Here is a 56150-nt window from a genome sequence, read left to right on the forward strand (position 1 = left end):
TTCCCTGGGAACTCGAAGAGGCCGCGCGGATGGACGGTGCCACCCGCGGACAGGCTTTCCGCCTCGTGATGCTGCCGCTGGCGGCCCCCGCGCTGTTCACCACCGCGATCCTCGCGTTCATCGCGACGGTCAACGAGTTCCTGTTGATGTCGCAGCTCTCGAGCGAACGCACCGCACCGGTGACGGTCGCGATGGCCCGCTTCACCGGAACCGACCCGTACGTCACCCCGTACGCGTCGATCATGGCCGGCGGCACACTCGTGATGGTGCCGCTCGTGATCATGGTGCTGCTGTTCCAGCGCCGGATCATCTCGGGTCTGACCGCAGGTGGCGTCAAGTCGTGAAACGTCTTCCGAAACGGCAGCGACTCGAGATGCTCCTGGGCTTTCTCACCGTCTTCACCGTGCTGGCGGTGGTCGGCGCGGTGGCCGAGATGCGTACTTCGGCGCCGGGGATCGTGCCGTCGCTGGTGCTCCTCGGCTTCGCGGTGGCGTGGTGGTTCGCGTTCCGGGCTTGGCGGCGCACCGGCTCCTGATCTGCTCGTAGATCATCTGTGCCGGGCACTTCCGTACCATTCCTAGTCGGGTGCGATTGCCCTGCCCGCCCGGATTCCGGAGAAAGTGATACGAGTGACTTCCTCGAACAGGCACACAACCGGCAGGAACGGTTCTAGAAAGTCCGCGCGCTCGAGTGGGTGGCGGATCGCGCGGTGGGTAGTGCTCGCCGTCGTCGCGCTTCTGGTGATCGTGCCCGCGGGGTTCTTCATGTCGTCGTACACGGCGACAGAGGTTCCGCGTCCGGCCGACCTGAAGACGAACCAGATCGCGCGGATCTATGCCGCCGACGACACGACCGAGATCACGCGGGTCGTGCCGCCCGAAGGGAACCGCGTCGAGATCACCATCGACGACGTGCCCGTGCACGTCCGCGACGCGGTGTTGTCGGCCGAAGACCGCAACTTCTACACCAACCCGGGTTTCTCGATCACAGGCTTCGCCCGCGCGGCCCGCGACAACGTCATGGGTAAGGAAAGCGCCGGTGGCGGTTCCACGATCACGCAGCAGTACGTCAAGAACGTCCTGGTCGGCGCGGACCGCACTCTCGACCGGAAGATGCGCGAACTCGTCATCTCCACGAAGATGGCCCGCGAATGGTCGAAGGACGAGATCCTCGAGGCGTACCTCAACACGATCTATTTCGGGCGCGGCGCATACGGAATCGCGGCGGCGTCGCAGGCATATTTCGGCAAGCCCGTCGGTGAGCTGTCGGTGTCCGAAGGGGCCGTGCTCGCGGGCGTGATCCAGACCCCGTCGACTCTCGATCCCGAGTACAACCGCCTCGCCGTCGAGGCACGCTGGAACTACGTGCTGGACGGCATGGTGGGTATGGGCGTGCTCGACGAAGGTGAGCGCGCCACCCAGGTGTTCCCGGACACCGTGCCGTCGAACTCGCTCGCGCTCGCGAGTCAGGCGACGGGACCGGAGGGCCTGATCCGGTCCCACGTCCTGCGTGAATTGTCTCAGGCCGGGATCAGCGAGCAGGTTCTCAACACCGAGGGCCTGCGCATCACCACGACCATCGACCCCGTCGCGCAAGAGGCTGCCGTCGGCTCCGCGCGCCGCACGCTCGAAGGCGAGAACCCCGACCTCCGCACCGCGGTCGTGTCGATCGACCCCCGGTCCGGTGCCGTACGCGCCTATTACGGCGGTGAGGACGGCGCCGGGTTCGACTACGCGCAGGCGCCCCTGCAGACCGGTTCGTCGTTCAAGGTGTTCGGCCTGCTCGCGGCACTCGACGAGGGGATCGGTCTGAACGCGAAGTTCGACAGCTCACCGCTGAAGATCGGGAACCTCGAGATCGGCAACGTCGAGGGCGAATCGTGCGGGCGGTGCACCATCGCGGAAGCACTCAAGCGGTCGCTCAACACCAGCTTCTACCGGCTCATGATGTCGATGAAGGACGGTCCGCAGAAGATCGCCGACATCGCACACCGGGCGGGAATCCCGAAGACCATTCCCGGCGTCGAAGGCACCACCCTCGGAACGACGAACGGGCCTCCCGAAGGCGGCATCGTGCTCGGCCAGTACGAGTCCCGGGTCATCGACATGGCATCGGCGTACGCGACGCTCGCCGCGTCCGGGACGTACCGCGCGCCGTACTTCGTGCAGAAGGTCGTCACGGCGGACGGTGTGGTACTTCTCGATCGGCCCGCCTCCCCCGCCGAACAGCGCATCGATCCCGCCGTCGCCGACAATGCCACGCAGGCGATGCTGCCCATCGCGGCGCACTCGCGCGGACATGCACTGGCCGGGGGCCGCCCCTCGGCGGCGAAGACCGGCACCACGCAGCTCGGCGACACCGGGCTCAACAAGGACGCGTGGATGGTGGGATACACCCCGTCCCTGTCGACAGCGGTCTGGATCGGAACACCCGACGCCGGTCCCATCACCAACAGCTGGGGCGGATCGATCTACGGGTCGAGCCTGCCGGCGGACATCTGGAAGGGCACGATGGACGGCGCCCTCGCCGGTACCGAGGTGGAGAGCTTCCCGTGGCCGGCACCGATCGGCGGTCAGGCCGGCGTACCGGCCGACCCGGGAATCGAGGAGCCCGAGTCGGAAGCCCCCGTCCCCGGGTTCCGGCTTCCGGATTTCTCGAATCTTCCGCCGATCACGATTCCGGCACCGCCGGTTCAGCTACCCGTGCCCGTCCCGCCGCAGATCGAGGTGTTCCCCGGGGTCACGATCCAGATTCCGGGGCTGTGAGCTCGTCGTCCGGCGTGAGGACGGCGGGCAGGAGCGTGCTGACGTAGTCGACCACATCGTCGACGGAGAGCCCCGGTTCGTGCAGCCGGTCGATTGCGAGGGATTCGACCAGCGACCACCATCCCCGAAGCCGCATCCGGGTGAGCGAGCCGTCCGCGCACCCGAGCGCGGAGATCACGCGATCGACCAGGGTGTTCTTCATCGAACCGTGGATCTCGCGGATCTGCGGATCGGACCCGTATCCGCCGTGGAAGAAGGTCTGGTAGTTGTCGCCGTGCCGGTCGATGAACGACACGAACGCCTGCAGAATCGCGCGTAGCGGATCGGGGTCGCCCGGGGCGGGTACCGCCGCGCGCAGCAGGCGGCGCGAGGCGGAACCGACGATCGCCACGTAGTAGTCCTGTTTCGTCGGGAAGTACCGGAACAACAGGCTGCGGGAGATTCCGGCGATGTCGGCGACACGATCGATGGAGAGCGCGTGGATGGGGCGCGTCGCGAGTTCCTGCAGACCGATCGCGACGAGTTGCCGGCGTCGTTCCTCGGGTGGCAGCCGTCGGCGTTTGCCGACCTCTTGTCGCGGGGTGCTCATCCGGTTAGCCTAACTGAGCATTGCTCATTACCGTTCCTACGGAAGGCGCACATGGATTTCGGACAGTCCGACCGCAGCCGCGACTATCTCGAGCGGCTCCGCACGTTCATCGCCGACGAGGTCGCGCCGGTGGAAGCCCGCCTGCACGCCGCCCGCGGCGTCGCCCAGGCCCAGCGCCAGGACACTTCCGGTGCAGACGCATGGGCGGTGAGCGACGAGTTCCGCGAACTCCAGCGTGCTGCCCGCGCCCAGGGACTGTGGAATCTCTTCCTTCCGGACGCGGAACTCGGCGCCGGTCTGTCGAACGTCGAATATGCCTCGCTCGCAGAGGAAATGGGACGCTCGCCGTTCTACTCCGCGGTGTTCAACTGCGCCGCGCCCGACACGGGCAACATGGAGGTGCTCTACCACTACGGCAGTGCAGCCCAGAAGGATCAGTGGCTCCGCCCCCTGCTCGACGGCGAGATTCGCTCCGCGTTCTGCATGACCGAACCCGGTGTCGCCTCGTCGGACGCGACCAACATGGCCGCGACCGCCGTGGTGGAGGGCGACCAGGTGGTGCTCGACGGGCGCAAGTGGTGGAGCACCGGCATCGGGCACCCGGACTGCAAGGTCCTGATCTTCATGGGGCTGACCGATCCGGAAGCTCACAAGTACCAACGGCATTCGATGGTCCTCGTTCCCGTGGACACCCCGGGCGTGACGATCGAACGCATGTTGCCGACGATGGGGTTCTACGACGAGCCCGCAGGGCACGGCGAGGTGTCGTTCACCGATGTGCGGCTGCCGCTCGACGCGATCATCGCCGGCCCCGGCCGAGGATTCGAGATCGCCCAGGGCAGACTCGGACCCGGCCGTATCCACCACTGCATGCGTCTCGTCGGCCTCGCCGAGCGCACTCTCGAACTCGCGTGCCGTCGCGGCCTCGAGCGCACCGCGTTCGGCAAACCCCTCATCGACCTCGGGGGTAATCGTGAGCGCGTCGCCGACGCCCGCATCGCGATCAATCAGCTGCGACTGCTCGTTCTCCACGCGGCATGGCTGCTCGATACGCAAGGTCTCGCCGGTGCCCGGTCGGCAGTCTCCGAGATCAAGGTCGCGGCGCCCCGCGTGACGCAGCAGATCGTCGATTTCGCGATCCAGATCCACGGTGGCGCGGGGCTGTCCGACGATTTCCCCCTCGCCGGAGCCTGGACGGCGGCCCGTGCGTTGCGTCTCGCCGACGGGCCGGACGAGGTCCATCAGGGATTGATCGCGCGCGGCGAACTCGGCAAGTACAAGCAGGACGGGGTACGGCAGAAGTGACGACTCTTCCCGACAACGCGCGCGATGTGCGTGAGGAAGACGCATTCGACGTCGCCGCGGTGGCGTCGTGGCTCTCCGAACATGCCGGCATCGACGGCGTTCCCGCGGTCCACCAGTTCGCGGGTGGCGCATCGAATCTCACCTATCTGCTGCGGTACCCGGACCGCGATCTCGTGCTCCGGCGACCACCGGTGGGCGCGAAACCGTCCTCCGGCCACGACATGGTGCGCGAGTACCGCATCCAGTCGCTGCTCGCCCCTGTCTACCCGTACGTCCCGACGATGATCGGCCTGTGCACCGACCACAGCGTCCTGGGCAGTGATTTCTACGTCATGGAACGCGTACCCGGAACGATCCTGCGCACGAATCCGCCGACGGATCTCGCACTCACGCCCGAACAGACCCGCGGCCTCTGCTTGCGGATCGTCGATCTGCTCGTCGAATTGCACAGCGTCGACGCGGCCGCGACCGGACTGGACGAGTTCAGCCGCGGCACCGGATATGTCGCCCGCCAGGTGGCGGGGTGGTCGTCACGGTACGAGAAGGCCCGCACCGACAACGTTCCCGACTTCGACCGGGTGCGGACCTGGCTCGATCGAGCACAGCCCGCCGACGTGGCGCAAACGGTCGTCCACGGTGACTTCCGCCTCGACAACGTCGTGCTCGACGAGACCGATCCGTGCACACCGCTGGCGGTTCTCGACTGGGAACTGGCCACCGTCGGCGACCCGCTGATGGATCTCGGTTCGTCCCTGGCCTATTGGGTGCAAGCCGACGACGATCCGATGCTGCTCGCGACCAAGCGGCAGCCCTCCGACCTTCCCGGGATGCTCACCCGGCAGGAGATCGTCGACTACTACTCCGAGAAAACCGGATTGCCGGTGGACAATTGGGGTTTCTACGAGGTGTTCGGCCTGTTCCGGCTCGCCGTCATCGCGCAGCAGATCTATTACCGCTACCACCACGGCCAGACCACCAACCCGGCGTTCAAGGATTTCTGGGTCATCGTCGGCTATCTCGATACGCGCTGCAACGCGCTGATCGACCGAATCGAAAGCGAAGTGCGATGAGCCGACCGGAACGACGCAACATCCTCATCACCGGTGCCAGTTCCGGCCTCGGTGCCGGGATGGCGCGCGAGTTCGCGGCGCGGGGACGAAATCTCGCACTCGCGGCGCGGCGCGTCGACCGGCTCGAGGCACTGCGTACCGAGTTGCTCGCCGAACATCCGCACATCACGGTGACGCTGCGTGCTCTCGACGTCGACCGGCACGACGACGTCTTCACCGTCTTCCGTGAATTCGACGAGGAACTCGGAGGTCTCGACCGGGTGATCGTCAACGCGGGTCTCGGCAAGGGACAACCGTTGGGCACCGGCTATTTTCGTGCGAACGCGCAGACGGCCACCACGAACTTCCTCGGTGCCCTCGCGCAGAGCGAAGCCGCGCTCGAACTCATGCGACCGCGCAACGCCGGGCACGTCGCGCTCATCTCGTCGATGAGCGCTCTCCGCGGAATGCCGAGGAACATGACCACCTATGCGGCTTCGAAGGCCGCGGTGGCGTCGCTCGGCGAGGGGATGCGGGCGGACCTGGCGAACACGGGAATCGGTGTGAGCACGATCTACCCGGGCTTCATCCGGTCGGAGATCAACGAGAAGGTGAAGAACGTGCCGTTCATCGTCGACACGGAAACGGGATGTCGCGCACTGGCGGCCGCGATCGAGAGAGAGCCTGCCCGCGCCTACGTGCCCGCGTGGCCCTGGGTGCCGCTGGGCTTCGCGATGAAGGTGCTGCCGCTGTCGGTGGTCCGCCGGATGGTGTGACGCTCCTCCGGTCCGAAAAAGCAGAATGTCACATTCGGGCAGTCGTCGTACTGCCCGAATGTGACATCCGGTAGAGCGTGAGAATCAGGCGTCGGCGCCGATGATGAAGGCCTCGAGCTCGTTACGAGCCTTGTCGTCCGCCATCTGGACCGGCGGGGACTTCATCAGGTACGCGGAAGCCGGAAGGATCGGTCCGCCGATGCCGCGGTCCTTGGCGATCTTCGCCGCACGGATCGCGTCGATGATGATGCCGGCGGAGTTCGGCGAGTCCCAGACCTCGAGCTTGTACTCGAGGTTGAGCGGAGCGTCACCGAAGGCGCGGCCTTCGAGGCGCACGTACGCCCACTTGCGGTCGTCGAGCCACTGCACGTAGTCGGACGGACCGATGTGCACGTCGCGGTCGTGGACCTTGCCGGCGAGGGGACCGGTGAGGTTCGACGTGACGGCCTGGGTCTTGGAGACCTTCTTGGACTCGAGACGCTCACGCTCGAGCATGTTCTTGAAGTCCATGTTGCCGCCGACGTTGAGCTGGTACGTGCGGTCGAGCACGACGCCGCGATCCTCGAACAGCTTCGCCATCACGCGGTGGGTGATGGTGGCACCGACCTGCGACTTGATGTCGTCGCCGACGATGGGGACACCCGCGTCGGTGAACTTCTTGGCCCACACGGGGTCGGACGCGATGAACACGGGCAGCGCGTTGACGAACGCCACACCGGCGTCGATGCAGCACTGTGCGTAGAACTTGTCGGCCTGTTCCGAGCCGACGGGGAGGTAGGACACGAGGACGTCGACCTCGGCGTCCTTCAGGACCTTCACGACGTCGACGGGTTCGGCCTCGGAGACCTCGATGGTCTCGGCGTAGTACTTGCCGATGCCGTCGAGAGTGTGGCCGCGCTGCACGGTCACGCCGGTCGGCGGTACGTCGGCGATCTTGATGGTGTTGTTCTCGCTCGCGAGGATCGCCTCGGACAGGTCGAATCCGACCTTCTTGGCGTCCACATCGAATGCGGCGACGAACTGGACGTCGCGCACGTGGTACGGGCCGAACTCCACGTGCATCAGGCCGGGGACGGAAGCGGTGGCGTCCGCGTCCTTGTAGTACTCGACGCCCTGGACCAGGGACGAGGCACAGTTCCCCACGCCCACAATGGCCACGCGCACCGCGGTGCTGTTCTCACCCATGGTCGGGTTCTCCTTCTTTGTTGCGTGCTGCTGTCGACTGCTCGGCGGCGATCAGTTCGTTGAGCCACCGCACTTCGCGTTCGCTCGATTCGAGGCCGAGCTGATGGAGTTGACGGGTGTAGCGGTCCAAGGTGCCGCCGGCCCGTCCGATCGCGTCGCGGAGCGCTTCCCTGCGCTCCTCGACCTGGCGGCGCCTGCCCTCGAGAATTCGCATCCGCGCCTCGGCGGGGGTGCGACTGAAGAAAGCGAGGTGCACACCGAATCCGTCATCGGTGTAATTCTGGGGTCCCGTGTCGGCGACCAGTTCGGTGAAGCGTTCCCGCCCCGCCGGAGTGAGCCGATACACGCGCCGGGCGCGTCGCTTGACGGTCCCGGGAACTCCCGAATCCTCTTCGATGAGCCCGTCCGCCTGCATGCGTCGCAGAGTCGGATAGAGAGACCCGTAGGAGAAGGCACGGAACGGCCCGAGGAGCCCGGTGAGGCGTTTACGCAGCTCGTACCCGTGCATAGGCGACTCGAGGAGGAGACCGAGGATAGCCAGTTCCAGCACGAGTCACCTCCTTGTCCGAGTGAACCAACCGATGGATACGACACAAAACTATATCGCGCCGATATAAACGACGATACGCCTTGGTGAAATCATCCGGAACATCCGTCCAGGTGGAAAGCGGTTCCCGGACGGCCCTCGGTTGTTGCGGGCACCTCCGGCGGGGCCGAGATTGCCGCGCGTCACAGGGTTGCTGTTACCACTCCGCACCCACCTGTCGCCCCGGCGCACGTACTCTGGGGTCCGTGCGAATTCAGCGGCAGGTGGTGGACTACGCGTTGCAGCGTCGGTCGCTGCTTGCCGAGGTCTACTCGGGGCGGCGCGGTGTGGCCGAAGTCTGCGACGCCGGCCCCTACCTGCTCCGGGCAGCAAAGTTCCACGGCAAGGGCAGCGACGTCACCTGCCCGATCTGCCGCAAGGAGCAGGTGACCCTCGTCTCGTGGGTCTTCGGCGAAAAGCTCGGCCCGGTGTCCGGGTCGGCCCGAACGCCCGAAGAGCTGACCCGCCTGGCCGCCAGCCAGGAGGAATTCTCGGTCCATGTGGTCGAGGTATGTCGCACGTGTAGTTGGAATCACCTGGTGCAGTCGTACGTCCTGGGGTCGCAACCGGCCCCGAAACGCCCACGTCGCCGGACGACGGGGCAGGACCGTCGCACCGCGAGCGAGTGAACGGGCGCCGGACGACGTGAGCGAACGCTGCCCGATGAAGTTCCTTCCCGCATACCGCCCGCACGAACCAATCCTCGCGTGCCCGTCTTCGGACGGGCATTCGAAGATGCGGCGTCACGCGTCGCGCAAACAGTTGGAGATGAGTACGTGAGTTCCCCCGACAACGAACCCGAGGGCAACAGGTCCGATCCGCCTCACCGGGACAACCCGGCAGGGCCGCCGCCGCAGCAGCGACCGGCGCCGCAAGGGGGACCCGCCCAGGGACGACCGTTGCCGCCTCAGCCGCGCCCCCAGGGCCGGCCCGGCCAGCCTCAGCCGCCGCAGTCCGGCGGCCGTCCGCCGTACCCTCCCCAGCCGTTCCCGCAGGGGCGGCCGCAGCAGCCTCCCCAGGGACAGCCGTATCCCCCGCGCCGGGGTCCCGCGCCGTCCAACCCGAACGCCCAGAACCCGAACGCCCTGCCGCCTCGCGGACCGGGCGCAGGTCCGGTGCCGCCGGGAGCGAACCCTCCGCAGCGCACCCAGCAGTTCCCGCCTGCTCCCGGCCACAACACTCCCCAGGGACGTGCGCCGCAGCGCCCGCCGCAGGGTCCCGACGCGGCACGCGGTCCCCAGGGCGGTCCGTCCGACCCCGGTGCGGCCACCCGCCGCGTGGCGTCCCCTGCCGGTCCGCCGTCTCGCTCCCCGCAGGACTCCCGGCCGACGACCGCTGTCGCGGGCGGTCCGCCCGGTACGCCGCCGCCCACCCGTCGCGGCAAGGGCGGCGGCGGTCGTGGTGGTGACGGAAGCGGCGGCGGCAGAAAGATCCCCTGGCGCACCATCCGTCGTGTCGGTTACGGCGTCGTGGCCGCGGGCATCCTCATCCCGTTGCTCGCCTTCATGCTCGCGTACGTGGCACAGGACGTGCCGCGTCCGGGTGAGCTCGTCACCAACCAGGCTGCGACGATCTACAACTCCGACGGGACCGGCGTCATCACCAAGGTGATTCCGCCGGAAGGCAACCGCCACGAGGTCGAACTCGACCAGATCCCGTTGCACGTGCGAAACGCCGTGCTCGCCGCGGAAGATCGCGACTTCTACTCCAACCCGGGCTTCTCGGCGTCCGGTTTCGCGCGGGCCGCGCGCGACAACATCCTCGGCCGCGAGAGCGCCGGTGGTGGTTCGACCATCACACAGCAGTACGTCAAGACCGCTCTGGTCGGCAACGAGCGCAGCCTGACCCGCAAGATGAAGGAACTCGTTCTTTCGGTGAAGATGGCGAATCAGTGGTCGAAGGACGACATCCTCGCCGCCTACCTCAACACCATCTACTACGGCCGCGGCGCGTACGGGATTTCCGCCGCGTCGAACGCGTACTTCGGCAAGCCGGTCAACGAACTGACCGTCGAAGAAGGCGCGGTCCTCGCGTCGTCCATTCAGCTGCCGTCGCTGCTCGACCCCGAGCAGAACCCCGAGGGCGCCAAGTCGCGCTGGACCTACGTGCTCGACGGCATGGTGGCCGCCGGCACCCTCAACTCCGCCGACCGCGCAGGCATGGAGTACCCCGCGTACGTCCCGCTCGCGGAACTCGACAACGGCGACCAGTCCTCCGGTCCCGAGGGCCTGATCAAGAACCAGGTCCTGCGGGAACTGGCATCCGAGGGAATCGACGAGACCCTGCTCAACACCGCGGGACTCGACATCACCACGACGATCGATGCGCAGGCACAGGCCTCGACACTCGACGCCGTGCGGTCCAACCTCGAAGGCGAACCGGAGGAATTGCGCACGGCCGTCGTCTCGGTCGATCCGCGATCCGGTGCGGTGCGTGCCTATTACGGCGGTGAAAGCGGTATCGGTTACGACTTCGCCAGCGCGGGCCTGCAGACGGGTTCGTCGTTCAAGGTGTTCGGTCTCGCCGCGAACCTCGATCAGGGTGTGCCGCTGTCCAAGACCTACGACAGCGGTCCGCTGACAGTCAACGGCATCAAGATCGGCAACGTCGAAGGCCAGTCGTGTGGCGAATGCACCATCGCGGAGGCGCTCAAGCGGTCGCTGAACACGAGTTTCTACCGGATGATGCTCGAGATGGACGACGGCCCGCAGGCGATCGCCGACATGGCACACAAGCTGGGCATCCCCAAGGAGGTTCCGGGTATCGGTGAGACGCTCACCGAGCCGAACGGAGCCGGCCCCAACTACGGAATCGTGCTGGGCCAGTACCAGTCCCGCGTGCTCGACATGGCATCCGCCTACGCGACGCTCGCAGCCTCCGGCCGGTACCACGAGCCGTACTTCGTGCAGAAGGTCGTCACGTCCGAGGGCGAGGTCCTGCTGGACCGCGGCAGCCCGGTCGGCGAGCAGGTCGTCGACGAGGTCGTCGCCGACAACACCACCGCCGCGATGATGCCGATCGCGGCCTACTCCAACGGGCACGCGCTCGCCGGGAGCCGCCCGTCCGCATCCAAGACCGGTACCGCACAGCTCGGCGATACCGGGTCGAACAAGGACGCATGGATGGTCGGTTACACGCCGTCGCTGTCCACCGCCGTGTGGATGGGAACCGAGGAAGGCCTCCCGCTCGAGAACAGCTGGGGCGGGATGATCTACGGCTCGGGTCTGCCGTCGGATATCTGGAAGGACTCGATGGACGGCGCTCTCCAGGGCACCGAGGTCGAATCGTTCCCGAAGCCCGGAGCGATCTCGGGTGTGGCAGGTGTGCCTTCGTGGACGGCGTCGGAAACGGCGAAGCCCACCACGACGGCGCCCGAAACCTCCCGCACCATTCCGACCATCCCGGAGATCCCGGAGATCACCACCCAGAACGTGGAGATCTTCCCGGGCGTCACGATTCCGGTACCGGGAGTCGCGCCGCAGACCACACGCCCGACCGTGCCCTCGCGTCCGGACTCCGGCGTCGAACAGGACGAGGAGGACTCCGGCGGAAACGTCGAGGACAACGCTCCTTCCGAGCAGACGACGCAGAACCGGGTACCGGGACAGAACGGGGCGGGACAGAACGGGCAAGCGGTTCCCGGCGCGCAGGCACAACAGCCCGAACTCGCACCGGCACGGTAAAAAAGTCGCGTGACGGTCGAAGGGGAGCGCAAGAACCGGGAACCGGTGTCACCGGGCCCACTCGCCGAGGACCGCCGATCGGTGGATTGGCGCGACACCCCGGGTCGTACAGACCCGATGGTGTCGCGCCTGACCACGGTGATCGGCGGTCCGGTGGGCCGGCACGCCATGATCGGCCGGACCCGCTTCTTCACCCCCGTGCGCGCGATGCTGCTCCTCGCCGTGGTGTTCCTCGCGTTCGGCTGGTTCACGAAAGCCGCGTGCATCCAGCAAGCGCCGATGGGCCCGGACGGCGCGCCGGGTCTCGACTGGAGCAACAACCGCCAGTACGTGGCGATGTGCTACTCGGACATCGTTCCCCTGTACGGCGCGGAGCGTCTCAGCGAAGGCGCCTTCCCGTACAAGACGTCGTGGGAGGAACCGGGCCCCGACGGGCAGATGCAGACCCGGTACATGGAGTACCCGGTGGTCGCGGGCATGTACCAGTACGCGTCCATGCGCATCGCGAAGGCGTGGGATGCGACGCCGTGGCTCCCCGGTGGTCTCCAGGTCGCGATCTACTTCAACGTCGTCGCGTGGGGCCTGGCGCTGGCGTGGCTGGCGACCGTCTGGGCGACCGCCATGTCTGCGGGGCGACGCGTGTGGGACGCCGCGCTGGTAGCAGCCTCGCCTCTCGTCATCGTGCACGCCTTCACCAACTTCGACGCGCTCACCACCGCGTTCGCCGCCGGCGGGTTGCTCGCCTGGGCGCGGCGCCGGCCCGTCCTCGCCGGTGTGCTGCTCGGCCTCGGGGCCGCGACGAAGTTGTATCCTCTGCTGCTGCTCGGCCCGTTGTTCGTGCTGTGTCTGCGTACCGGGAAGCTCCGGCCGTTCGCGAAAACCGCGGGGGCGACGGCGGCCACGTGGCTGGTGGTGAACCTGCCGATCATGCTGCTGTATCCGGCGGGCTGGGCCGAGTTCTTCCGTTTGAACTCCGATCGGGGCGCCGATCCCGATTCGATCTACAACGTGCTGCGCTCGTTCGTCGGCTGGCCGAACTGGGCACCGTCCACCCTCAACCTCGTCTCGCTGGTGCTGTTCGCCGCAGCATGCGCCGGTATCGGACTGGTGGCGCTCACCGCCCCGCGCCGCCCGCGGCTCGCTCAACTGTGCTTTCTGGTCGTTGCCGCGTTCCTGCTCACCAACAAGGTGTGGAGTCCGCAGTACTCGCTCTGGCTCGTCCCTCTTGCGGTACTCGCCATCCCGCATCGTCGTGCGCTCCTGGCCTGGATGACTGTCGACGCGCTGGTGTGGGTACCGCGCATGTACTACTACCTCGGTCCCGCAGAGAAGGGGCTTCCGGAACAGTGGTTCACCGCCACGGTGTTCCTCCGCGATGTCGCCGTGGTGGCGCTGTGCGCCGCGGTGCTGTGGCAGATTCGGCGGCCCGTCAAGGATCCGGTGCGATACGGGTTCATCGACGACCCGGTGGGAGGCGTCCTCGACCAGGCGCCCGACCATCCGCCCTCCTGGCTCCCCGATCGATTGCGGCCGTCCCACCAGCGTGTGGGAAAGCGGAAATCATCCAAATGGACTACGTCACCGGTCGCCTCCGGGTCCTAGGGTCGGAGGGGAAGTGAGGAGGTTCTGTGACGGCGGGCGGACGAGCACCGGTTGTGGGAGCCGGTCGTACATCTTCGAACTTCACGGCGTGCGATCTGGCCTGGTCGGTCGCCGCAGGTGACGCGGCGGCGCTTCCCGTGCTGCTCCGGGAGTTGCACCCGGCCGTGTCGGCGTACAGCAGGGCACGGGCGAAGCACGTGGGCTATTCCTTCTCGGACGCGGATCGGCTCGCCCTCGAGGCGTGCCGTTCGATTCTCACCGCACTGTCCGCGCCGTCCGGTGCCGACCGGCCGTTCCTGCGCCTCGCGTACTCCCTGGCGGCCGAAACTGCCGACACCCGCTTCGCGGTCCGGCGCGACGCGCCCCTCACGCGCCTCCAGCAGGACATTCTGATCCTCCGCACGATCGTCGGCCTCGATCCCGAACAAACAGCGGTAGCCATGGCTCTCACCCCCCGCCGCGTCCGCGTCGAGCAACACGCTGCGCTGTCGTCGCTACGCGCGGCATGACGTATCTCCCGCGCTTCGGACGGGTCAGATACGCAGGGCAGTGAACGGCGCGACCGGAATGTTGCGCACCACGAACCACAGTGCGATCACCGCGAGCGCGAAGTGCGGAGCCCAGCGGAACCTGCTCCAGCGCGGTCCCGCTGCGGTCCCGCGAATCCGGCCGACGGTCCACACCGCGAACGCCGCCAGCAGGCCCGCCACCGCGACGACGCCCAACGCGTTGTAGTGCAGCGCCGCCGGGATATCCAGGTGCACCAGCGAATACAGCATTCGCGACATCCCGCACCCCGGACAGTAGACGCCGAAGATCGTGAAGGTGGGGCACGGTGGGATCACTCCGCCCGGAGTGGTCGGGTCGGCCCAGACGACAGCCGCGCACGCACACGCCGCACCCGCCGCGACGAGTGTCGGGGCGGTCAGGCGCGCGAGCGCGGGTCGCACGGTGTCGCTCATGCCGAGTCCACGGGGGGTCGATCGGACCGCACTTTCGGGCGGTAGGTCCGCCCGAAACTGCGCGGACTGTCCTCGTAGATGTCGATCAACTCCCAGTCGAGTCGTCGACCGCCCGGCACGTCGAAGATGCGGGTGCCGTCGCCGAGAAACACCGGGGCGACGAAAACCTGCAACTCGTCGATCAGATTGTGCTCGAGCGCCTGCCGGGCGATATCCGCGCTGATGATCTGCACGTCCCGATCGCCCGCGATCTCCTGAGCGCGACGAATCGCTTCCACGATGTCGCAGTTCATCGCGACGACGGTCGGATCGTCGGCGAGTTCTTCCGGCCGGTGGGTGAGGATGAATTCGGTTCCCGACCAGGCGCCCCCGTAAGCCTGGGAGGTCACTTCGTCGCGTTCGTCCTGCTGCTCCTTCGCCGCGTCGTAGCCTGCGCGGCCGGAGATGATCACCGCAACATCCCCCGCCATGCGTTCCGTGGTGCCCTCGGCCATCGGTTCGGCCGCGGACAACCAACTCATGTCGTGCCCGGGACCGGCGATGAAGCCGTCGATCGAGCACGTGAATCCCCAAGCCACCTTGCCCATCTCTACTCCTTGCCGGTCGACGGTCCGGAGGTCACCGGTTCGCCCGCGCTTCCAGCCTTGCCCGTGCGACGGGCCATTCGTCGTCCGTCATCGAGAACAGTGCGGTCGTACGCCACGAGCCGTCTCGGCGCCGGCGGTGTTTGCGCAGCAATCCTTCGTGCCGGGCACCGAGGCGCGCGAGCGCCTCGCGCGAGCGATTGTTGAATTCGTCGGTGTGCCACTCCACACGCACCGCACGAAGGTCGTCGAAGGCATGCCGCAACAACAGCAGTTTCGCTTCCGTGTTGACGTGCGTGCGCTGGGCCGACGTCGCCAGCCAGGTATGGCCGATCGTGAGTTTGCGGTGTTCCGGTTCGAGCAGGTAGTACGACGTGGACCCGACGACCGCGCCCGTGTCCTTGTCGATCACCGCGTAGGGCTGCCGATCCGGATCGTCCACCGCGCTGCGGACGAACGATTCCGCGTCCGCGGGAGTGCGGATCACGGCAGCGGACCAGCGGAAGATCTCGTCGGGATCGTCGGCCGCCTCGAGCAGTCGCGGCGCGTGCGCGACTGTGAGCGGATCGAGCCGCACGCGCGCACCCTCGAGAGACGGGTGGTCGGACCAGATGTCGCTCATCGAACGCTTTCCGTGCCGAGGGCTTCCCGACCTCGCTCCGCGGGTGGAGTACCGGGCGGCGGACGCCGCGGTGCGCGCAGGAAGACGAAGAACAGTACGACCAACAGTATCGCGCGTCCCCACACACCGATCGTGGTGAGAACGAGAGGTAGTTCGATGTCGATCGCACCTCCGGTCGCGTAGAACCAGCGGAAGACACCGATACCGATCGCGAGGTCGACGAGGAGGTATGCCGCGACAAGCCGCCACGGAACCTGCAGCAGGACCAGCAGCGGCAACAACCACAGCGTGTACTGGGGTGAGTGGACTTTGTGGAAGAGCATGAAGCCGCACAACATCGCGGCCGCAACCGGCAGCCACGGATACGGGCCCCCACGGAGATACCGCCGGCGGCCGAGCCACAGGGCGAGGAGGAACGACGCGGCGATGAGCAGCGGAGACGCGACGGCGACGACCTCGTTGAATTCCGGTGTCACGCCCGTGCCCTCGTAACCACCCAGCAAAGGCCGCAGACCCCAGAACCAGACCGAGTTGCTCGTCCCGTCGGCGGCGCGGTTCTGCTGGAACGTGAACGACGCACGCCAGCCTTCGTACCCGAGGACGGCGAACGGAAGGTTGATCGCGACAGTCGTCGCCACTGCGGCGCCGGCGACCGCAAGCGCGCCCCGCACGTCGCGCACCGTGCCGGCCGCACGACCACCTGTGAACACGTAGATCATCAGCGGCAGGACGAAGATGCCCGGATAGATCTTCAGGCAGAACCCGACCGCGAGAAGCGCGGCCGCAAGAACGCCGCGCGCGCGCAACGACCAGCGTTCGACGCCGACCACCGCGATCGCCAGGACGGTGATCGCGACGACCGGGAGATCCCAGTTGAGGAACGCGTAGAGCACCAGTGGAGGTGTCGCCGACCACGCCAGCGCTGCCCATCCGGCGAGGCGCGCGAGCAGCCACGCCGTGAGGAGTCCGAACGGCGCGAGGAGCAGTGCGGACCGCAGCAGGAAGTCGGCGTCGGTATGGACGCCGATCGCGCCCAGCCACATCAGCAGACCGCTGAGCACGGGATATTCGACGGTGCTTCCGACGAGATTCCCGGCCGCGTCGATGCTGCCGTCGACGAAGGGGAACCGGTGGAGATTGATGCCACGTCCGAGCCACAACTGCTGGATGTCGGAATAACAGACGTGCGCGTCCTTGATGTCCTCGAAGCGGATCGTGCGACCGAGTTCGTCGAACGGTGCACCCGCGCAGCGGGCTTTGTTGAGGTATCCGAGCCAGAGCGCGATCGCGCAGGTCAGGACGGCGACGAGCGAGATCGTCCTGGGGCTCGTGCGCATGTCCTCACCCTAGGTCAAATCCGCTGCCCGGGACGGAGGTCGATTTCCCTGGTCAGGGATGGCTCATGTACCCTTCTTGGGTTGCTGACGCAACGACCCTCCTGTCACGGATCGTCCGTGACCGTTCACAGTCCATAGGAGGTGATGAGGTCTTATGCGTCATTACGAATTGATGATCATCCTGGACCCCAGCCTGGATGAGCGCACTGTTGCTCCCTCGCTGGATACGTTCCTCAATGTTGTTCGCCAAGAAGGCGGCAAGGTCGACAAGGTCGACGTGTGGGGTAAGCGTCGTCTCGCATTCGAGATCGCGAAGCAGAGCGAAGGCATCTACGCGGTTATCGACATCAGCGCGACGCCCGCCACGGTTGCAGAGCTGGATCGCCAGCTCGGCCTGAACGAGTCGGTGCTTCGCACCAAGGTTCTGCGCCACGGCAAGTGAGCCTGTCGGCGCCTGGCCGTAGGCTCTGGCGCATCAGGTCTCCACACACAGCAGGAGGAACCACATGGCAGGCGATACCGTCATCACCGTGGTCGGCAATCTGACCGCCGATCCCGAACTGCGTTTCACCCCGGCGGGTGCCGCGGTCGCGAACTTCACGGTCGCGTCCACTCCCCGCATCTTCGACCGTCAGTCCAACGAATGGAAAGACGGCGACGCTCTGTTCATGCGCTGCAATATCTGGCGCGAGGCAGCGGAGAACGTAGCCGAAAGCTTGACCCGGGGCTCGCGCGTCATCGTGCAGGGCCGGCTCAAGCAGCGCAGCTACGAAACGCGTGAAGGCGAAAAGCGCACTGTCGTGGAGCTCGAGGTCGACGAGATCGGCCCTTCGCTCCGCTATGCCACCGCCAAGGTCAGCAAGGCCGGTCGTGGTGGCGGCGGCGGAGGCGGCTTCGGTGGTTCTTCCGGCGGATCGGGCGGTGGACGCCCTAGTTCCAACGCGAACGTCGGCGGCGACGACCCGTGGGGCAATGCCCCGCAGGCCGGCTCGTTCGGCGGTTCCGGGGACGACGAGCCCCCGTTCTGATCCGACCTTCGATCGGAACATCCAGAAGTACGGAGAAAGACCATGCCTAAGTCGCCCGCGCGCGAGAAGGTTTTGAAGAAGAAGGTCTGCGCTTTCTGCAAGGAAAAGAACACGCAGATCGATTACAAGGACACAACGCTGCTGCGTAAGTACGTCAGCGATCGCGGAAAGATCCGCGCTCGCCGCGTCACCGGCAACTGCGTGCAGCACCAGCGCGATATCGCTGTTGCTGTCAAGAACTCCCGTGAGGTCGCTTTGCTGCCTTACGTCTCGACGGCTCGCTAGGAAAGGGAGGGAACACGATGAAGCTCATCCTCACCGCTGACGTGGACAACCTCGGTGCGCCTGGCGACACCGTTGAGGTCAAGGACGGCTACGGCCGCAACTACCTGCTGCCCCGCGGCCTGGCGATCGTCGCCACCCGTGGCGCCGAGAAGCAGGTCGAGGGCATCCGCCGTGCACAGGAAGCGCGCGCTGTGCGCGGCCTGGAGCACGCCAAGGAGCTCAAGACCGCTATCGAGGGTCTCGAGAGCGTCTCGCTCAACGTCAAGACCGCCGGTGACTCGGGCAAGCTGTTCGGCTCGGTTACCGCGGCCGACGTTGCCGGTGCCATCAAGGCTGCCGGTGGCCCGGTTGTCGACAAGCGCCTCGTCGAGCTGCCCAAGGCTCACATCAAGGCGACCGGCAAGCACCAGGTCGTCGTGAAGCTGCACCCGGACGTCGTCGCGAAGTTCACGCTGGACGTCGTGAGCGCCTGATTTCCGGTTCGAGGAGCCCCGCGCGATGGTTGCGCGGGGCTCCTCGGCATCTGTGCACAACCTGTGGATGGCGGGTGTGGGTAAACGCACCGGTGTGACTCGGGTCATATCGTTTCGGGAACGAACAGATGAACACGCCCGGGCGGCATTGTTATCGCGACACGCCGAAAATTCCTTCTTCCACAGGGCTGAACAGCCATTTTCCCTAGTTAACCTGCATCGTTATCAAATGTGAGATGCGTTCTCCCCAGGTTATCCACATCAGGTGCACAACCCTGTCCACCTGATTCCACAATCTATCCCCAACTGTGTGCACAACCCGATTTGGTCGCCCTCGAAATCGTCCCTAACGTCGAGCGCGCAACTCTCCCTCGTGGGGAGCTGCAACCCACTGCGGTGTCGGTGGGGACGAGTAGAACGTGGAGTGTTTCCCGGTGGCGCCCACCGGGAGTCGGTACGGGTCAACGGCCGGCGAACCACCGGGCGACGGTATTTGGACGGAAGGCGGCATCACGTTGGCTGTTGTGGACGATCGTGGCCATTCCGACTATCCGGGGCCCCCTGACGAAGACTCAGGTGGTGACTTCGGTCGCCAGCCCCCGCAGGACATGGTTGCCGAGCAGTCCGTCATCGGCGGCATGCTGCTGAGCAAGGACGCCATTGCCGACGTTCTCGAAGTGCTGCGCCCCGGCGATTTCTATCGCCCCGCCCACCAAGCCATCTACGACTCGATCCTCGACCTCTACAGCCGCGGCGAACCCGCCGACCCCGTCACCGTGTCGGCCGAACTCGACCGCCGAGGCGAGCTCAAGCGCATCGGCGGCCCCGCGTACCTCGTCACCCTGACCCAGACGGTGCCTACCGCCGCGAACGCCGGTTTCTACGCCGAGATCGTTGCGGAGAAGGCCATCCTGCGACGGCTCGTCGAAGCGGGCACGCGCATCGTCCAATACGGATATGCCGGCTCGGACGGTCAGGACGTCGCAGAAGTCGTCGACCGTGCGCAGGCCGAGATCTTCGATGTGTCCGAGCGGCGCACCACCGAAGACTTCGTGGCCCTCGAAGAACTGCTGCAGCCCACGATGGACGAGATCGACTCCATCGCCAGCCGCGGCGGCATCTCGGTCGGCGTGCCCACGGGGTTCGCCGAACTCGACGAACTCACCAACGGACTGCATCCGGGACAGATGATCATCGTCGCCGCCCGTCCCGGCGTCGGCAAGGCTCTCGCCCTCGACACCCCGCTCCCCACACCCACCGGATGGACCACCATGGGTGAGGTCCGCGTCGGCGACGAACTGCTCGCTCCCGACGGAAAGCCCACCCGCGTGCTCGCGGCCACCGAGATCATGCGCGACCGGCCCTGTTTCGATGTCGTGTTCTCCGACGGCACGGTGCTCGTCGCCGACGAACAGCACCAGTGGCGCACCGCCGACGGGGTGGTGCGCACCACCGGCGAACTCGCCGCCACCGTCGACGCCGGTCACGCGGTCCCCCACACCGATCCCTTGGCCCTCCCCGCGGCAGACCTACCGGTCGCACCGTTCACCCTCGGTGCGTGGCTCGGCGGGCCGCCCTCCGACGCAGAGGTACACATGCGGGTGGAAGGTGAAGGCGGGTTCACCGAAGAATTGATGTCGCTCGGGGCGCACATTCCCGTCGAATACCAGCGCGGCTCGATCGTGCAGCGCCGCGACCTGCTCGCCGGCCTTCTCGACGCCGGCGGTCGCATCGACGACGACGGCACCATCCGCTTCTCCACCGGGCGCGAGCGCCTCGCCCACGACCTCGCCGAACTCGTTGCGGGCTTGGGCTACGCGTGCACCGTCGACGACGGAGTGGTGTCGTTCACCGCCGACGACGACGTCTTCGTCCTTCCGAGCAAGGCAGTGCGCCACAAGGAATGCCGCACCGCCGTGGCTCGCGAACGGCACATCGTGGCCGTTCGCCCGGTCGCGTCGGTGCCCGTCCGCTGCGTGGAGGTCGACGGCGACCACATGTACCTCGCGGGTCGTGCGATGGTGCCCACGCACAATTCGACTCTCGGCATGGACTTCATGCGGTCGTGCTCGATCAAGCACGGTATGGCGTCCGTCATCTTCTCCCTGGAGATGGGAAAGACGGAGATCGTCATGCGCTTGCTCTCCGCGGAGGCGAAGATCAAGCTCGGCGACATGCGTTCGGGTCGCATGACCGACGACGACTGGACCCGCCTCGCCCGGCGCATGAGCGAGATCAGCGAAGCCCCCCTCTACATCGACGATTCACCGAACCTGACGATGATGGAGATCCGCGCGAAAGCACGGCGGCTCAAGCAGAAACACGACATCCGTCTCATCGTCGTCGACTATCTGCAGCTGATGACCTCCGGTAAGAAGGTCGAGTCGCGCCAGCAGGAAGTCTCCGAATTCTCGCGTAGCCTCAAGCTTCTCGCGAAGGAACTCGAAGTTCCGGTCATCGCGATCTGTCAGCTCAACCGTGGTCCCGAACAGCGCACCGACAAGAAGCCGATGGTCTCCGACCTCCGCGAGTCGGGATCGCTCGAGCAGGACGCCGACATGGTGATCCTGTTGCATCGCCCCGACGCATTCGAGCGCGACGACCCGCGCGGTGGTGAAGCCGACCTGATCGTCGGTAAGCACCGTAACGGTCCGACGGCGACGATCACCGTGGCTCACCAGCTGCACCTGTCGCGGTTCGTGGATATGGCGCGCGGCTGATTTCGCTGTTGAGATACGGCGAAGACTGACAACTCGATTTCCCTGGATTGACAACGCTTCGCCGGACCAAGCACCTTCACCGGTCCCAGATGCCGCTTCTGCAGACTCATCCCGTCACGAAATTGAGACTGGTCCAGTCGTTCCTGTCACTGCCCATTGTCCGTCTGCGTGATCGAGGACGTAGGTGAGGCCCAGTCCGCAGTCGATGCCGCACCACAGTCCGGCACCGACGTGGACCGTTCCGTCGTCCTGTCGCTCGACGGGCGCCAGTCCGACAATGACGCCGTCGTTGTCGACCCCGGTCAGGCCCAGTCGTGCGGACCTGGCCCGAAGCTGAGGTTCTGCGACGAACTCGACGGGTGGCAGATCGACGGCCTGGGCTGTGATTTCGTTTTTCAGATCGGCATCGAACTGCAGTCCGTCAGCGACGATCAACATTTCCGAGCTGCGTGATGCGGGGCCGTCGACGAGGTAGACATACCCGACCGGGGTCGGTGCTTTCGCGAACGGATTGTCCACGAGGATCAAGTGGTGCAGGGCGGCAGAGTAGATCTGTGACTGTTCGCTTGGTGCAGGTGGGCTGGTGGTCGGGTCGAGTTGACCCGGGCCGGCTCCGGTGTCCGTGCTCGAGCAGCCGGCCAGGGCAACAGCAAGGACCAGTGCGGTGGCCACCGCTCGAATTCCCATGACGCCGGACAGCATCGACAGCGGAGAGGTAACAGTGGGCATTCGCGGAGCACCTCCCTGGCTTTCGTGGGTGCGACCGGTTGTAAAGGTCAGCTGAAGAGTGCACCGACAGTGACGAGCATCGTCACCAACTCTGTCATCTGTCAATCCGTCAGTGCAGGCGGGAGCGGCGCTACGGTTACATTGATTCGAGCTGTCGGCGATCACCTGGTACACCGTCGGGCCACTGTTCAGCCCGTCGATCGCGGTGCTTCGTGACACCGGGAACCGCGCGCTCACCAGGGAATGGTGCCGGCGTCGTCGAAGAATCCGCCGCGGGGTCCGTCGTCGGGGAGGGTGGCGAGTGCGACGGCGATGGCGGCACCTTGCTCTGGAGATCGGGCCGAGTTGTGGCCGGTGAAGTCGGTGGCGACGTAGCCGGGACAGCACGCGTTGACGAGGATGCTCGTGTTCGACAGTGCTCGGGCGTACTGGGCGGTGATGCTGTTGAGCATGGTTTTCGACGGCGCATAGGCGGCCATCTGAGGTCCCGTTTGCAGCGCGAGGGACCCCATGTTGCTGGACACGTTGACGATGCGCGGTGAGTCGGATTGCCGCAGCAGTGGGAGAACAGCATTGGTGATCCGGATGACGCCGAACACATTGGTGTCCAGGACCTGCTGCAGGACATCGAGGTCCATCGTTGTCGGGTCCTGCGCGCCGTCATCGGTTCGGCCTCCGACGCCGGCGTTGTTGATCAGCACATCGAGCCTGCCTGCCTCGCGCGCGACGGTGGCCGCCGCTGCCGCCACGCTGTCGTCCGACGTCACGTCGAGAGCGACGCCGAAGACGTCGATTCCCTCGCTGCGGAGGCGAGCCACGGCCTCGGTGCGGCGGGCGTCGTCACGGGCCCCGAGTGCGACGCGGAACCCTCGTCCGCCGAGTCCGCAAGCGATCGCATAGCCGATTCCCTTGTTCGCGCCGGTGACCAGCGCTGTCTTGGTGGTGTTCACTCTTCGATCTTCGCCGCGTGGACTCGCGGCGTCCAAGACCGATCACCTCTTCTGTGATACCCGGTGAGTATCGAGGTAGCGTGGTGGATGTGTCCGATCTGGAGACGCGTGACTTCCGCTATTTCCTCGCCGTTGCCGACGAGTTGCACTTCGGTAGGGCGGCAGACCTGCTCGGCATCACGCAACCGCCGCTGTCCCGTGCGATCCAGCAGCTCGAGTCGAGGCTCGGCGTGAAGTTGTTCGAGCGCAACCGTCGTGGCGTCGAGCTCACCGACGCCGGACGGGTCCTGGTGAGCGAGGCGCACACGGTGATCGACGCGGTTGAGGCTGCGGCTCATCGGACCCGGCGAGCCGGAAGCCCTCGGGGACCACTGGTGCTTGCAACGAAAGCCGGTGCGTCCCTCGAGGTACTGCAACGGTTGCTCGGGGAGGCCGCCCAGCGCAGTGACGTTCCGGATGTCGAGGTACTGCTGTGTGAGGTCGCGGAGCAGGCGGCGCTGCTGCGCGGGGGCCGGGCCGATGTGGCGATCATGCACCGGCCGGTCGATGATCTCGACGGCTTCGACACCGAAGAACTGCTTGTCGAGGGGCAGGTGGCCATTGTTCCCGCGGGTCACTTTCTCGCGGCGCGGACGCAGGTCACGCTTGCCGAGATTCGAGACATCCCCGGTCTGCCGTTGGCCCGGTGGCCGAAACTTGATGGCAGCTACCCGGATGGTCCTGGTCCGGAGGTGCGTACTCAATCGGCCATCGCCCAACTCGTGGCATTGGGCAAGGCACTCCTGGTGATTCCCGCCTCCAGTCGTGCGTGGCAGTGGCCGCAGCATGTGGCGATCCCTGTCACCGACGCCGTCTCGATCACCACGGTGCTGGCGTGGCCGGCAGGGAGTCGTTCCGCGGGGATCGGGGCGTTTGGGCGATTGGCGGCCGAGGTCGGTAGGTCAGAGGAACGACCGTAGCCTGGCTGCATTTCCTTCGTCAGGCCCGAAAGCGTCGAATGACCGCTGTTGCCGTGAGTTCTGCACGCCGGGCAGTGTCGCCGACGCGGGTACACGATCAGCTGAAATGCTCCTTGTAGATCTGCCCGTGAACGGCAACGGTCCGGTCGACCATCCGCGACACCGTGAAGTCGGCCGCTGCCGAGAGATATGCATACGCGGTCGGGCGGTCCAAACCCTGATGGTGTTCGAGGAAATCCAGAGCGTTGACCACAGCCCGGCGCATCGCAACATCGAGGTCACTGCCCTGACCGTCGATCGCGCCGTCGGGATCGGACAGCCCGATGGGGATCCAAGACTCGGCAGTTTCCGCGAACGGACAGCGGTAGGCGACGCTCGGTGCGTCTCCCGATCCGTGTTTGCAGACGGTCAATCGGAAGATCGCGCGCAGTGAACCTTCCATCGCCGATCGGGACAGACACGCTCCGGCACGCCGTACGCACAGAGGTTCAGGGGAGCCTGCCGTCGAAGATCGGCCGCATGAAGGTGCGCTCGTAGCGGAGCACGCAGCCGCTCCGGTCCCGAATCGCGTTGGCCGCGCGGAACTCGTCGTCGGAATCGAACAACGCGCGGTACCGCTCGTACGCGGCGAGGGACTCGAACGAGAAGAGAGCCAGCGCACGGTCGCTGGCACCCTCACCGGGAAGGAAGTATCCGTGGTGGGTACCGCCGTGTTTGTCGACGAGCGCGATCCATGCGCGAGCGAACCTCTCGAAGTCGTCGATTTTCACCGGGTCGATCGTGTACTCCACAACGCACGTGATCATGACGCGAGGGTAATGCCGCAGGGGTGTACTCGGGCGGACGAATCACAATCCGGTCAGCGACTTCCACATAGGCGCACCGGCCCGTCACCACGCAGATGCTCTCCGGCCGTACCGGGCGACGTAGTGCCACACTTTCTTCAGATCCTGTGGGTCGACGTTCCCCACCCGAGCTGGTCCGAGTGAATACGGTGTGATCCACCCGTGCCGGGCGACCGAGCGAGCCACCTGGACCACCGCATTCCCTCGGTACTCCGGATGAGCCTCGGCTTGTTCTATCGCGAGTCTGTAACCGTCGTGCCACACAACAGCACAGGGCACCGTCCTTGCGATGTCCTCGAACCGAGTGCCTCGGTAGCTCGGGTCCAGAACGAGTGCCTCGACGTCACATTCGATGTTGATGGGTCCGTGCACATGGGCCTCGATGTAGTGGTCGAGCGGATCGTCGAACTCGGCAACCGCCGCGGCCTGCAGCAGATGACTCGATGTCTCCGCGGTCCCGAACAACTGTGGTTCGTGCACGCTGTCGGGAAAGCAGAACGTGGTGCGCTCGAGAGTGTGCTCAGCCAGCACGAAGTACGACGACCCGAACCGCGGCGAACCACCGTAACCATCGCAATGACGGTCGAGGGAGCCGTACTTGGGACGATCCGACGCCGGCCGGGAGTCGTAGACACCACCGAACATCCGGCTTTCCCACCGCCACCGATCACCGCCTTCGAATGCCGTGAGTCCACCATTGCCCGTATTCGTCTCGAACTGCGAGAGATAGGCGCCACGACGGGCAATTGCGGACAGCGTCGACAGCCCACGGTACGGAGCATCCGGATGAAAATGCATCGTCACCCGCATCGACCCGTCGATGCTCTCCCCCGCAGCCGACGCACGTACGTGGGCAACTGCGGCCTCGGCCGAATCCACCGCTCCCTCCATCCCCCACTCTCCCGCCGTGCGACGCTACAACTCCAACCACGCCGTTGCACAGTGCATTCTGACTCGAGCTGCCGCCCGCACTCCGATTGAACACGATTGCGCTGCACGCCACTCCGGGAGCAGCCGTCGATCAGAAACGAATGTCGAGGGCCGGCACGATCTCGCGCACGGTGCGCGACCCGACGACAATCAGAGGATCGTCTCGACCGCGCGTTGCAGGGTGTGTGCGCTGGCTTCGAGTGCGGCACGTTCCTGTTCCGTCATCGGGGGCTGATGCATCTGGCTTACTCCGGCGCGGCCGAGCACCGAAAGCAACGACATCGTGACTCGGTACTCCGGGTGGTATCCGGCGACGGTGAAGACGGCCTGCTCGTCGCGCAGAACCGCTTCGGCCAGTCGTGCGCTCACCGCGCCGATACCGTACTGGCTCGCGCCGATCCCTTCGATGATGTTGATGTTGGCATAGCGGATTTCTGCCTCCACCCGGTCGCGGATCTGCTGACCCTGCTCGGCCAGCAGGTCGAGTACCGGCACGCCCGCAGCGGTGGCCGACGACCAGAGCAGCACCTCGCTGGTGCCGTGTTCGCCGATCACGAAAGCCTGGATATCGCTGGGACTGACTCCGAGATGATCGCCGAGGTGGACCCGGAAGCGCAGACTGTCGAGCACGGTGCCGGTGGAGAACACCCGGTCGTGCCCGGCCAGCACACGGGTCAGGTCCGCCAAGGGGTCCGGCGGGTCGGTGACCACCATGATCGTGGCGTCCGGTGCTGCCGCGACGAGTCCGGGGATCAACTCCCGATATACCCCGGCATTGTGTTCGAGCAACCGCAGTCGGCCCGCCGGGTCGCTCCGGTCGGTCGCGCCGCCTGCGGCTTCGTTCTCGCCCGCTGTGACGATCAACAGATCCGCGCCGTCGAGGTCGTCTCGCTCCCCGGCGCGCACGTCCACCGGCGGAACCAGCGGCGTTCCGTAGCGCATGTCGAGCGCCACTGCCTGTGCCCGCTTCACGTTCTTGTCCACCAGCACGATTTCCCTGGCGGTCCCCCTGCCCAGCAGTGCAAGGGTGGTAGCCGATCCGACCGCGCCGACCCCCACCACGCCGATCTTCACGGCCGCCGCCGAGGACGAGGCGGATGGATCGGAACCGATGTGCAGCAGTGTGTTTCGCGAAGCCCGGGGATACTTGTCACGTTGTGGATCCTTGCCGTAGGTCTGCGCCTTCAGCGTGTGCGGAGGTGGTCCGCTTGCTCGGCATTCCGTCGAGTCCAGTACACACCGTGGTCACGGCTTCCGCAGTGAATCCCGCACGACCAGATCGACGTCGACGCCGGTCTTCCGGCGTGCCGGCACCCTGCGCGTGCATCCCGACAGCTGGCCGGTATACGAAAGGAAGCGAATGCGCTTGTAACAACGCCGCGTTCGGCCCCGATTCGTTCGGTGAAGGCTGTCACTACCACGTCAGGAGCGGAACATGGGATCGGTCGAGATCATCACGTGGCTTCAGGAGGGTGCGAGCCAGGGAGACCCCATCCGGGGGCCGCTCTACGTCATCACCTTTATCGCACTGGGCCTGTACAGCGTCCTCTTCGAGGGTGCCATCATCTGAGCCCGGCACTGTTCACCGTGTCAGGTGCAGCAGTTCGGGTCCAGTACGACGCGCAGCGCTTCGAGTGCGTCCGTTCGTACACGGTGGTAGACGTTCATTCCGTTGCGGGTGGATTCCACCATTCCGGCTTTCCGCAGCTGCCCGAGATGGTGACTGACGGTGGATTCCGCCAGGTCGACGGCCGTGGCGAGGTCGCATGTGCACACTTCGCCGGCGGGGTCGGTGAGCAGGATCGACATCAGCTGGATGCGGGTCGGATCCGCCAGCGCTTTGAGGCGGAGCGCCACTTCGAGTGCAGCGTTGCCGCTCATCGGGGCAGCGGACACCGGTTCGCAGCAAATCGGTGTGGTGATGTCGACGACGGGCAGTGCCTTGGGCATGGGAACTATTCTGCCGACCTCCTTGACATATGTCAAAAAGGTGGACCACACTGGAAGCCGCTAATTCGATGTATGTCTCACACGTGGAGGTTCCCATGTCCCGCGCTCAGCTCGCACTCAACGTCGACGACCTGTCCGAGGCCGTTGCTTTCTACTCGAAGTTGTTCGGTGCCGAGCCGAACAAGCTCCGACCCGGGTATGCGAACTTCGCCCTGTCGGAACCGCCGCTCAAGTTGGTGCTCCTCGAGAATCCCGGCAAGGGCGGTTCGTTCAATCACCTGGGCGTCGAGGTCGAATCCAGCGAGAAGGTGCACGAGGAGATCGCCCGGCTCACCGATGCCGGACTGTTCACCGAAGAGGAGATCGGCACCACGTGCTGCTTCGCGACGCAGGACAAGGTGTGGGCCACCGCCCCGGACGGCGAGAAGTGGGAGGTCTACACCGTGCTCGCCGACAGCGAGACCTTCGGTACCAGCCCCACGCTGCTCGCGGACGAAAACTCCGGTGCGGCAGCGTGTTGTGGCTCGGCCGCCTCGTCTGCCGCTACCGAACCCGTCGCCGGCATCGGCGCCGCCGCGGAGCAGCCGACTTCGTGCTGCTGACGCCCGAACCCCGGTCGTCCTCCCGGGTGTGTGTCCGGGAGGACGGGGGCTGCCGGTGTCCGGCGTGATTCAGGATGCGGTGGAGGCGGGGACTCGGACGAATCGCTTTCGCAGCGCGAGCGAGACGTACACGAGCGCAACGAGTACCGGCACCTCGATCAACGGGCCAACCACTCCGGCCAGTGCCTGTCCCGACGTGACGCCGAACGTCGCGATCGCCACAGCAATCGCCAGCTCGAAGTTGTTACCGGCGGCGGTGAATGCGAGCGTCGTCGTCCGCTCGTACCCGAGGCCCACGGCGGCACCGAACAGGTAACCACCGCCCCACATGAGAGCGAAGTACGCCAGCAACGGCAATGCGATCCGCGCGACATCCCAGGGCTGCGACGTGATCCGGTCGCCTTGGAGCGCAAAGAGAATGACGATCGTGAACAGCAAACCGTACAGCGCCCACGGGCCGATCTTCGGAATGAATCGGGTCTCGTACCACTCCCGGCCCTTGGCCTTCTCGCCGAAGTGCCGCGTCAGGAAACCGGCGACCAGGGGGATGCCGAGGAAGATCAATACCGATCCGGCAATCTGCCACGGCGACACATCGAGCGTGGTCTGCTCGAGCCCGAGCCAGCCGGGCAGCACCGAGAGGTAGAACCAGCCGAGCACGGCGAACATGACGACCTGGAAGACGGAATTGATCGCGACCAGCACGGCAGCAGCCTCGCGATCACCACACGCGAGGTCGTTCCAGATGATCACCATCGCGATGCACCGTGCCAGTCCGACGATGATCAAGCCCGTGCGGTACTCCGGCAGGTCCGGGAGCAGCAACCACGCAAGCGCGAACATCAGGGCGGGGCCGAGCACCCAGTTGAGCACCAGCGACGAGATCAGCAAGGTGCGGTCGCCGATGACCGTGTCGAGGCGGTCGTAGCGGACCTTCGCCAGCACCGGATACATCATGATCAGCAGACCCAGTGCGATCGGCAAGGAGATGCCGTCGATCTCGATGACGCTCAATGCGTCCCCGAGTCCGGGGATCATGCGGCCCAGCAGGAGACCGGCGACCATGGCGATGCCGATCCAGACGGGCAGGAACCGGTCGAGGGTCGACATCTTGCCGACGACCGGCGGACGTCCGGTGGTGGCGGTCACGAGAGTGTCTCCTGGAGTGGGTCGTTCGGCGAGCAGGACGAGGCGGGCAGCGCTCCGGATTCGATCGCCAGCACCGCGGACAGTTCTTCGAGAGCGGCGGGGACCACTCGGTAGTACACCCAGGTGCCGCGACGCTCACAGTCCAGCAACCCGGCTTCGCGCAACACCTTGAGGTGGTGGGAAATGGTGGGCTGCGCCAGGTCGAAAGCGGGACTGATGTCGCACACGCATGCCTCGCCACCCTCGTGGCTCGCGACCATGCTGAGCATTCGCAAGCGCACCGGATCACCGAGCGCTCTGAACATCCGGCCCAGGTCGGCAGCTCGCTCGGAGGACAACGGCTCACGCCCGATCGGCGGGCAGCAAGGCGCGACCACGCTCGACAACTGATTCGACATATGTCTATATTGACGTTCATCGATACAACGCGTCAAATGGGCCTCGCCGGAAAGGACCTACCATCTTGTCCACTGCTTCGGTGCTGTTCGTGTGTGTCAAGAACGGCGGAAAGTCCCAGATGGCGGCAGCGCTCATGCGCAAGTCCGCCGGCGACCGCGTGGGCGTCCATTCGGCCGGCACAGCGCCCGGATCGTCCCTCAACGCCTTGTCGGTGCAGGTACTCGACGAGGTCGGCGCACCGACCGCCGGCGAATATCCCAAGCCGATCGATCCGCATCTCCTGAGCGAGGTGGACCTGGTCGTCACCCTGGGCAGTGAAGCCCGCGTCGATGCGCCCGCCACCGTCGTCGTGGAGAACTGGAACACCGACGAACCGTCGGAGCGCGGTATCGACGGGATCGAGCGTATGCGTCTGGTCCGCGACGACATCGCCGCGCGCGTCGACGAACTCACCGCCCGGTTGCTCACGGCCGCGGACGGACGATAACCCGACTCGTTCCCGTGGGCCACCCGGGGCGAGCGTGAGTGAAATCTCGGTCTCGCCGTCGCCCGCGGGCGTTAGGGTTCGACCGTGCGCAGGAGATTCGGAACACCGCCGCCTCGTCGTGCGCTCGGGGTGACCATGTCGGTGTTCGACACGACTGCACAAGAATTGGGCTTCGCTCTCGACGCCGCACAACAGCGTGCGGCCGACGTCCTCGCGGACTCCGACCGGAACGTGTATCTCTGGGGTCCCGTGGGCAGGGGCAAGAGTTGGCTGATGGCAACCTATTTCGCCGCAGTACCGACCGACCGGAAGAAGCGCATCCACTTCCACGAGTTCTTCCGCGATCTGCACCTCGCCATCCGGCGACACCGCAGCAACCTTTCGGCCGCCTTGGACGAACTGCTGCACGACGTGGACCTACTGTGCTTCGACGAATTCCACGTTCACGACCCGGCGGACGGAAAGTTCATCGCCCGGTTGATGCCCGCGCTTCTCGACCGGCGCATCCGGGTAGTGCTGACCTCGAATTACGCGCCCCGGTCCTTGCTTCCCAACCCGCTGTTCCACGACGACTTCCTCCCCACGATCGAATTGATCGAGAGTTCCCTGGCGGTAGTCGAGATCGACGGTGCCCTCGACTACCGCACCACATCCCGGCACGAGGCGGGGTTCGCCGCCGGATGGTGGGTCTCGCCGGGAACGGCCGAACAACGTGCTCGTCTCGGGCTCCGCTCACCACACCCAGACGAGCGGCGAATCCTCACCCCGGCGGGCCACCCTGTGCATGTCCGCCGGGCCACGGGGCATTCTCTCTGGTTCGATTTCGGCGAACTCTGCGGAACCACCACCGCCCCGGTCGACTATCTCGCGCTCGCGGCGCACCACTCCGATTGGGTGATCGACGGTGTGCCGGATCTTCGCACCGTCGGGAGGGAACCTGCCCAGCGTTTCGCCAACGTCGTCGACGTGCTTTATGACCGAGACGTGACTCCGATTTTCCTCGCGGACACGTCGGTGGACAGCCTCGTCGGCGGTGCTCGGCTTCCCGTCGATATCGCACGGATCGTGAGCAGGCTAGGACAACTGGGAACTGCGGCACACGAACCGTAAGCACGTTCCGCCGACTTTCCGGATCGGGAGACGCCCGACCTCGTGTCGTTTACCGTCGAGCGATGAACGCCGACACCACGCGGTCCGCAGCCGTCCGGGTACGAGACGCATTCGAAAAGATCCTGGGTATCCCAGTGCCCGTGCGGGTTCGATGCTGGGACGGTTCCGTCAGTGGGCCGGACTCGCCCGCGACGGTGGTGTTCCGCAACCGCCGCGCGATCCGCAGAGTGTTGTGGTCGCCGGGCGAACTGGGACTGGTGCGCGCGTATATCGCCGGCGACCTCGAGATCGACGGCGACGTGTACGCGCTGTTGTCACTGCCCGGTCTCGTGAATCGGGTCGGGGCGTTCGATGTCCGAGACGCCCGCCGGGCACTCGGCGGTGTCTGGGAGTTGGCGCGTCTCGGCGGCGTCGGGCTGCGGCCGCGACCGCCCGCGGTCGAGGTACCTCGCCGGCGCGGCATCAAGCACAGTCGTGCCCGCGACGCGTCGTCGGTGTCGCATCATTACGACGTCGGCAACGCGTTCTACCGGATTTTTCTCGGTCCGAGCATGGTGTATTCGTGTGCGTACTGGGACGAGACGGCCGACGGTCTCGACGCGGCGCAGCACGCCAAACTCGATCTGGTGTGCCGCAAACTCGGTCTACGGCCGGGGATGCGACTGCTCGACGTCGGCTGCGGGTGGGGGTCGATGGCGATTCACGCTGCGCGCCACTACGGCGTCGACGTCGTCGGCGTGACGCTGAGCCGCGAACAGGCGGCGTGGGCACGGAAAGCCGCAGCGGAGGCGGGCCTGTCGGATCGGCTCGAGTTCCGTGTCCAGGATTACCGCGATGTCGACGACGGGCCGTTCGACGCGATCTCGAGCATCGGGATGTCGGAGCACGTCGGTGATGCCGCGCTGCCCACTTACGCCGCCACACTGCACGGACTGTTGCGGCCACAGGGTCGGCTGCTCAACCACGCCATCGCCGCGGTCCGCACCCGAGATCCCGGCGGTAACGACAAGCCGGGCCTGATCCAGAACTACATCTTTCCCGATGGCGAGATCCTGCCGCTGAGCCGCACCCTGGACGCCTTCGAGCAGGTCGGTCTCGAAGTGCGTGACAGCGAGGCATTGCGAGAGCACTATGCGCTGACGCTCCGGGAATGGGTGCGCAGCCTGCAGGAATCCTGGGACGACGCGGTCGCCTCCGTGGGCGCCGAACGCGCACGCACATGGCTGTTGTATCTCGTGGCCAGCGCCCTCGGGTTCGAGGAACCCGGGCGGCTCACCATCCACCAGGTGCTCGCGGTGCGACCGGCGGACGACGGTGCGAGCGGTGTGCCCCGGACGCGATCACAGTGGCTCGCCGCCGCGTCGTCGACGCGCGAGCCGGACGCTGCCGAAGCCCCCTGACCGCGTCCGGGACGGTTCGCAGAGGTCACGAAGGCGGAAACCCTCCGGTGGCGACCGGTCCCCAGCGCTCGATGCGGATGCGGATCAGCGACTTGTTCTGACGGGCCATGGCCTCGCGGTATTCGTTCCAGTCCGGGTGTTCCCCCGCGATACCCCGGTAGTACTCGACCAGCCCGTCGAGTGCGTCGGGCATGTCCAGGACTTCGGCATGGCCGTCGACCTGCACATAAGGCCCGTCCCAGTCGTCCGACAGTACACACACCGACACGCGGGGATCCCGCCGGACATTGTGGGATTTGGCTCGTTGCGGATAGGTGGAGACGACGATGTTCCCCTCGGCATCGAGACCACAGGTGACGGGCGACATCTGGAGACTCCCGTCCGCACGGAACGTCGTGAGGACCCCTCTGTGCCGTGGACGGAGAAACTCGAGAAGTTCGTCGCGCTCGACCTTGTCGGCAGTGGCTGTGCGAGGCATGTCGGACCTTTCACTCGGGGGTGTCGTCGTCCCACCGTGGATTCTGCGCCGGAAAGTATTGATAGGCAAGCTGTGACTTGCCTATAGTGGGGAGGTGGTCACCGTCTATCGTGCGCTCGACGACGAGACGAGGCGCATCATTCTCGACGAATTGGCAGCGAGCGACGGCAAGACACTGTTCGAAATCTGTTCCCGGCTCACGATGGAGCACGGGCTCGGCCTTACACGCCAGGCGATTTCGCAGCACCTCGGCGTTCTCGAGGCGGCCGGGCTGGTGGTGACCGAGCGCCGGGGCCGGTCCAAGTTCCACTACTTCAATTCGGAGCCACTCACCGAGATCACCAGGCGATGGCCCATCGGGGAAGGAAGAGAACCATGAGACTCGACATGACGAGCGTGTACGTCGACGACCAGCAGGCAGCCCTCGCGTTCTATACCGAAGTGCTGGGATTCACGAAACGCCACGAGATTCCCCTCGGTGACGACTGGTGGCTCACCGTCGTCTCTCCCGATGCTCCGGACGGTCCCGAACTGCTGCTCGAGCCGTCTGATCACCCCGCCGTGAAACCCTACCGGGATGCACTGGTGGAGGACGGAATTCCCCTGGCGCAGTTCACCGTCGACGATGTCGACGCCGAGTTTGCGCGGCTGACCGCACAAGGGGTGGTCTTCACGCAGCCGCCGACCGATATCGGCACGGTAATCGTCGCGGTCTTCGACGACACCTGCGGCAATCTCATCCAGATCGTCGCGCCGAAGCCGGAACCGGTGGGTGAAGCATCTCTTCCGCAGTGATCACTGCACCCCCAGTCGCACGGTCACCGGCCAGGTGATCCGCCGTCTCCGGGTCGGCTCCCCCCAAAGGCGGCGCAGGTCCGCCGCGAAAGAGTGGAGCAGCGGCGTCCGCTGGGCGGCTTCGACGGCACGCACGGCAGACCACGTCGAGATATAGCCGAGTGTGTCGTCCACGGTCCACTCTTGGTGGATCTCCATCGGCGGTGCCTGGACCTCCGTGAACGGAAATTCGATATCGGCGTATCCGCTGTCGACGAGTTGCCGTTCCGGAGGCCAGTACCGTCCGATCTCGAACCGGTAGAAGTCCTGGAATCGCGCGTCGAGGTCCGGGCCGAACTGCATCACGCCGTAACTGACGAGCGCGAGCACCGCCTGATCGGCCGCGATCCGGCGCACCTCGGAATAGAATGCGCGCCGATCGAACCAGTGTGCCGCCTGCGCTGCCGTGATCAACGCGGTGCTCCGGTCGAGAATCGGCATGTTCTCGGCGGCAGCGACGACATACCGAACCCCCTCGGCCTCACGAGCATTGCGAAGTTGATCGACGCTGGGGTCCGACCCGACGACCGTGTCGAAGTACGGGGCGAGCTGTGTTGTCAGCTGGCCGTTTCCGCAACCGGCATCGACCGCGAGCCCGTACGACGGAGCAAGGGACGCCAAGAACCTCGCCAGGTCGGCTGGGTACTCGGGACGGAACCGTGCGTACGCCTCGCCGCCCCGATCGAACCAGTTCTTCGGTGGCCCCTCCTCTGCCTCGGACACGCTCGTCCCCTTCCGTGGGTGGCCGGCGTGCCCACCAGCCACTAGTCGACCGCCCGGGCTGTGCGCCGTAAGGAAAACGTCAGGAACGGTACCTCGGGGCGTCAGGATTCCGCATGGATCCACGTCGTCGGCCCGGAGGAGTGCCAGCGTGGTCTGCGGGCGCCGACCGGCGCTCACTGCGCCGACGACAGGGGAAGACGACATGGCAGACACCGCGTATGTGGTGCTGATCCTCGCAGGATTCGTAGCGTGCTCGCTGGTGCTGCGCGCTCTGCGGTCGGATGGTGAAAGCCGATGACCTGGGCCGGAGCGACGAGCGTCGGGCTCGTCCTGATCGTCGCGGCACTGGTGATCTATCTACTCGCAGCGCTGCTCGACCCCGAGAGGTTCTGACCGTCCGATGAATCCTGCTATTGCCGCGGCACTGCACATCGCCCTCGTCGTGGCTGTTCTCGCACTGGCATACGTTCCGCTCGGTGACTACATGGCGCGGGTGTACACCACCGATCCCGATCTCCGTTCCGGAGACGGGCGGGTGGAGTCGCTGATCTACCGTCTGGGCCGGATCGATCCGCGCGCCGAGCAGACCTGGTACGGGTACGCGGGCAGCGTGCTCGGGTTCTCGCTGGCGAGCGTTCTGGGCTTGTACCTGCTGCAGCGCGCCCAGGGCTTTCTGCCGCTCGACCACGGACTGTCCGGGGTCAGCCCCGCGGTCGCGTTCAACACTGCGATCTCGTTCGTCACCAACACCAACTGGCAATCCTACGTTCCGGAAACCACGATGAGCCCCGTGACCCAGTCGGTCGGGCTCGCCGTGCAGAACTTCGTGTCGGCCGCGGTGGGCATGGCCGTTGCGATCGCCCTCATCCGCGGCATCGTGCGCACCGCACGGGGTGGCGAAATCGGAAACTTCTGGGTCGATCTCACCCGGGGCACACTCCGCATTCTGCTGCCACTCGCGTTCGTCATCGCTTTGATTCTGCTCAGCCAGGGCGTCATCCAGTCCTATCGCTCCGGGTTCGACGCGGTCGGTGTGGACGGCAACGGATTCACCACCGCCCTCGCGCCCGTCGCATCGCAGGAAGCCATCAAACTCCTGGGCACCAACGGCGGCGGCGTGCTGGCGGCAAACTCGGCCCATCCGTTCGAAAACCCCACTCCGGTCAGCAATATCGTCCAGATCATCGCGATCCTGCTGATCCCGGTGGCGCTCACCCGCACGTTCGGCACCATGGTCGGGAACAGGCGTCAGGGATTGACGGTGCTCGGGGTGATGGCGCTGTTGTTCGCTGCGATGCTCGCGTTGGCTTCCGCTGCCGAGTCCGGTACCCGTGGGGCTGCTGCCACGGCGGCCGGCGCAATGATGGAAGGCAAAGAGGTCCGGTTCGGTATCCCCGGATCCGTACTGTTCGCGGTGTCGACGACCGGTACCAGCACCGGCGCAGTGAATTCGGCACACGACAGCATGTCACCTCTCGGCGGCGGCACCGTGCTGCTGAACATGCTGCTCGGCGAGATCGCCCCCGGTGGGGTGGGCAGTGGCCTCTACGGGATTCTGGTTCTCGCGGTGATCGCCGTATTCGTAGGTGGCTTGCTCGTAGGCCGCACGCCGGAGTTCCTGGGCAAGAAACTCCGCAGACGCGAAATCACCCTCGCCGCTCTGACGGTTCTGGTGATGCCGGCACTGGTGCTGACCGGCACGGCCGTCGCCGTGATCCTGTCGTCCACCACCGGCTTCATGGGGAACTCCGGCGAGCCGGGTACGCCCGGGGCGATTCACGGATTCGGGGAAGTGCTGTACGCCTACGCATCCGCCGCCAACAACAACGGCAGTGCCTTCGGCGGTCTCACCGTGACCAGCGACTGGTTCCAGGCCTCGCTCGGGATGTGCATGCTCTTCGGGCGCTTCCTCCCCATCCTGTTCGTGCTCGCTCTGGCCGGGTCGTTCGCGGCGCAACGCCGGATCCCCGCGGGCGCCGGAACGCTTCCCACCACCGGCGTCGCGTTCGCGGGCCTGCTCACCGGCACGGTGGTCCTCGTCGCGGCACTCACGTTCTTCCCTGCGCTGGCGCTGGGGCCCATTGCCGAGGCCCTGCAATGACTTCGGCGTTCCGTCCATTCCGCTCCATCACGACTTACACCCTGGAGATGTCTCGGTGACCATCGAACTTCGACGCCCTCGGGAGGACGACGTAACCGCGCCCGCCCCCCGCATCGCCGGCGGTCTGTTCTCGCCCCGGCAACTGATCGAGTCCCTGCCGGGTGCAGTGCGCAAACTCGATCCCCGGCACATGGCACGCAACCCGGTGATGTTCGTCGTCCTGGTCGGTTCGGCGATCGCGACCGGTGCGGCGATCGTGGAGCCCACCGTGTTCTCCTGGCTGATCGCGCTGTGGTTGTGGTTCACGGTGCTGTTCGCGAACCTGGCCGAATCGGTCGCCGAGGGGCGGGGTAAGGCGCAAGCGGCGAGTCTCCGGAAGGCGAAGCAGAACACCGTCTCTCGCCGCTTGATGCCGTCGGGCTCGGAAGAGTCCGTACCGGCCACCGAATTGAAGGTGGGAGATCTCGTCGTCGTGGAGGCCGGTGAGACGATCCCCGGCGACGGCGACGTCATCGAAGGAATCGCAACCGTCGACGAGTCCGCGATCACCGGCGAATCCGCGCCGGTCATCCGCGAGTCGGGTGGGGATCGCTGCGCGGTCACGGGAGGCACCACTGTGTTGTCCGACCGTATCGTCGTGCGGATCACCGCTCCCGCGGGTCATACGTTCGTGGACCGCATGATCGCGCTCGTGGAAGGCGCGTCCCGGCGGAAGACCCCGAACGAGATCGCGCTCGACATCCTGCTCGCAGCACTGACGATCGTGTTCCTGTTCGCCGTCGTGGCCATCGGTCCCATGAGTGCCTACGCCGGTGCCGAGCAGGGACCGGTCGAGTTGATCGCATTGCTGGTCTGCCTGATCCCCACCACGATCGGTGCGCTGCTGTCGGCGATCGGTATCGCAGGGATGGACCGTCTCGTGCAGCGCAACGTGCTGGCGATGTCCGGGCGCGCCGTCGAGGCCGCAGGAGACATCGACACCCTGCTCCTGGACAAGACCGGGACGATCACCTTCGGCAACCGCCGCGCGACCGCACTGCACCCCGCACCCGGAGTGACGGAAGCCGAGGTGGCCGGCGCCGCGCGACTGTCGAGTCTTGCCGACACAACGCCGGAGGGACGCAGCATCGTCGAACTGTGCGCCGAGCAGTACCGTCTCGATCCCGAACTCACCGGGGTCGGCGCCGACGCGGAATTCGTGCCGTTCAGCGCGCACACCAGGATGAGCGGACTCGATCTCACCGACGCGGACGGCACGGCGGTGCGTATCCGCAAGGGTGCCGCCGACGCGGTCGGCCGCTGGACCGCACAATTCGGGACGACGGTGCCTGCCGCAGTCACCGATCTCGTGACGGACATCGCCCGCAGGGGCGGAACTCCCCTCGTCGTTGCTCGCGTGTCGGGCACCAGCGCGTCGGTCCTGGGTGTCGTCGAACTCTCCGACGTCGTCAAACCCGGTATGGCGCAACGGTTCGCACAGCTCCGCGCGATGGGTATCCGCACCGTGATGGTCACCGGCGACAATCCGTTGACGGCGAAATCCATTGCGGCAGAAGCGGGCGTCGACGACTTCCTCGCCGAAGCGACGCCGGAGGACAAGCTCGCGCTGATCCGCTCCGAACAGGAAGGGGGCCGGCTCGTTGCGATGACGGGCGACGGCACCAACGATGCGCCCGCGCTCGCCCAGGCCGACGTGGGCGTGGCGATGAACACCGGCACCTCCGCCGCCAAGGAAGCGGGGAACATGGTCGACCTCGACTCCGATCCCACCAAACTGATCGACATCGTCGAGATCGGCAAGCAACTGCTCATCACCCGCGGCGCTCTGACGACGTTCTCGCTGGCCAACGACCTAGCGAAGTACTTCGCCATCCTGCCGGCGCTGTTCAGCGGCATCTACCCGCAGTTGGCAGCGCTGAACATCATGGGGCTCGCGACGCCACAGTCCGCGATCCTCTCGGCGGTGATCTTCAACGCCCTCGTCATCGTCGCGCTCATCCCCCTCGCACTCAAAGGCGTGAGGTACCGCCCGGCCGCCGCATCGTCGCTGTTGGGGCGCAACCTGCTGGTCTACGGCGTCGGCGGCGTGGTGACGCCCTTCGTGGGCATCTGGCTGATCGACCTCGTCGTGCGTCTCGTTCCGGGAATCGGGTGAATGTCATGAGTCAAGGAAATTTCGTGGTCGGTTTCGTGCGGCAACTGAAGGCAGGTGTCATCGTGCTCGTGGCCCTCACCGCGATCGTCGGCCTCGCATACCCGGCTGCGGTGTGGGCGGTGAGCCGGATCGACACCCACGCCGCGGAAGGATCACCGCTGGCCGATTCGGGCGGGTGCGTTGTCGGCAGCGAACTCGTCGGAGTCGATCCCCAGGTGGCTGCCGGGGAACCCGATCCCTTCTTCCACCTGCGTGTCGTCGGTTCGGTCGCGGACGGCGATCCGTTCGCTCCGGGTGACCCGGCCGCGGCTCTGCCGTCCAACCAGGGACCCAGCAGCGAGGTGCTGGCCCAGTTCGTGGACGAACGACGCGCGGCGATCGCGGTCCGCGAGGGTGTCGCTCCCGAGGACGTCCCGGTCGACGCGGTCACCGGTTCGGGTTCGGGCGTCGATCCGCACATTTCTCCCGCGTACGCCGCGATCCAGGTACCGCGAGTCGCCCGAACGCTCGGTATTCCGGAAGATGACGTCCTCCGTGTCGTCGCCGACCACACCCGGGGACGTCAACTCGGATTCCTCGGCGCCGAGCGCGTCGATGTTCCCGGTCTGAACGTCGCGCTGGGCGCGACCGCCTCGGACTGTGCCGGGGACACCTCGGGTGGATGATGGCGAGATGACAGGTTCGGAGCACGCAGCATTCCCCGCCGCATCGCGCCGGGGAATGCTGCGGATCTATCTCGGTGCCGCTCCCGGTGCCGGCAAGACCTACGCGATGCTCGGTGAAGCGCAACGGCGTCTGGCACGCGGTGGCGACGTGGTGGTGGCGATCGTCGACACGCACGGGCGTGCGTGCACTGCCGAGAAACTGGCAGGCCTCGAGATCGTCCCGCCTCGACAGATCACCTACCGCGACACCGAGTTCGAAGAACTCGATCTCGACGCCGTGCTCGCGCGCCGCCCTGCCGTCGCGCTCGTCGACGAACTCGCCCATACCAACGTGCCCGGTAGCCGGCACACCAAACGCTGGAAGGACGTCGAGGAACTGCTCGACGCCGGAATCGACGTGCTCTCCACCGTCAACATCCAGCACCTCGAGTCCCTCAACGACGTCGTCGAGCAGATCACCGGTGTGGTGCAGCGCGAAACGGTGCCGGACGACATCGTCCGCCGAGCCGACCAGATCGAACTCGTCGACATCACTCCACAGGCACTGCAGCGCCGGCTCGCACACGGAAACGTCTACGCGCCGGAGAAAGTCGATGCCGCGCTGCACAACTACTTCCGCGAGGGCAACCTCACCGCGTTGCGGGAGCTGGCATTGTTGTGGCTCGCCGACCAGGTCGACCTCGCCCTGGCGAAGTACCGGGGTGAGCACGCGATCACTGCCACGTGGGAGGCGCGCGAGCGGGTCGTCGTGGCCGTCACGGGCGGTCCGGAATCCGAAACCCTCGTGCGCCGGGCCAGTCGCATCGCAGCGAAATCCAGTGCCGCACTGATGGTCGTGCATGTCGTGCGGGGCGACGGCCTGACCGGTGTGTCCGCGCCCCGGATGGGACAGGTTCGTGAACTCGCCGCGAGCCTCGATGCGAGCCTGCACAGCATCGTCGGCGACGACGTCCCGAGTGCCCTGCTCGACTTCGCCCGCGAGGTGAACGCGACCCAGCTGGTGCTCGGGACCTCCCGCCGCCCCAGGTGGGCGCGCATTCTCGACGAGGGTATCGGCGCCGCAGTGGTCCGGGATTCCGGAAAGATCGACGTGCACATGGTCACCCACGAGCACATCTCGTCGGCGCCGGGACTGGCACTGGCCGGCCGGCACGACCGTCGGCTTCTCTCGTGGGTCGCGGCGCTGTCCATCCCGCTCGCCGCCGCAGGCGTGATGGTGGTCGTCGACCGGGTCGCCGGTTTCACCGACCAGAACATCCTGTTCTTCGTCGTGGTCCTGGCAGTCGCGCTGTTCGGCGGCATCGGCCCGGCGATCGTCGCGGCGCTGCTGTCCGGTCTCCTGCTGAATTTCTTCTTCACCGACCCGCGTCACAGTCTTCTCCTCGCGGATCCGGGGAACTTCGTCACCACCGGCGTGTTGCTCGTCGTCGCCGTAGCGGTGGCGGCACTCGTGGATGCGGCCGCCGCGCGCACGAGGGAAGCACGCCTCGCGTCCCAGGAGGCAGAACTCCTCGCCTCGTTCGCCGGTGCCGTGTTGCGTGGCGCCGGTGTGCCGACGCTGCTCGAGAAGGTTCGGGAAACATACGCGCAGCAAGCAGTCGGTTTCGTACGCAGCGACGGGGACGGCTGGGAGGTGCTCGGATCTGCGGGAGCAGCGCCCCCGCTGTCGATCGATGAGGCCGACACCGTCTGTCGCATCGGCGACAAGCCGTACGTACTGCTGTTGTCCGGCCCACGGCTACGTGCACGCGACCGCAGGATCCTCACCGCTGTGACCGCTCAAGCCGCCGGCCTGGTACGGCAGGAAGAACTCGCCGCGGAAGCTGCGCAGGCGGCGACACTCACCGAAACCGACCGCTTGCGCCGACTGCTGCTGTCCGCGGTCAGCCACGACCTGCGTACTCCGCTCGCGGCGGTCAAGGCAGCGGTGTCGAGTCTGCGCAGCACCGATGTTGCGTTCTCACCGGACGACACCGCGGAACTGCTCGCGACCATCGAGGAGTCGACCGACCAGCTCACGCGCCTGGTCACGAACCTGCTGGACTCCTCTCGGCTCGCTGCCGGAGTGGTGGTGCCCGCGTCCGAGCCGGTGTATCTGGACGAAGTGGTCCATCGAGCACTGGTCACCCTCACGAGCAGTGGCCCCGACACCGCCCGCTCGATACGTGAGCGCGTCGAGGTCGACGTCGACGATGCGCAGGTGCAGGCAGACTCCGCGCTTCTCGAGCGGGCCCTGGCCAACCTCCTCGACAACGCGTTGCGCTACGCACCGACCGGCCCCATCCGCGTCGGTGCCACCTGCGGGAACGACCGGGTGACGGTGACGATCGCCGACAGCGGGCCAGGGCTCGCCGACAGCGAACACGACGACGTCTTCTCCACGTTTCCGCGGTCCGGCGACCAGCGGGCGGCCGGCGGCGCGGGATTGGGGCTGACGGTCGCCCGCGGTCTCGTCGAGGCGATGGGTGGGACCGTCACCGCGGCCGGCACTCCGGGAGGCGGCACCACGATGATGGTCGAACTCGCCGCGCGACGCGAGGACCACCGGTGACCCGCATCCTCGTGGTCGACGACGAGCCCCAACTGTTGCGTGCCTTGCGCATCAATCTGACGGCGCGGGGATACGACGTGATCACCGCGGCCGACGGACGCACCGCCCTGCTCGCGGCGTCCCGGCATCATCCGGACGTGATCGTGCTCGATCTGGGATTGCCGGATCTGGACGGCATCGAAGTGCTGGCGGGCCTTCGCGGCTGGAATACCGCACCCGTCATCGTGCTTTCGGCGCGGACCGATGCCGCCGACAAAGTGGCCGCTCTCGACACCGGTGCCGACGACTATGTCACCAAACCGTTCGGAATGGAGGAGTTCCTCGCCCGCATCCGCGCCGCCGTCCGGCGCGCTGCGACGCTGCCCGACCTGCCCGAACCGGTGGTCGTGACCGATGCGTTCACCGTCGATCTCGCGGCGAAGAAGGTTGTCCGAGACGGCGTCGACGTCCATCTCACCCCCACCGAATGGGGCATGCTCGAGATGCTGGTACGCAATCGCGGAAAGCTCGTGGGGCAGCGTGAGCTTCTCACCGAACTGTGGGGGCCTTCCTATGTCGGTCAAAACCATTATCTGCGTGTCTATCTGACGCAACTGCGGCGCAAGCTGGAAAGGGACCCGACTCGTCCGCGGCATCTGATCACCGAATCCGGGCGGGGCTACCGGTTCGAGCCTTGACCTGCCCTTCCCGGCGAGTTCCGGGCGGTGCAACCGTTGACCGGGACACGCTGTTGCCGGGACGTGGCGTTCGGTTAGCGTGGCCGGTATGACACCTGACCGCATCGAAGGACGCGGACCGCGGATGGCGGCCGCCGGACGCCTGCGATGACTCTGCGCCTCGGTATCACGAGCCCGATCGTGACCCGGGTGCCCGGAGTCGCCGGGGACTGGGAGGCCCACGCGGGCGTCGAAGACCTCGTCGCGATCGCCGAAGCCGCCGATCGCCTCGGATTCGACCACCTGACGTGCAGCGAACACGTCGCCGTACCGGTAGATGTTGCTGCGCAACGCGGTGCCACGTACTGGGATCCGCTGTCCACCTTGGGATTCCTCGCGGCGCGGACGCGGAGCATCCGGCTGGTCACACAGGTACTCGTGCTCGGGTACCACCACCCCCTCGAGATCGCGAAGCGCTACGGGACCCTCGACCGGGTCAGCGGTGGTCGACTGGTCCTGGGTGTGGGTGTCGGGAGTCTCGCAGAGGAATTCGCTCTCCTCGGTGCGCAGTTCGCCGGTCGTGGGGAGATCGCCGACGACGCGCTCCGCGCCGTACGCGCAGCCTGGGGACGCGAGCGGCCCTCCTACGCCGGACCGCACTTCGAGTTCTCCGGCATGGTGGTGGATCCGCACGGTCTCCGTACCGACGTGCCCGTGTGGGTCGGAGGCCGCACACACCGGTCGTTGCGCCGCGCGGTCGAACTCGGCGACGGCTGGGTTCCCTTCGGACTCGACCTCGACACCCTCTCCGAAATGCTGTCACGCGCTGCGCTTCCGGATCGGTTCGACGTCGTGCTCGGGACCGGCCGGCCCATCGACCCGCTGGGCGACCCGTCCCGCACCAGTGATCGGCTGAGACGGATCGGCGAGGCGGGTGCCAGCGTGGCAGGGGTGACGATCGCCGCGACCTCGGCCGCGCACTACGTCGAGCAACTCGAAACGCTCGCGGCGCTCGATCTGCAGGGCTGAACTCTCACAGGCCGAACGACTCGCGGACTTCTTCCGCCTTGGCGAGGAGCACGGCGCGTTCCCGTTCGTTGCCCGTGAGACGTGCTGCCTCGAGCAATTCTCCGCGAGCCTCCACCGCGCGGCCGAGGCGGCGTAGAAGCTCACCCCGCACGCTGGGCAGCAGGTGGTACCCGGCCAGCGTGCCGGACGCGACGAGGCGGTCGATATCTTCGAGCGCGGCGGCCGGACCGCGCGCCATGGACAACGCTGCCGCACGGTTGAGATCGACGACCGGTGAGGGAGCCACCCGGGCGAGAATGTCGTAGAGCAGGACGATGCGGTCCCAATCCGTGTCCTCGAAGGTAGCTGCGCGGGAGTGGCATTCGGCTATCGCTGCTTGAAGGCCGTACGGTCCCCTACCCCGCCCTATCGCGTCGGCCCTCGCGAGTGCGGCGAGACCGCGGTTGATCTGGGCGCGATCCCAGCGGGTGCGGTCCTGGTCGGCGAGCAGCACCGGCTCACCGGATGGCGTCGTGCGGGCGGCGAACCTCGACGCGGTGAGTTCCATCAGTGCGACGAGTCCGTGCACCTCGGGTTCGCCGGGAAGAAGTTCGGCGAGGACGCGGCCCAGCCGCAAGGCCTCGTCGCCGAGATCCTTCCTGATCCATTCCTCACCCGAACTGGCGACGTAGCCTTCGTTGAAGATCAGGTAGACGACTCCGAGAACTGCACCGAGCCGTTCCGGAAACTCCTCTCGCGCCGGAACTTCGAACGGCACCCGCGCGGCGGTGAGGGTCTTCTTGGCCCGGACGATCCGTTGCTGCACAGCGGCGGTGCGAGTGAGGAACGCTTTCGCGATCTCGTCGGAGGTGAGTCCGCCGACCACCCGCAAGGTCAGCGCCACTTGCGCGTTCCGGTTCAGGACCGGGTGGCATGCGACGAACATCAACCGCAGCACGTCGTCGTCGATGCGGTCGGGGTCCCAGGCATCGGTGTCGAATCCAGCTGCGTCGTCCCTCAACTCGCGTGCCAGAGCGGCATAACGCTCGTCGAGCCGGTCGCGGCGCCGCCACCCGTCGATGGCGCGCCTGGTGGCCACGGCCGTCAGCCACGCCGCCGGATTGCGGGGTACCCCGGTATCCGGCCACTGCTCGAGCGCCTCGACCAGTGCCTGCCCGGCGAGGTCTTCCGCGAGGTCGAGGTCACGGACGGTGCGTGTCAGCGCCGCAACGATCTTGGCGGAGTCCATGCGCCACACGGCCTCGACAACGCGACGTGCGTTGTCGGGCCCGTGCGACACCGGGTCGGTCATCGCGATCAGCCGACCACCGGCTTGTCGGTGCCCAACTGCTCGCGCCATCCGGCTTCCTTGCGGACGTACTCGTTGTTCTGGTCGAATTCGTCGGATTCGGTCACCCGGCGAACCTCGAGCTTGGAACCCGGTCCGAGCGGGCACCGTTTCGCCCACTCGGCGGCCTCTTCCTTGCTCGACGTCTGGATGATCCAGAACCCGTTGAACAGTTCCTTGGTCTCCCCGTAGGGGCCGTCGGTGACCAGGGGCGGATCGGAGTCGAAATCGACGACGAAGCCTTCCTCCGGGTCCGACAGCCCGTCACCTGCGAGAAGCACGCCCGCCTTGATCAGAGACTCGTTGTACCGGCCCATGGCGTTGAGCATCTCCTCGAAATCGATGTTCTTCGAGGCTTCGAGGGCGGCGTCGGTGGCGCGCATCACGAGCATGTATTTCATGGGATTCTCCTTCGATTCGGAGACCGCGTGTCGATCTCTCAACCTATACGTCGAACAGGCCGGTTATCGATCGACAACACCGTGGAGTTTTTCTGTCACGTTGCGTTCGGGGGCGGCCGTCGCCACGCGGACAACCCTCGTGACACGGGAGCGGGGGCGGACGATCGGATCGGCGAGCATGCGCGACGATGGACCGATGCGTTCACCTCTGCCGGATTACCTGACCGAAGTTCTCTCCGTATGTTCCGAGGGAAAGGGCGCGACGTCCGATCACATCCCCGAGCTGAAAAACGCGGACCCCGACCGCTTCGCGATTTCTCTGGTCACCGCGGAGGGCGTGACATATTCGGTAGGCGACGACGACACCGAGTTCAGCATCCAGTCGATCTCCAAACCCTTCGTGTACGGCCTCGCGCTCGAAGAGCGTGGCTTCGAGCGGGTACTCGACGCGATCGGTGTCGAACCGTCGGGTGAGGCGTTCAACGAAATCTCGCTTCAGCGAGATACCGGACGTCCGCTCAACCCCATGATCAACGCGGGGGCGCTCACCGCTCACGCACTGGTGGCCGAGAACAAGACACCCGAATACCGCATTCGTGCGATCCGCGATCTGCTGTCGTCCCTTGCGGGGCGCGAGCTCGAGGTCGACGAGGACATCGCGGCGTCCGAACTGGGTGCATCCTTCCGAAATGTCGCAATCGCGAACCTCCTGCGCAACTACGAGATCTTCCCGGATGATCCGGATGACATCGTCGCCGGATACGTCGGGCAATGCTCCGTGAAGGTCACCACAGCCGATCTCGCGATGATGGCCGCCACACTCGCAGGCGGAGGCATCCAGCCACGGACGGGCGAGCGGATTTTTTCCCGGTCCGTCGTCCGGCAGGTGCTGTCGGTGATGGCGACCTGCGGAATGTACGACGCGGCCGGCGACTGGCTCTCGACCGTCGGTATCCCCGCGAAAAGCGGTATCTCCGGCGGGATCATCGGAATCCTGCCGGGACAGTTGGGCATTGCGGTGTACTCGCCGCGACTGGACGAGCACGGCACCAGTGTTCGCGGCGTCGAAGCCTTCGAACGTTTGTCGCACGATATGAATCTGCACCTCATGGAGGCGCCGATCGTCTCGCGTTCGGTACTGCGGCGCCGCACCGTCATAGGTGAGGGCAGTGAGGCTTTCACCTTTCTCGAACTCCACGGCGACATCCATTTCACGAACGCGGAAGGCGTCGTGCGGGCACTTGTCGAGGAACCGGTCGAGACGCAGCGCGCCGTGTTCGATCTCACCCTGGTGCGTGCCGTTCTCCCGGTTGGCCGCAGGATGCTGCTCGAGATGATCCGGCGGCTGCACCTCGACGGAATCGACGTTGCGCTGGTCGATCCCGAGGAACAGTTGCCCGATCCCGACGCCGGCGACGGCTACCGTCCCCGGGTGTTCACCACGCTCGACGAGCTGCGCGACGAATTCGCAGGCTCTCCGGAGTGAACCAGAGGTACTCGAGGGACATCTGAGATCGCGCCGAACGGAATGTCGGCGCCGATGGTGGCGTGGACGCTGAGGAGTGAGCTACGGTGTCGTCCGGTGTGCCGCAAGGTCGGCGAAGAGATGTCGTGCCTACGAGAGAAGATTCAGCCAATGCTGTTCACCTGTGAACATGTCGTCGTGCCCGGCTCGGCCGGATTGGGCGGGTGACCCGGATGCTCACCCGATCCCCGTACCGCTGCCCCGGTGACGACAGCGTCATCCACTCCGCGTGCGCAGGCATGCTGTCGCACTGGTCGCGGCCGGTCGACGAACATATCGCGCGCACGTCGCTGGGCGAGACGTTCGTCCTGAGTGTCGGCGCGCCCGCCGCGCCGCCGATCGTCGTTCTGGCCGGCGGGGACCTTCCGGCTGCCGGCCTCCGAGTCCTCGCGGAGCAGCTGGACGACTCGCGCCGGGCGATCCTCGTCGATCTTCCCGGCCTGCCCGGCGGGAGTGCCCGTACCCGGCCCGCGGCGGAGATTCACGCGGCGTACGGCCGCTGGCTGATGGAGGTCTTCGACGCGCTCGGAATAGCGAGCGCCCCGGTTATCGGCCTGGGCTGGTCGGCATCTGTTGCCGCAGCCGCAGCCGACGTGGACCGAGTGGAGAAGCTGGTCCTTGCGGCGCCACTGGGCCTGGTGCCGCGCGCCCGGTGGCATCGCGCGCTCATTCCCGGGTTGCAGTGGCGGAACGAGCCGAATCTCGAGAACACCCAGCGTTACCTGCAGGCGCTGGCCGGGAGCGGCTATCAGCCCGACGATCCGACCTTGCGCTGGTCGTGCCGCGTCGGTGCGTATTGCACCTCGCTGACCGGGCTGCCGCGGATAGGACGGTCGGTACTTCAGCGCTGGCGTGGCCGCGCGGTCGAGATCGTGGTCGGCGAGCAGGATCCGCTGATCCAGCTGTCGTCGCTGCGAAAGCTCGCCGACGATATGGCGGTCGACCTTCAGGTGGTTCCCGGTGCCGGGCATCTCCTCGCGGTCGAAGCGCCCGCTCGGCTCGCCGAAGGGGTTTTTGCCCCGCGTTCGTGAGCGTCGGGCACAAGAACAGCGAGGTGTGACCTACGTCGCGTTCAAAACGGTCGGGTCCGGTGGTACACCCTTTGAGGACCCACGGCACGGACGGAAGGTCGATCATGCTGTTTTCTTCGCTGTTTCCCGTAGCGGGCCGTGTCAAGCCCGATTCGGGCGGGGCCGAGCCCGTGAACCCGGCATCCTCCGAGGATTCGCTTCGCGTCACGGTGTCCGCGCTGCGCGCGTGGGGTGACGAGGGAGATCACGGAAGTGGAATCGCAGGGCGCGCCTAGCGCCGACTCGAATCGTCACGGTGGCTGTTCGGTAGCAAGGTGCGGCGCCGGACTGCCCCCGACGGGCTTGCCTCAGTCCGGCGCCGCAGCTAGCAACACGACACGTCGTACCACGATGTGAGTGTCCCCGCTCCGCGGGCTGTGTAAACCGTAATGGAAGATCACGAAAAGGTCACGCGAAGCTGATACATCCGTTCGTGCGGTAGGAGATCTCGCCGTACGGCACGTGCCGGGCCCGGTCAGGAGTGGGCGCTCGCACACGTCACAGCCACCGAATGGGCACCTGTACGGGCCAGTAAACCGCGCAGAGGGCCACCGTCGAGCAGTTGACGCGTCACCTCTCGGTCGTCGAGGTCGTCGTCCTCCGCGCCCACCAGAATCTCCGGGCCGACGCCGCTTCGGGGTCCGTGCAGCAGTAGCCGCTCTTCTTCCACAACCCGGACCGGTACGTCGTCGCCGCCGTCCACCGCACCGACGGCGAGCGCGACATACTCCCTCTCCTGCTCGACATCGCGGCAGGCCATCAGGCGGGATCCCGTGAGAATCCGGTCCAGTGTCACGCCCGACGCCTCCGTCGCCACGTCGGAACGGCCGCGTCGTTCGTCTCCCGGGAGCATCACGCGCCGCGACGTCCAGCTGAAATACGCTTCACCGCTCGTATACATCGCAACTGCGCCTCCTCGACGACGCGTCGGGGCGAATGTCCCGTTCCTGGCTCCGTGTCTGTCCGAAAAGTGTGCACCCGACGTCCGACACGACCGGCGGCCCCCGCAGCGCCCGGCGGCCCCCGCAGCGCCGACCCGCGATCATTCCGTCGAAGCCCGCACACCCTCCGAGACCAGCACGCGGTACAACACCGCGAAAATCCCGAGGACGACCAGAGAACACACAGCCGCGAGGGCGGCGCCTCCGACGACGAGTGCATAGTCGCTCCGGGCGAGACCGTCCACGATCGGCCTGCCGACGCCACCGAAACTCACCGACGCCGCGATGGTCGCGGTAGCGACGATCTGGACCGCCGCAGTGCGCATGCCCACGAGGATCAGCGGCAGCGCCACCGGTAGCTGCGCACGGAGGAGCACCTGCATCCGGGTCATGCCCATCCCCCGCGCCGCATCCGTGAGCGCGGGGTCGACACCACGAATCCCCTCGTAGGAGTTGAGCAGCACCGGCGGCACCGCGAGCGCGACCAGCGGAACCAGAATCGGGACGAGCCCGATGCCGTAGAGCACAACCAGCAGCACGAGCAGCCCGTACGTCGGAAGTGCCCGGGCGGCATTGGCGAGGAGTGTCATGAGGATTCCGCCGCGACCGGTGTGCCCGGTCCACAACCCCAGGGGCAGCGCGAGCAGGACGGTCAGGACGAACGCCAGGAACGTGTAACCGAAGTGTTCGAGGAGACGGGCCGGAATCCCGGACGGCCCGGACCAGTTCGCGCCGTCACCGAAATAGTCGACGAGGTAGTACCACAGCGTCGTCACCGGGCCGCCCCTGCCGAGCGGTGCAGCCACGGGGTGACGAGCCATTGCACGAGAACCAGCACCGCGTCGGCGACGAGTGCCATCACGACGATCACCGCGATCCCGACCAGCGCGAGATCGAGCCGGTCGAGTTGCACGGAGGCTGTGAAGAGCGACCCGAATGCTCCCATTCCGATCAGTGCCCCGACACTCACCATGCTGATGTTGGCGACGACCGCGACCCGTAAGCCCGCGATGACCGCCGGCAGCGCAATCGGCAGGTCGACAGTGAGCAGCCTGCGGGGGCCCGAGAATCCCATCGCGATCGCGGATTGCCGCACACTGTCGGGGATCCCGCGTAGACCGTCGACCACATTCGGAATGAGTCCCGCGAGGGCGTACACGGCGAGCGGCAGGATCACGGTCGTGCGGCTGATGCCGGTGAACGCGATGAGCAGGACGAAGAACGCGAGCGACGGAATCGAGTACAGCACACTCGAAATCGCCAGAACCGGTGGGTACGACCGCGGCCAGCGCACGCACACCAGACCGAGGGGCAGCGCGACCACCAGGCCCAGGAAGGATGCACCGAGGGCCATCACCAGGTGATCCGACAGCAGTTCCCAGAACGTGCCGAGGTAACCCGGGATCCGGAGACTCACAGCTGCTTCCGCACCGGCGAGTCGGTGCGCTCCCGGTGTTCCCGGCGAACGACAGCGGCCACCTCTTCACTGCTCACGACGCCCAGCGCTCGCCCGTCCTCGTCGACCGCAACTGCGAAACCGCAGGGCGACAACACCGCAGCGTCCAGCGCGGCGCGCAGAGTGTCCTTCCCCGGCACGAATCCCCGTCCCGCCGGCACGAGGGTGCCGGAGGAATCGGAGGCATGCGGATCGCGCCAGCCGACCGGTCGTTTCCCGTCGTCGACGACGAGCATCCACCGGCCGTCGCCATCCCGAATCGGCATGTCTCCGGTGGACGTGATCCTGTCTGTGTGCAGCGGCAGACCGGCCGTGGAAAAGAACGACAGCAACCGAACCCCGCGGTCGACGCCCAGGAACCCGGCAACGAAGTCGTCCGCCGGGTCGCCGAGAAGCTCTTCGGGAGTCGCATATTGGGCGAGCACCCCACCCGGTCGCAACACGGCGACCCGGTCGCCGAGGGTGATGGCTTCGTCGATGTCGTGGGTGACAAGGACGATGGTTTTGGCGAGTACCGATTGCAGGCGCAGTAACTCTTGCTGCAACTCCTTGCGGACGACCGGGTCCACCGCCGAAAACGGCTCGTCCATCAGGAGAATCGGCGGATCGGCGGCGAGTGCGCGGGCCACGCCGACCCGTTGCTGCTGGCCCCCGGACAGTTGGGCCGGGTAACGGCGCGCCAACTCGTCTCCGAGTCCGACGCGGTGCAGGACCTCCATGGCGGTCGCCCGGGCCTGCTTCCGTGACGCCCCCATCAGGCGCGGCACCGTCGCGACGTTGTCGACGACGGTCCGATGCGGAAACAATCCGGCGTGCTGGATGACGTACCCGATCCCGCGCCGCAGGGTCTGCGGATCCTGGGATCGCACGTCCTCGCCGTTGACCAGGACGCGTCCGGCGGTCGGATCCACCATCCGGTTGATCATGCGCAGCGAGGTGGTCTTACCGCATCCGGAGGGGCCCACCAGCACAGTGAGAGTGCCGGTGGGCACTTCGAGGGACAGTCCGTCGACTGCCACGGTCCCGTCGGGATACTGCTTTTGCACATTGTCGAAAGTGATCACGGAGCACCCGGCCCTCAGTTGATGCCGTTGTCCTGCAACCACTCTTCGGCGACGACATCGATGTCGCGGCCCTCGGTGACGACCTGGCCGACCAACTCGATGAGAACGTCGGTGGTGAGGTTCTCGGACACAGCGTCGAGCGTCGCGACGTTCTCGTCGGTGAGATCTTCCCGGTGGACGAGCGGCGTGACGTTCTGTGCCCCGAATACGGATTCCGGATCGTCCAGTGCCACAAACGGTTCGGTACTGAGAGACGGATCGGTGGTGAAGATGTTCGCAACCTGGATGGTGTTGTCCCCGAGCGCCCGGATGGTGATCGGCCCGCCCGTGTCGGTGGGCACGAACTTCTGGAACTCGACGCCGTAGACGTCTCGGAGACCGACGACGCCCTGCCGCCGTGTCTCGAACTCGGGCGGTCCGCCGAGGGCGAGTTCGCCTGCAACCGGGGCGAGATCGGCGATGGTCGTCAGGTTGTAGCGATCCGCGGTCTCCTCCGTGACGACGAGTGCGTCCTTGTTCTCCCCCGGCGCCGACGCGAGAATGGAGAGACCTTCCGGAAGCGACTCCGCCAGAGCGGCATTGACATCCTCCGTGGTAGCCGCAGTGCTCTCGGGATCGACGCGGGCGAGCAGTGCCCCGTTGTACTCGGGCAGCACGGTGATGGCTCCGGAGGCGACCTGGTCGTAGTAGATCTCCCGGCTGCCGATGTTGAACTGGCGCGTCACCTCGGCGCCACTCCCCTCGAGCGCCTGCGCGTAGATCTCCGCGAGCAGCACATTTTCGGGGAAGTTCGCCGAACCGACGACGATGGTGCCACCCTCGCCGGACTCGGACGCGAGCGGATCGTCGGCGTTGTTCCCGGAACATCCGGTCACCGCCAGGGCAGCGGTGGCGACAACTATGGCGGTGCGAACGAAAGCTTTCACGTGGGTCTCCTCGGCGGTCGGCGTGTCGACTCTAACGCGCTCTCCTGCAGCACTGCCTGATTTGTCACCGATCGGACCCGCGTGGCTGCCGAACAGACAACGCCGGGCGACCGAATGGTCGCCCGGCGTCTCGCCGTACCGTCTCTGCCGTTCAGGTGGAGTGTTCGTCTCTCACGATGGAAGCCATCGCGCGGGATCACTCACCGTTGTTTCGCGAGACCCATCGTTCGTGCAGTTGCCCGCGCCGGATTCCGGGACTCGTACCGGGCGCGGAACCGGAGTTGCCGCTCGGCGGTAGCGGGCGCTCCCACGGATTCTCCACCGGTGCGCCGGAGTACGTGTCGTTGTTGTTCTGCTCGTATCCGGTGTAGTTGTCGTTGTTGTTCTGCTCGTATCCGGTGTAGTTGTCGTTGTTGTTCTGCTCGTATCCGGAGTACGTGTCGTTGTTGTTCTGCTCGTATCCGGAGTACGTGTCGTTGTTGTTCTGCTCGTATCCGGAGTACGTGTCGTTATTGCCTTGCTCGTACCCGGTGTAATTGTCGTCGTTGTTCTGCTCGTACCCGGAGTAGTTGTCGTTGCCGGGCGCCTCGTATCCGGCGTACGAGTTGTTGCCCGCCCGGGACACCTCGTTGCCGTTCTGGCCGGCACCCGAGTACGCCTCGCTGCCGTTCCGGCCCGCCGACGCATACGCTTCGTTGCCGTTCGGAGTCGCACCGGCGAACGACTCGCCGTTGTGGTTGTGCGACGCGCGCTGGTCGTACTGATCCGTGTACTCGGTGTTCGTCTCTCCGGGCGGAAGAGGAAGTCGGCGCGGGCGGTCGATCTGGAACGGGTCGGACTGGGTACCGACGCCCTTGAGCAGACGGAGCGGCAGATAGAGGCTCGCGGTGACGCCGGAGTTGGTCGACGAGTCGAACGTCGGACGCAGCCGCACGGTGATCCCGTGACGGTGGGCCAGTCGCGCGACCACGAACAGACCCATGCGACGCGCTGCGCCGGAGCCGGCTTCGCTGTCCGTCGCCAGCCGTTCGTTGATCTCGGCGAGTTCGTCGGCGGGGATACCGATTCCGCGGTCGGCGATCTCGAGCAACAAGCCGCCGTCGACGGCGCGCGAGAACGCGAACGCCACGGTGCTCTCCGGCGGGGAGGCTCGCAGTGCGTTGTCGAGGAGTTCGGCCACCATGTGGACGACGTCGGTTACGGCGGTACCGAGGAGCGAACCCTCCGGTGCGTTTCCGACGTTCACGCGCTGGTAGTTCTCGACCTGTGAGACTGCGGCACGGAGCACGTCACCGAGCGGGGTGTCCGGGATCCGTCCCATTCGCTGCCGGGTGCCGGCGAGGACGAGCAACGAGTCGCCGGTGCGACGCATACGGGCCGCGAGGTGGTCGAGCGCAAACAGGTTCTGCAGACGCGTGGGGTCGCGCTCCTCGTGCTCGAGCGAGTCGATGAGCGACAGCTGCTGCTCGACGAGGGTCTTGTTGCGACGCGCCAACGTTTCGAGCATCTCGTTGACCTGCCGGCGCAACTGCGCCTGCTCACCGGCGAGCCGCAGCGCACCCTCGTTCATGGTGTCGACGGCGCGGGCGACCTCGCCGATTTCTTCCTTCGAGTGAACGCTGACCGGAGGGAGTGACACCGTACCGATTTCTGCGCCGTCCTTGATGGCGGCGATGGCCTCGGGCAGGCTTTGCTCTGCGGCAAGAAGTGTGTCGTTTCGGAGGCGGCGAAGCGGGCGCACGATCGAGAAGGCGACCATCACGGCCAGGCCCAGCGCGACGGCCAGCACGATCGCAATTCCGATGGCGTTCTTGAGTGCTTCGGTGCGAGCTTCGCTGGCATGGTTGTCGAGGAGGCCGACGATGCGGGTGGCGGAGTCGCGGACTTCCTCGATGTAGACCATGAGGCTGGTGAAGATCGAGTTGCGCAGCGCTCCGGTGTCGCCGCTGGTGCTGTCCAGATTCGCCGTCAAGTTGCGGCGATTGTCCAGTTCCGCGACGAGCGCGTCGAGCGAACTCGTGTCGGCAATGTTGGGGTTGGACTCGACGGTTTCCCGCAGGATCGACATCTGCGCTGCGTCGACGCCGAGTGCGTTCGTCCACATCAGGAGAGCACCTTCGGTGCCGGCACCCAGTGCGGAGTACGCGACGACCTGGTCCAGCAGCGCCCACTGGGTCGTCCACATGTCGAGGAGGGTGGCGCTTTCCTGGAGGACATCGGGTTCGGGCGCGGTGGAGGACGCGGCACGGAACACCGAACTCACGCGGCTGATGAACGCCTGTGCGCGCTCGCTGGCGACCACGGGTGCCATCGATCCGGCGACAGCACTGTCGAGCAGGCTGTTTCCCTCGGCGAGCACCTTGTTCAGTGCTGCTTTGATCTCGGGCTCGAGGCTGATGTTCGCGATCTGGTCCGTGAGGACCGTCTCTGCTTCCCGCGCGATCGTCGCACCGTTGTCGGTGGGCAACCCGATGATCGTCGCGGCTGCGGCACCCGCGACGCCGGTGCTGTATTCGGCGAACATCGGCAGAATCGACACCTGCTCGGCAGCAGTGCTGAAGTGGCGGGAATCCTCGAACAGGCTGATGACGCGGAGCGATCCGAAAAGCGCGGCGGCGATGATGGGGACCGCCACGACGGCGGTGACCTTGCGCCATAGGCGCCAATTCTCGGGGGAATATTGCTGGAACTGCTGTTTGAGACTCATCGTGTTCGGCCCGAACCTCTCTTGTACGTACACCGGTCGGCCGGCCGAAGCGGATGACAAATCACATGGGCCAGGGCGAAACACGGGTCCGCCGCCGTCAGGACGTGGGTCAGCGTAAGTGTCGTACGACCGGCTCACAAGATCGAAAAGCAACTCGGATAGCTGCTATACATCTTTAGATATAGGCAACGGTGGTGGGTTACTATCCCGCCGGATATTGCCGTTACGCCGGGTTTCGGAAAGGGGGGTGCGGAGTGGACTTGAGGCGGGTGGATCTCAACCTGCTTGTCGTCCTCGACGTGCTTCTTTCCGAGTGCAACGTGACCCGCGCGGCCGAACGACTGAACATGTCGCAGCCGGCGACCAGCACGGCGCTCGCTCGTCTCCGGAAGCAGTTCGACGACCCACTGCTGGTGAAGAACGGCCGCACGTTGCGCCTCACTCCGCGGGCACAGGCCCTGATCGGGCCCCTGCGGAGCG

The 56150-nt window shown here is 66.2% G+C and carries 58 protein-coding genes and 1 pseudogene (2 of these 59 only partly in view); 33 read left to right on the top strand and 26 right to left on the bottom strand.

Annotated features, from left to right (window positions below; genetic code table 11):
- The 3 genes in view from ACLQ3J_RS11990 to ACLQ3J_RS12000 are tightly spaced (at most 55 nt apart) and all read left to right on the top strand, a layout consistent with a single transcriptional unit that may run on beyond the window.
- Nucleotides 1-344, top strand: the final stretch of a protein-coding gene (locus tag ACLQ3J_RS11990; RefSeq protein WP_169620953.1) for a carbohydrate ABC transporter permease. Its footprint begins 508 nt before the window's first position; only the last 344 of its 852 coding nucleotides appear in the window; its start codon lies beyond the left edge, outside the window; its stop codon occupies nucleotides 342-344.
- Nucleotides 341-535, top strand: a complete 195-nt coding sequence (locus ACLQ3J_RS11995; protein ID WP_169620954.1) for a hypothetical protein — start codon at nucleotides 341-343, stop codon at nucleotides 533-535. Before ACLQ3J_RS11990 ends, ACLQ3J_RS11995 begins: the two co-directional genes overlap by 4 nt.
- Nucleotides 536-590: 55 nt before the next feature.
- Nucleotides 591-2765 carry a transglycosylase domain-containing protein gene (locus ACLQ3J_RS12000; protein WP_425903534.1) on the top strand — a complete coding sequence of 725 codons (2175 nt, stop codon included), beginning with the start codon at nucleotides 591-593 and terminating at the stop codon, nucleotides 2763-2765.
- Here the strand turns inward: ACLQ3J_RS12000 and ACLQ3J_RS12005 are convergent.
- Nucleotides 2740-3354: a TetR/AcrR family transcriptional regulator gene (locus ACLQ3J_RS12005; protein ID WP_169652336.1), complete on the bottom strand. Its 615-nt coding sequence runs from the start codon at nucleotides 3352-3354 to the stop codon at nucleotides 2740-2742. The two genes, ACLQ3J_RS12000 and ACLQ3J_RS12005, sit on opposite strands and share 26 nt — an antisense overlap.
- A 51-nt stretch (nucleotides 3355-3405) precedes the next feature.
- On the opposite strand from ACLQ3J_RS12005, the gene ACLQ3J_RS12010 reads away from it, so the two are divergent.
- The 3 genes from ACLQ3J_RS12010 to ACLQ3J_RS12020 are packed head-to-tail and all read left to right on the top strand — an operon-like array spanning nucleotide 3406 to nucleotide 6484.
- Nucleotides 3406-4659, top strand: a complete 1254-nt coding sequence (locus ACLQ3J_RS12010; RefSeq protein ID WP_425903345.1) for an acyl-CoA dehydrogenase family protein — start codon at nucleotides 3406-3408, stop codon at nucleotides 4657-4659.
- Nucleotides 4656-5729 carry a phosphotransferase family protein gene (locus ACLQ3J_RS12015; RefSeq protein ID WP_169620958.1) on the top strand — a complete coding sequence of 358 codons (1074 nt, stop codon included), beginning with the start codon at nucleotides 4656-4658 and terminating at the stop codon, nucleotides 5727-5729. Before ACLQ3J_RS12010 ends, ACLQ3J_RS12015 begins: the two co-directional genes overlap by 4 nt.
- Nucleotides 5726-6484 (top strand): SDR family oxidoreductase, encoded by a 759-nt coding sequence (locus ACLQ3J_RS12020; protein WP_169652337.1) that lies wholly within the window; start codon nucleotides 5726-5728, stop codon nucleotides 6482-6484. The genes ACLQ3J_RS12015 and ACLQ3J_RS12020 overlap by 4 nt, the downstream gene beginning before the upstream one ends.
- Nucleotides 6485-6568: 84 nt before the next feature.
- Here ACLQ3J_RS12020 and ACLQ3J_RS12025 read toward each other — a convergent pair whose 3' ends face one another.
- A complete protein-coding gene (locus tag ACLQ3J_RS12025) occupies nucleotides 6569-7669 on the bottom strand; it encodes an inositol-3-phosphate synthase (RefSeq protein WP_169652338.1) in 1101 nt (366 codons plus the stop codon).
- Nucleotides 7662-8219: a PadR family transcriptional regulator gene (locus ACLQ3J_RS12030; RefSeq protein ID WP_169620961.1), complete on the bottom strand. Its 558-nt coding sequence runs from the start codon at nucleotides 8217-8219 to the stop codon at nucleotides 7662-7664. The genes ACLQ3J_RS12025 and ACLQ3J_RS12030 overlap by 8 nt, the downstream gene beginning before the upstream one ends.
- Nucleotides 8220-8461: 242 nt before the next feature.
- Between ACLQ3J_RS12030 and ACLQ3J_RS12035 the strand changes: the two genes are divergently transcribed.
- From ACLQ3J_RS12035 to ACLQ3J_RS12050, 4 genes are all read left to right on the top strand, one after another.
- Complete coding sequence (locus ACLQ3J_RS12035) at nucleotides 8462-8884, top strand: DUF5318 domain-containing protein (RefSeq protein ID WP_169620962.1); 423 nt, start codon at nucleotides 8462-8464, stop codon at nucleotides 8882-8884.
- 801 nt (nucleotides 8885-9685) lie between these two features.
- On the top strand, nucleotides 9686-11938 hold the full coding sequence (locus tag ACLQ3J_RS12040; RefSeq protein WP_296550393.1) for a transglycosylase domain-containing protein: 2253 nt from the start codon (nucleotides 9686-9688) through the stop codon (nucleotides 11936-11938).
- A gap of 9 nt (nucleotides 11939-11947) precedes the next feature.
- Nucleotides 11948-13540 carry a glycosyltransferase family 87 protein gene (locus ACLQ3J_RS12045; RefSeq protein WP_296550320.1) on the top strand — a complete coding sequence of 531 codons (1593 nt, stop codon included), beginning with the start codon at nucleotides 11948-11950 and terminating at the stop codon, nucleotides 13538-13540.
- 26 nt (nucleotides 13541-13566) lie between these two features.
- Nucleotides 13567-14049 (top strand): RNA polymerase subunit sigma-24, encoded by a 483-nt coding sequence (locus ACLQ3J_RS12050; protein WP_169652340.1) that lies wholly within the window; start codon nucleotides 13567-13569, stop codon nucleotides 14047-14049.
- 24 nt (nucleotides 14050-14073) lie between these two features.
- Here the strand turns inward: ACLQ3J_RS12050 and ACLQ3J_RS12055 are convergent, their stop codons facing one another.
- Genes ACLQ3J_RS12055 through ACLQ3J_RS12070 form a run of 4 tightly spaced genes read right to left on the bottom strand, consistent with a single transcriptional unit; the run spans nucleotide 14074 to nucleotide 17045 of the window.
- On the bottom strand, nucleotides 14074-14502 hold the full coding sequence (locus ACLQ3J_RS12055; RefSeq protein ID WP_169620965.1) for a DUF2752 domain-containing protein: 429 nt from the start codon (nucleotides 14500-14502) through the stop codon (nucleotides 14074-14076).
- On the bottom strand, nucleotides 14499-15089 hold the full coding sequence (locus ACLQ3J_RS12060) for a dihydrofolate reductase family protein (protein ID WP_425903347.1): 591 nt from the start codon (nucleotides 15087-15089) through the stop codon (nucleotides 14499-14501). Before ACLQ3J_RS12060 ends, ACLQ3J_RS12055 begins: the two co-directional genes overlap by 4 nt.
- Nucleotides 15090-15120: 31 nt before the next feature.
- Nucleotides 15121-15708, bottom strand: coding sequence for a GNAT family N-acetyltransferase (locus ACLQ3J_RS12065; RefSeq protein WP_169620967.1), 588 nt, complete (start codon nucleotides 15706-15708; stop codon nucleotides 15121-15123).
- Nucleotides 15705-17045, bottom strand: a complete 1341-nt coding sequence (locus tag ACLQ3J_RS12070; protein ID WP_425903349.1) for a hypothetical protein — start codon at nucleotides 17043-17045, stop codon at nucleotides 15705-15707. Before ACLQ3J_RS12070 ends, ACLQ3J_RS12065 begins: the two co-directional genes overlap by 4 nt.
- Before the next feature lie 154 nt (nucleotides 17046-17199).
- Between ACLQ3J_RS12070 and rpsF the strand changes: the two genes are divergently transcribed.
- The 5 genes from rpsF (at nucleotide 17200) to dnaB (ending at nucleotide 21551) form a co-directional block, all read left to right on the top strand.
- The gene (rpsF, locus tag ACLQ3J_RS12075; RefSeq protein WP_072700991.1) at nucleotides 17200-17487 is read left to right on the top strand and encodes a 30S ribosomal protein S6; all 288 of its coding nucleotides are present in this window, start codon (nucleotides 17200-17202) and stop codon (nucleotides 17485-17487) included.
- 64 nt (nucleotides 17488-17551) lie between these two features.
- Nucleotides 17552-18073 carry a single-stranded DNA-binding protein gene (locus ACLQ3J_RS12080; RefSeq protein ID WP_169620969.1) on the top strand — a complete coding sequence of 174 codons (522 nt, stop codon included), beginning with the start codon at nucleotides 17552-17554 and terminating at the stop codon, nucleotides 18071-18073.
- Between the two features lie 42 nt (nucleotides 18074-18115).
- On the top strand, nucleotides 18116-18358 hold the full coding sequence (rpsR, locus tag ACLQ3J_RS12085; RefSeq protein ID WP_169620970.1) for a 30S ribosomal protein S18: 243 nt from the start codon (nucleotides 18116-18118) through the stop codon (nucleotides 18356-18358).
- A 17-nt stretch (nucleotides 18359-18375) separates the two neighbouring features.
- Nucleotides 18376-18831 (top strand): 50S ribosomal protein L9, encoded by a 456-nt coding sequence (gene rplI, locus ACLQ3J_RS12090; protein ID WP_169620971.1) that lies wholly within the window; start codon nucleotides 18376-18378, stop codon nucleotides 18829-18831.
- Between the two features lie 515 nt (nucleotides 18832-19346).
- On the top strand, nucleotides 19347-21551 hold the full coding sequence (gene dnaB, locus ACLQ3J_RS12095; protein ID WP_296550321.1) for a replicative DNA helicase: 2205 nt from the start codon (nucleotides 19347-19349) through the stop codon (nucleotides 21549-21551).
- A 114-nt stretch (nucleotides 21552-21665) separates the two neighbouring features.
- On the opposite strand, the gene ACLQ3J_RS12100 is transcribed toward dnaB, so the two are convergent.
- The gene (locus tag ACLQ3J_RS12100; RefSeq protein ID WP_425903351.1) at nucleotides 21666-22280 is read right to left on the bottom strand and encodes a hypothetical protein; all 615 of its coding nucleotides are present in this window, start codon (nucleotides 22278-22280) and stop codon (nucleotides 21666-21668) included.
- Nucleotides 22281-22513: 233 nt separating this feature from the next.
- On the bottom strand, nucleotides 22514-23230 hold the full coding sequence (locus ACLQ3J_RS12105; RefSeq protein ID WP_169620973.1) for an SDR family NAD(P)-dependent oxidoreductase: 717 nt from the start codon (nucleotides 23228-23230) through the stop codon (nucleotides 22514-22516).
- An 89-nt stretch (nucleotides 23231-23319) separates the two neighbouring features.
- Here ACLQ3J_RS12105 and ACLQ3J_RS12110 point away from each other — a divergent pair, with 89 nt between their 5' ends.
- Nucleotides 23320-24189, top strand: coding sequence for a LysR family transcriptional regulator (locus tag ACLQ3J_RS12110; RefSeq protein WP_425903353.1), 870 nt, complete (start codon nucleotides 23320-23322; stop codon nucleotides 24187-24189).
- Nucleotides 24190-24286: 97 nt separating this feature from the next.
- Here the strand turns inward: ACLQ3J_RS12110 and ACLQ3J_RS12115 are convergent.
- The 4 genes and pseudogenes from ACLQ3J_RS12115 to ACLQ3J_RS12130 all read right to left on the bottom strand — a co-directional run.
- Nucleotides 24287-24637 (bottom strand): annotated as a pseudogene (locus ACLQ3J_RS12115) (acetamidase/formamidase family protein); the annotation flags it as partial.
- 40 nt (nucleotides 24638-24677) lie between these two features.
- On the bottom strand, nucleotides 24678-24995 hold the full coding sequence (locus tag ACLQ3J_RS12120) for an NIPSNAP family protein (protein ID WP_169620975.1): 318 nt from the start codon (nucleotides 24993-24995) through the stop codon (nucleotides 24678-24680).
- Between the two features lie 84 nt (nucleotides 24996-25079).
- A complete protein-coding gene (locus tag ACLQ3J_RS12125) occupies nucleotides 25080-25913 on the bottom strand; it encodes a DUF3626 domain-containing protein (RefSeq protein WP_296550325.1) in 834 nt (277 codons plus the stop codon).
- Nucleotides 25914-26114: 201 nt separating this feature from the next.
- Nucleotides 26115-27038, bottom strand: coding sequence for a lactate/malate family dehydrogenase (locus tag ACLQ3J_RS12130; RefSeq protein WP_296550326.1), 924 nt, complete (start codon nucleotides 27036-27038; stop codon nucleotides 26115-26117).
- Between the two features lie 361 nt (nucleotides 27039-27399).
- On the opposite strand from ACLQ3J_RS12130, the gene ACLQ3J_RS12135 reads away from it, so the two are divergent.
- A complete protein-coding gene (locus ACLQ3J_RS12135) occupies nucleotides 27400-27534 on the top strand; it encodes a hypothetical protein (protein WP_277350460.1) in 135 nt (44 codons plus the stop codon).
- 20 nt (nucleotides 27535-27554) lie between these two features.
- Here ACLQ3J_RS12135 and ACLQ3J_RS12140 read toward each other — a convergent pair whose 3' ends face one another.
- Nucleotides 27555-27914 carry an Rv2640c family ArsR-like transcriptional regulator gene (locus ACLQ3J_RS12140; protein ID WP_169620978.1) on the bottom strand — a complete coding sequence of 120 codons (360 nt, stop codon included), beginning with the start codon at nucleotides 27912-27914 and terminating at the stop codon, nucleotides 27555-27557.
- Between the two features lie 95 nt (nucleotides 27915-28009).
- On the opposite strand from ACLQ3J_RS12140, the gene ACLQ3J_RS12145 reads away from it, so the two are divergent.
- On the top strand, nucleotides 28010-28516 hold the full coding sequence (locus ACLQ3J_RS12145) for an ArsI/CadI family heavy metal resistance metalloenzyme (RefSeq protein ID WP_425903356.1): 507 nt from the start codon (nucleotides 28010-28012) through the stop codon (nucleotides 28514-28516).
- 69 nt (nucleotides 28517-28585) lie between these two features.
- On the opposite strand, the gene arsB is transcribed toward ACLQ3J_RS12145, so the two are convergent.
- Both arsB and ACLQ3J_RS12155 read right to left on the bottom strand, forming a co-directional pair.
- A complete protein-coding gene (gene arsB, locus ACLQ3J_RS12150) occupies nucleotides 28586-29626 on the bottom strand; it encodes an ACR3 family arsenite efflux transporter (RefSeq protein ID WP_169621084.1) in 1041 nt (346 codons plus the stop codon).
- A 35-nt stretch (nucleotides 29627-29661) separates the two neighbouring features.
- Complete coding sequence (locus tag ACLQ3J_RS12155; RefSeq protein ID WP_169620980.1) at nucleotides 29662-30063, bottom strand: ArsR/SmtB family transcription factor; 402 nt, start codon at nucleotides 30061-30063, stop codon at nucleotides 29662-29664.
- 65 nt (nucleotides 30064-30128) lie between these two features.
- Here ACLQ3J_RS12155 and ACLQ3J_RS12160 point away from each other — a divergent pair, with 65 nt between their 5' ends.
- From ACLQ3J_RS12160 to ACLQ3J_RS12170, 3 genes are all read left to right on the top strand, one after another.
- On the top strand, nucleotides 30129-30551 hold the full coding sequence (locus ACLQ3J_RS12160) for a low molecular weight phosphatase family protein (protein ID WP_425903358.1): 423 nt from the start codon (nucleotides 30129-30131) through the stop codon (nucleotides 30549-30551).
- 84 nt (nucleotides 30552-30635) lie between these two features.
- Nucleotides 30636-31661, top strand: coding sequence for a cell division protein ZapE (gene zapE, locus ACLQ3J_RS12165; protein WP_346765103.1), 1026 nt, complete (start codon nucleotides 30636-30638; stop codon nucleotides 31659-31661).
- A 62-nt stretch (nucleotides 31662-31723) separates the two neighbouring features.
- Nucleotides 31724-33061, top strand: coding sequence for a class I SAM-dependent methyltransferase (locus ACLQ3J_RS12170; RefSeq protein WP_425903360.1), 1338 nt, complete (start codon nucleotides 31724-31726; stop codon nucleotides 33059-33061).
- A gap of 25 nt (nucleotides 33062-33086) precedes the next feature.
- On the opposite strand, the gene ACLQ3J_RS12175 is transcribed toward ACLQ3J_RS12170, so the two are convergent.
- A complete protein-coding gene (locus ACLQ3J_RS12175) occupies nucleotides 33087-33539 on the bottom strand; it encodes a PPOX class F420-dependent oxidoreductase (protein WP_425903362.1) in 453 nt (150 codons plus the stop codon).
- Between the two features lie 94 nt (nucleotides 33540-33633).
- On the opposite strand from ACLQ3J_RS12175, the gene ACLQ3J_RS12180 reads away from it, so the two are divergent.
- Nucleotides 33634-33918, top strand: coding sequence for an ArsR/SmtB family transcription factor (locus ACLQ3J_RS12180; RefSeq protein ID WP_425903364.1), 285 nt, complete (start codon nucleotides 33634-33636; stop codon nucleotides 33916-33918).
- Nucleotides 33915-34334 carry a VOC family protein gene (locus tag ACLQ3J_RS12185; RefSeq protein ID WP_072700937.1) on the top strand — a complete coding sequence of 140 codons (420 nt, stop codon included), beginning with the start codon at nucleotides 33915-33917 and terminating at the stop codon, nucleotides 34332-34334. Before ACLQ3J_RS12180 ends, ACLQ3J_RS12185 begins: the two co-directional genes overlap by 4 nt.
- On the opposite strand, the gene ACLQ3J_RS12190 is transcribed toward ACLQ3J_RS12185, so the two are convergent.
- Nucleotides 34335-35096: a class I SAM-dependent methyltransferase gene (locus ACLQ3J_RS12190; protein ID WP_072700935.1), complete on the bottom strand. Its 762-nt coding sequence runs from the start codon at nucleotides 35094-35096 to the stop codon at nucleotides 34335-34337.
- A 294-nt stretch (nucleotides 35097-35390) separates the two neighbouring features.
- Between ACLQ3J_RS12190 and kdpF the strand changes: the two genes are divergently transcribed.
- The 7 genes from kdpF to ACLQ3J_RS12225 all read left to right on the top strand — a co-directional run bounded on the left by kdpF (nucleotide 35391) and on the right by ACLQ3J_RS12225 (nucleotide 44253).
- Nucleotides 35391-35489, top strand: coding sequence for a K(+)-transporting ATPase subunit F (gene kdpF / locus ACLQ3J_RS12195; RefSeq protein WP_072700933.1), 99 nt, complete (start codon nucleotides 35391-35393; stop codon nucleotides 35487-35489).
- A gap of 7 nt (nucleotides 35490-35496) precedes the next feature.
- Nucleotides 35497-37197 (top strand): potassium-transporting ATPase subunit KdpA, encoded by a 1701-nt coding sequence (gene kdpA, locus ACLQ3J_RS12200; protein WP_425903366.1) that lies wholly within the window; start codon nucleotides 35497-35499, stop codon nucleotides 37195-37197.
- Between the two features lie 61 nt (nucleotides 37198-37258).
- Nucleotides 37259-39352, top strand: a complete 2094-nt coding sequence (gene kdpB, locus ACLQ3J_RS12205; protein WP_425903535.1) for a potassium-transporting ATPase subunit KdpB — start codon at nucleotides 37259-37261, stop codon at nucleotides 39350-39352.
- A 5-nt stretch (nucleotides 39353-39357) separates the two neighbouring features.
- Nucleotides 39358-40017: a potassium-transporting ATPase subunit C gene (locus tag ACLQ3J_RS12210; RefSeq protein ID WP_425903367.1), complete on the top strand. Its 660-nt coding sequence runs from the start codon at nucleotides 39358-39360 to the stop codon at nucleotides 40015-40017.
- Between the two features lie 7 nt (nucleotides 40018-40024).
- A complete protein-coding gene (locus ACLQ3J_RS12215; protein ID WP_425903368.1) occupies nucleotides 40025-42568 on the top strand; it encodes an ATP-binding protein in 2544 nt (847 codons plus the stop codon).
- Nucleotides 42565-43245, top strand: coding sequence for a response regulator (locus tag ACLQ3J_RS12220; protein WP_425903369.1), 681 nt, complete (start codon nucleotides 42565-42567; stop codon nucleotides 43243-43245). Before ACLQ3J_RS12215 ends, ACLQ3J_RS12220 begins: the two co-directional genes overlap by 4 nt.
- 153 nt (nucleotides 43246-43398) lie before the next feature.
- On the top strand, nucleotides 43399-44253 hold the full coding sequence (locus ACLQ3J_RS12225; protein WP_425903536.1) for an LLM class F420-dependent oxidoreductase: 855 nt from the start codon (nucleotides 43399-43401) through the stop codon (nucleotides 44251-44253).
- 4 nt (nucleotides 44254-44257) lie between these two features.
- On the opposite strand, the gene ACLQ3J_RS12230 is transcribed toward ACLQ3J_RS12225, so the two are convergent.
- Together ACLQ3J_RS12230 and ACLQ3J_RS12235 are read right to left on the bottom strand one after the other, a co-directional pair.
- A complete protein-coding gene (locus ACLQ3J_RS12230; protein ID WP_425903537.1) occupies nucleotides 44258-45544 on the bottom strand; it encodes an RNA polymerase sigma factor in 1287 nt (428 codons plus the stop codon).
- Between the two features lie 5 nt (nucleotides 45545-45549).
- Entirely contained in the window at nucleotides 45550-45981 is a 432-nt protein-coding gene (locus ACLQ3J_RS12235) for a YciI family protein (protein WP_425903371.1), read from the bottom strand.
- A gap of 196 nt (nucleotides 45982-46177) precedes the next feature.
- Between ACLQ3J_RS12235 and ACLQ3J_RS12240 the strand changes: the two genes are divergently transcribed.
- Both ACLQ3J_RS12240 and ACLQ3J_RS12245 read left to right on the top strand, forming a co-directional pair.
- Nucleotides 46178-47467, top strand: a complete 1290-nt coding sequence (locus ACLQ3J_RS12240; RefSeq protein WP_425903373.1) for a glutaminase — start codon at nucleotides 46178-46180, stop codon at nucleotides 47465-47467.
- A 212-nt stretch (nucleotides 47468-47679) separates the two neighbouring features.
- The gene (locus tag ACLQ3J_RS12245; RefSeq protein WP_425903374.1) at nucleotides 47680-48537 is read left to right on the top strand and encodes an alpha/beta fold hydrolase; all 858 of its coding nucleotides are present in this window, start codon (nucleotides 47680-47682) and stop codon (nucleotides 48535-48537) included.
- Nucleotides 48538-49051: 514 nt separating this feature from the next.
- Here ACLQ3J_RS12245 and ACLQ3J_RS12250 read toward each other — a convergent pair.
- From ACLQ3J_RS12250 to ACLQ3J_RS12275, 6 genes are all read right to left on the bottom strand, one after another.
- Nucleotides 49052-49477, bottom strand: a complete 426-nt coding sequence (locus ACLQ3J_RS12250; RefSeq protein ID WP_425903375.1) for a hypothetical protein — start codon at nucleotides 49475-49477, stop codon at nucleotides 49052-49054.
- Between the two features lie 141 nt (nucleotides 49478-49618).
- On the bottom strand, nucleotides 49619-50293 hold the full coding sequence (locus ACLQ3J_RS12255) for an ABC transporter permease (RefSeq protein WP_425903377.1): 675 nt from the start codon (nucleotides 50291-50293) through the stop codon (nucleotides 49619-49621).
- Nucleotides 50290-50934 carry an ABC transporter permease gene (locus tag ACLQ3J_RS12260; RefSeq protein WP_169620998.1) on the bottom strand — a complete coding sequence of 215 codons (645 nt, stop codon included), beginning with the start codon at nucleotides 50932-50934 and terminating at the stop codon, nucleotides 50290-50292. Before ACLQ3J_RS12260 ends, ACLQ3J_RS12255 begins: the two co-directional genes overlap by 4 nt.
- Nucleotides 50931-52037 carry an ABC transporter ATP-binding protein gene (locus ACLQ3J_RS12265; RefSeq protein WP_169620999.1) on the bottom strand — a complete coding sequence of 369 codons (1107 nt, stop codon included), beginning with the start codon at nucleotides 52035-52037 and terminating at the stop codon, nucleotides 50931-50933. The genes ACLQ3J_RS12260 and ACLQ3J_RS12265 overlap by 4 nt, the downstream gene beginning before the upstream one ends.
- 14 nt (nucleotides 52038-52051) lie before the next feature.
- A complete protein-coding gene (locus ACLQ3J_RS12270) occupies nucleotides 52052-52963 on the bottom strand; it encodes an ABC transporter substrate-binding protein (protein WP_169621000.1) in 912 nt (303 codons plus the stop codon).
- 196 nt (nucleotides 52964-53159) lie between these two features.
- Nucleotides 53160-55670, bottom strand: coding sequence for an ATP-binding protein (locus ACLQ3J_RS12275; protein WP_425903379.1), 2511 nt, complete (start codon nucleotides 55668-55670; stop codon nucleotides 53160-53162).
- 254 nt (nucleotides 55671-55924) lie between these two features.
- Here ACLQ3J_RS12275 and ACLQ3J_RS12280 point away from each other — a divergent pair, with 254 nt between their 5' ends.
- Nucleotides 55925-56150, top strand: the 5' end (the start) of a protein-coding gene (locus ACLQ3J_RS12280) for a LysR family transcriptional regulator (RefSeq protein WP_169621001.1). It continues 701 nt past the right edge of the window; 226 of the gene's 927 nt are visible here — the first part of the coding sequence; its start codon is at nucleotides 55925-55927; the stop codon falls past the right edge of the window.

Source organism: Rhodococcus sp. DT1, from assembly GCF_049844875.1.
Taxonomy (GTDB): Bacteria; Actinomycetota; Actinomycetes; order Mycobacteriales; family Mycobacteriaceae; genus Rhodococcus.

Excerpts from the sequence above, each read along its gene's own strand:
- ACLQ3J_RS12020 (WP_169652337.1), top strand. The coding sequence starts at position 5,726 with ATGAGCCGACCGGAACGACGCAACATCCTCATCACCGGTGCCAGTTCC.
- ACLQ3J_RS12140 (WP_169620978.1), bottom strand. The coding sequence starts at position 27,914 with ATGCCCAAGGCACTGCCCGTCGTCGACATCACCACACCGATTTGCTGC.
- ACLQ3J_RS12060 (WP_425903347.1), bottom strand. The coding sequence starts at position 15,089 with ATGGGCAAGGTGGCTTGGGGATTCACGTGCTCGATCGACGGCTTCATC.
- ACLQ3J_RS12070 (WP_425903349.1), bottom strand. The coding sequence starts at position 17,045 with ATGCGCACGAGCCCCAGGACGATCTCGCTCGTCGCCGTCCTGACCTGC.
- ACLQ3J_RS12055 (WP_169620965.1), bottom strand. The coding sequence starts at position 14,502 with ATGAGCGACACCGTGCGACCCGCGCTCGCGCGCCTGACCGCCCCGACA.
- rpsF (WP_072700991.1), top strand. The coding sequence starts at position 17,200 with ATGCGTCATTACGAATTGATGATCATCCTGGACCCCAGCCTGGATGAG.
- ACLQ3J_RS12005 (WP_169652336.1), bottom strand. The coding sequence starts at position 3,354 with ATGAGCACCCCGCGACAAGAGGTCGGCAAACGCCGACGGCTGCCACCC.
- ACLQ3J_RS12065 (WP_169620967.1), bottom strand. The coding sequence starts at position 15,708 with ATGAGCGACATCTGGTCCGACCACCCGTCTCTCGAGGGTGCGCGCGTG.
- ACLQ3J_RS12230 (WP_425903537.1), bottom strand. The coding sequence starts at position 45,544 with ATGACCGACCCGGTGTCGCACGGGCCCGACAACGCACGTCGCGTTGTC.
- kdpF (WP_072700933.1), top strand. The coding sequence starts at position 35,391 with ATGACCTGGGCCGGAGCGACGAGCGTCGGGCTCGTCCTGATCGTCGCG.
- ACLQ3J_RS12170 (WP_425903360.1), top strand. The coding sequence starts at position 31,724 with ATGAACGCCGACACCACGCGGTCCGCAGCCGTCCGGGTACGAGACGCA.
- ACLQ3J_RS12120 (WP_169620975.1), bottom strand. The coding sequence starts at position 24,995 with ATGATCACGTGCGTTGTGGAGTACACGATCGACCCGGTGAAAATCGAC.
- ACLQ3J_RS12010 (WP_425903345.1), top strand. The coding sequence starts at position 3,406 with ATGGATTTCGGACAGTCCGACCGCAGCCGCGACTATCTCGAGCGGCTC.
- ACLQ3J_RS12175 (WP_425903362.1), bottom strand. The coding sequence starts at position 33,539 with ATGCCTCGCACAGCCACTGCCGACAAGGTCGAGCGCGACGAACTTCTC.
- ACLQ3J_RS12245 (WP_425903374.1), top strand. The coding sequence starts at position 47,680 with ATGCTCACCCGATCCCCGTACCGCTGCCCCGGTGACGACAGCGTCATC.
- ACLQ3J_RS12215 (WP_425903368.1), top strand. The coding sequence starts at position 40,025 with ATGACAGGTTCGGAGCACGCAGCATTCCCCGCCGCATCGCGCCGGGGA.
- ACLQ3J_RS12100 (WP_425903351.1), bottom strand. The coding sequence starts at position 22,280 with ATGCCCACTGTTACCTCTCCGCTGTCGATGCTGTCCGGCGTCATGGGA.
- kdpA (WP_425903366.1), top strand. The coding sequence starts at position 35,497 with ATGAATCCTGCTATTGCCGCGGCACTGCACATCGCCCTCGTCGTGGCT.
- ACLQ3J_RS12240 (WP_425903373.1), top strand. The coding sequence starts at position 46,178 with ATGCGTTCACCTCTGCCGGATTACCTGACCGAAGTTCTCTCCGTATGT.
- ACLQ3J_RS12235 (WP_425903371.1), bottom strand. The coding sequence starts at position 45,981 with ATGAAATACATGCTCGTGATGCGCGCCACCGACGCCGCCCTCGAAGCC.
- ACLQ3J_RS12080 (WP_169620969.1), top strand. The coding sequence starts at position 17,552 with ATGGCAGGCGATACCGTCATCACCGTGGTCGGCAATCTGACCGCCGAT.
- ACLQ3J_RS12145 (WP_425903356.1), top strand. The coding sequence starts at position 28,010 with ATGTCCCGCGCTCAGCTCGCACTCAACGTCGACGACCTGTCCGAGGCC.
- arsB (WP_169621084.1), bottom strand. The coding sequence starts at position 29,626 with ATGTCGACCCTCGACCGGTTCCTGCCCGTCTGGATCGGCATCGCCATG.
- ACLQ3J_RS12275 (WP_425903379.1), bottom strand. The coding sequence starts at position 55,670 with ATGAGTCTCAAACAGCAGTTCCAGCAATATTCCCCCGAGAATTGGCGC.
- rpsR (WP_169620970.1), top strand. The coding sequence starts at position 18,116 with ATGCCTAAGTCGCCCGCGCGCGAGAAGGTTTTGAAGAAGAAGGTCTGC.
- ACLQ3J_RS12210 (WP_425903367.1), top strand. The coding sequence starts at position 39,358 with ATGAGTCAAGGAAATTTCGTGGTCGGTTTCGTGCGGCAACTGAAGGCA.
- ACLQ3J_RS12185 (WP_072700937.1), top strand. The coding sequence starts at position 33,915 with ATGAGACTCGACATGACGAGCGTGTACGTCGACGACCAGCAGGCAGCC.
- ACLQ3J_RS12250 (WP_425903375.1), bottom strand. The coding sequence starts at position 49,477 with ATGTATACGAGCGGTGAAGCGTATTTCAGCTGGACGTCGCGGCGCGTG.
- ACLQ3J_RS12155 (WP_169620980.1), bottom strand. The coding sequence starts at position 30,063 with ATGTCGAATCAGTTGTCGAGCGTGGTCGCGCCTTGCTGCCCGCCGATC.
- ACLQ3J_RS12135 (WP_277350460.1), top strand. The coding sequence starts at position 27,400 with ATGGGATCGGTCGAGATCATCACGTGGCTTCAGGAGGGTGCGAGCCAG.
- ACLQ3J_RS12025 (WP_169652338.1), bottom strand. The coding sequence starts at position 7,669 with ATGGGTGAGAACAGCACCGCGGTGCGCGTGGCCATTGTGGGCGTGGGG.
- rplI (WP_169620971.1), top strand. The coding sequence starts at position 18,376 with ATGAAGCTCATCCTCACCGCTGACGTGGACAACCTCGGTGCGCCTGGC.